Source organism: Clostridium sp. AF19-22AC (genome assembly GCF_003479085.1).
Taxonomy (GTDB): domain Bacteria; phylum Bacillota; class Clostridia; order Lachnospirales; family Lachnospiraceae; genus Faecalicatena_A; species Faecalicatena_A orotica.
The window spans coordinates 1-57,671 of the sequence record NZ_QUGN01000005.1; the positions used below are offsets into that span (position 1 = coordinate 1).

51 protein-coding genes and 1 tRNA gene (1 of these 52 running past the window's edge) are annotated in these 57,671 nt (G+C 46.3%); 46 read left to right on the plus strand and 6 right to left on the minus strand.

Annotation, left to right across the window (positions count from 1 at the left end; genetic code table 11):
- Positions 1 to 190: 190 nt before the first annotated feature.
- From DWX43_RS07260 to alsK, 10 genes are all read left to right on the plus strand, one after another.
- On the plus strand, positions 191 to 1,057 hold the full coding sequence (locus DWX43_RS07260) for a pyridoxamine kinase (protein ID WP_118619753.1): 867 nt from the start codon (positions 191 to 193) through the stop codon (positions 1,055 to 1,057).
- An 18-nt stretch (positions 1,058 to 1,075) separates the two neighbouring features.
- On the plus strand, positions 1,076 to 1,597 hold the full coding sequence (locus DWX43_RS07265; RefSeq protein WP_118619755.1) for a TIGR04002 family protein: 522 nt from the start codon (positions 1,076 to 1,078) through the stop codon (positions 1,595 to 1,597).
- 29 nt (positions 1,598 to 1,626) lie between these two features.
- On the plus strand, positions 1,627 to 2,223 hold the full coding sequence (locus tag DWX43_RS07270) for a TIGR04100 family radical SAM protein (protein WP_118619757.1): 597 nt from the start codon (positions 1,627 to 1,629) through the stop codon (positions 2,221 to 2,223).
- A gap of 235 nt (positions 2,224 to 2,458) precedes the next feature.
- On the plus strand, positions 2,459 to 3,496 hold the full coding sequence (locus DWX43_RS07275; protein WP_118619759.1) for an iron-containing alcohol dehydrogenase: 1,038 nt from the start codon (positions 2,459 to 2,461) through the stop codon (positions 3,494 to 3,496).
- 53 nt (positions 3,497 to 3,549) lie between these two features.
- Complete coding sequence (locus DWX43_RS07280; RefSeq protein WP_118619761.1) at positions 3,550 to 5,025, plus strand: glycoside-pentoside-hexuronide (GPH):cation symporter; 1,476 nt, start codon at positions 3,550 to 3,552, stop codon at positions 5,023 to 5,025.
- Positions 5,026 to 5,116: 91 nt separating this feature from the next.
- A complete protein-coding gene (locus DWX43_RS07285) occupies positions 5,117 to 6,154 on the plus strand; it encodes an iron-containing alcohol dehydrogenase (protein ID WP_118619763.1) in 1,038 nt (345 codons plus the stop codon).
- Positions 6,155 to 6,168: 14 nt separating this feature from the next.
- On the plus strand, positions 6,169 to 6,894 hold the full coding sequence (gene nagB / locus DWX43_RS07290) for a glucosamine-6-phosphate deaminase (RefSeq protein ID WP_118619765.1): 726 nt from the start codon (positions 6,169 to 6,171) through the stop codon (positions 6,892 to 6,894).
- A gap of 26 nt (positions 6,895 to 6,920) precedes the next feature.
- The gene (locus DWX43_RS07295; protein ID WP_118619767.1) at positions 6,921 to 8,216 is read left to right on the plus strand and encodes an aspartate aminotransferase family protein; all 1,296 of its coding nucleotides are present in this window, start codon (positions 6,921 to 6,923) and stop codon (positions 8,214 to 8,216) included.
- Positions 8,217 to 8,262: 46 nt separating this feature from the next.
- Positions 8,263 to 9,429 (plus strand): ROK family protein, encoded by a 1,167-nt coding sequence (locus tag DWX43_RS07300; protein WP_118619769.1) that lies wholly within the window; start codon positions 8,263 to 8,265, stop codon positions 9,427 to 9,429.
- 72 nt (positions 9,430 to 9,501) lie between these two features.
- On the plus strand, positions 9,502 to 10,422 hold the full coding sequence (alsK, locus tag DWX43_RS07305) for an allose kinase (RefSeq protein ID WP_118619771.1): 921 nt from the start codon (positions 9,502 to 9,504) through the stop codon (positions 10,420 to 10,422).
- A 33-nt stretch (positions 10,423 to 10,455) separates the two neighbouring features.
- Here alsK and DWX43_RS07310 read toward each other — a convergent pair whose 3' ends face one another.
- Positions 10,456 to 11,319 carry a methionyl aminopeptidase gene (locus DWX43_RS07310; protein ID WP_118619773.1) on the minus strand — a complete coding sequence of 288 codons (864 nt, stop codon included), beginning with the start codon at positions 11,317 to 11,319 and terminating at the stop codon, positions 10,456 to 10,458.
- Between the two features lie 17 nt (positions 11,320 to 11,336).
- Complete coding sequence (locus tag DWX43_RS07315) at positions 11,337 to 12,599, minus strand: DUF1015 family protein (RefSeq protein WP_118619775.1); 1,263 nt, start codon at positions 12,597 to 12,599, stop codon at positions 11,337 to 11,339.
- A gap of 335 nt (positions 12,600 to 12,934) precedes the next feature.
- Between DWX43_RS07315 and DWX43_RS07320 the strand changes: the two genes are divergently transcribed.
- The 8 genes from DWX43_RS07320 to DWX43_RS07355 all read left to right on the plus strand — a co-directional run bounded on the left by DWX43_RS07320 (position 12,935) and on the right by DWX43_RS07355 (position 24,292).
- On the plus strand, positions 12,935 to 14,335 hold the full coding sequence (locus tag DWX43_RS07320; RefSeq protein ID WP_118619777.1) for a subtype B tannase: 1,401 nt from the start codon (positions 12,935 to 12,937) through the stop codon (positions 14,333 to 14,335).
- A 122-nt stretch (positions 14,336 to 14,457) separates the two neighbouring features.
- Positions 14,458 to 17,172, plus strand: coding sequence for an FtsX-like permease family protein (locus tag DWX43_RS07325; RefSeq protein ID WP_147356292.1), 2,715 nt, complete (start codon positions 14,458 to 14,460; stop codon positions 17,170 to 17,172).
- Positions 17,160 to 17,921, plus strand: coding sequence for an ABC transporter ATP-binding protein (locus DWX43_RS07330; protein WP_118619781.1), 762 nt, complete (start codon positions 17,160 to 17,162; stop codon positions 17,919 to 17,921). The genes DWX43_RS07325 and DWX43_RS07330 overlap by 13 nt, the downstream gene beginning before the upstream one ends.
- Before the next feature lie 3 nt (positions 17,922 to 17,924).
- Positions 17,925 to 18,680 carry a MurR/RpiR family transcriptional regulator gene (locus DWX43_RS07335; RefSeq protein WP_118619783.1) on the plus strand — a complete coding sequence of 252 codons (756 nt, stop codon included), beginning with the start codon at positions 17,925 to 17,927 and terminating at the stop codon, positions 18,678 to 18,680.
- Positions 18,670 to 19,437, plus strand: a complete 768-nt coding sequence (locus tag DWX43_RS07340; protein WP_118619785.1) for a MurR/RpiR family transcriptional regulator — start codon at positions 18,670 to 18,672, stop codon at positions 19,435 to 19,437. Before DWX43_RS07335 ends, DWX43_RS07340 begins: the two co-directional genes overlap by 11 nt.
- A 241-nt stretch (positions 19,438 to 19,678) precedes the next feature.
- Complete coding sequence (locus tag DWX43_RS07345) at positions 19,679 to 20,551, plus strand: HAD hydrolase family protein (protein ID WP_182440647.1); 873 nt, start codon at positions 19,679 to 19,681, stop codon at positions 20,549 to 20,551.
- Between the two features lie 30 nt (positions 20,552 to 20,581).
- Positions 20,582 to 22,312 (plus strand): alpha-glucosidase, encoded by a 1,731-nt coding sequence (locus tag DWX43_RS07350; protein ID WP_118619789.1) that lies wholly within the window; start codon positions 20,582 to 20,584, stop codon positions 22,310 to 22,312.
- Positions 22,313 to 22,327: 15 nt separating this feature from the next.
- Positions 22,328 to 24,292, plus strand: coding sequence for a PTS transporter subunit IIBCA (locus DWX43_RS07355; protein WP_118619791.1), 1,965 nt, complete (start codon positions 22,328 to 22,330; stop codon positions 24,290 to 24,292).
- 396 nt (positions 24,293 to 24,688) lie between these two features.
- Here DWX43_RS07355 and glgD read toward each other — a convergent pair whose 3' ends face one another.
- Entirely contained in the window at positions 24,689 to 25,804 is a 1,116-nt protein-coding gene (glgD, locus tag DWX43_RS07360) for a glucose-1-phosphate adenylyltransferase subunit GlgD (protein WP_109730697.1), read from the minus strand.
- A 1-nt stretch (position 25,805) separates the two neighbouring features.
- Positions 25,806 to 26,945: a glucose-1-phosphate adenylyltransferase gene (locus tag DWX43_RS07365; protein ID WP_118619793.1), complete on the minus strand. Its 1,140-nt coding sequence runs from the start codon at positions 26,943 to 26,945 to the stop codon at positions 25,806 to 25,808.
- A gap of 342 nt (positions 26,946 to 27,287) precedes the next feature.
- Here DWX43_RS07365 and DWX43_RS07370 point away from each other — a divergent pair, with 342 nt between their 5' ends.
- The 8 genes from DWX43_RS07370 (at position 27,288) to DWX43_RS07405 (ending at position 34,949) form a co-directional block, all read left to right on the plus strand.
- Positions 27,288 to 28,370 (plus strand): ATP-dependent 6-phosphofructokinase, encoded by a 1,083-nt coding sequence (locus DWX43_RS07370; protein WP_109730695.1) that lies wholly within the window; start codon positions 27,288 to 27,290, stop codon positions 28,368 to 28,370.
- A gap of 29 nt (positions 28,371 to 28,399) precedes the next feature.
- Positions 28,400 to 29,974, plus strand: coding sequence for a DNA polymerase III subunit gamma/tau (gene dnaX, locus DWX43_RS07375; protein ID WP_109730694.1), 1,575 nt, complete (start codon positions 28,400 to 28,402; stop codon positions 29,972 to 29,974).
- A 3-nt stretch (positions 29,975 to 29,977) separates the two neighbouring features.
- Complete coding sequence (locus tag DWX43_RS07380; RefSeq protein WP_109730693.1) at positions 29,978 to 30,331, plus strand: YbaB/EbfC family nucleoid-associated protein; 354 nt, start codon at positions 29,978 to 29,980, stop codon at positions 30,329 to 30,331.
- A 110-nt stretch (positions 30,332 to 30,441) separates the two neighbouring features.
- Positions 30,442 to 31,038 (plus strand): recombination mediator RecR, encoded by a 597-nt coding sequence (gene recR, locus DWX43_RS07385; RefSeq protein WP_109730692.1) that lies wholly within the window; start codon positions 30,442 to 30,444, stop codon positions 31,036 to 31,038.
- Between the two features lie 61 nt (positions 31,039 to 31,099).
- Positions 31,100 to 32,203, plus strand: coding sequence for a LacI family DNA-binding transcriptional regulator (locus DWX43_RS07390; RefSeq protein ID WP_330582233.1), 1,104 nt, complete (start codon positions 31,100 to 31,102; stop codon positions 32,201 to 32,203).
- A gap of 255 nt (positions 32,204 to 32,458) precedes the next feature.
- A complete protein-coding gene (fsa, locus tag DWX43_RS07395; RefSeq protein WP_109730690.1) occupies positions 32,459 to 33,112 on the plus strand; it encodes a fructose-6-phosphate aldolase in 654 nt (217 codons plus the stop codon).
- Positions 33,113 to 33,186: 74 nt separating this feature from the next.
- The gene (locus DWX43_RS07400; RefSeq protein ID WP_118619797.1) at positions 33,187 to 34,023 is read left to right on the plus strand and encodes a transketolase; all 837 of its coding nucleotides are present in this window, start codon (positions 33,187 to 33,189) and stop codon (positions 34,021 to 34,023) included.
- Positions 34,011 to 34,949, plus strand: coding sequence for a transketolase family protein (locus DWX43_RS07405; protein WP_109730688.1), 939 nt, complete (start codon positions 34,011 to 34,013; stop codon positions 34,947 to 34,949). The genes DWX43_RS07400 and DWX43_RS07405 overlap by 13 nt, the downstream gene beginning before the upstream one ends.
- A gap of 107 nt (positions 34,950 to 35,056) precedes the next feature.
- Here DWX43_RS07405 and DWX43_RS07410 read toward each other — a convergent pair whose 3' ends face one another.
- A complete protein-coding gene (locus DWX43_RS07410; protein WP_118619799.1) occupies positions 35,057 to 35,569 on the minus strand; it encodes an HD domain-containing protein in 513 nt (170 codons plus the stop codon).
- Between the two features lie 186 nt (positions 35,570 to 35,755).
- Between DWX43_RS07410 and DWX43_RS07415 the strand changes: the two genes are divergently transcribed.
- From DWX43_RS07415 to DWX43_RS07475, 13 genes are all read left to right on the plus strand, one after another.
- Entirely contained in the window at positions 35,756 to 36,373 is a 618-nt protein-coding gene (locus tag DWX43_RS07415; RefSeq protein WP_118619801.1) for a hypothetical protein, read from the plus strand.
- Positions 36,374 to 36,475: 102 nt separating this feature from the next.
- Positions 36,476 to 37,675, plus strand: a complete 1,200-nt coding sequence (locus DWX43_RS07420; RefSeq protein WP_109730685.1) for a LysM peptidoglycan-binding domain-containing protein — start codon at positions 36,476 to 36,478, stop codon at positions 37,673 to 37,675.
- A gap of 181 nt (positions 37,676 to 37,856) precedes the next feature.
- A complete protein-coding gene (locus tag DWX43_RS07425; RefSeq protein WP_109730684.1) occupies positions 37,857 to 39,050 on the plus strand; it encodes a DUF5711 family protein in 1,194 nt (397 codons plus the stop codon).
- Between the two features lie 8 nt (positions 39,051 to 39,058).
- Entirely contained in the window at positions 39,059 to 39,877 is an 819-nt protein-coding gene (locus DWX43_RS07430) for a CvpA family protein (RefSeq protein ID WP_118619803.1), read from the plus strand.
- 65 nt (positions 39,878 to 39,942) lie between these two features.
- A tRNA-Asn gene (locus tag DWX43_RS07435) sits at positions 39,943 to 40,014 on the plus strand.
- A gap of 146 nt (positions 40,015 to 40,160) precedes the next feature.
- On the plus strand, positions 40,161 to 42,566 hold the full coding sequence (locus DWX43_RS07440; protein ID WP_118619805.1) for a helix-turn-helix domain-containing protein: 2,406 nt from the start codon (positions 40,161 to 40,163) through the stop codon (positions 42,564 to 42,566).
- A gap of 211 nt (positions 42,567 to 42,777) precedes the next feature.
- Positions 42,778 to 44,142, plus strand: a complete 1,365-nt coding sequence (locus DWX43_RS07445) for a glycoside-pentoside-hexuronide (GPH):cation symporter (RefSeq protein ID WP_118619807.1) — start codon at positions 42,778 to 42,780, stop codon at positions 44,140 to 44,142.
- Positions 44,143 to 44,176: 34 nt separating this feature from the next.
- Positions 44,177 to 45,292: a Gfo/Idh/MocA family oxidoreductase gene (locus DWX43_RS07450; RefSeq protein WP_118619809.1), complete on the plus strand. Its 1,116-nt coding sequence runs from the start codon at positions 44,177 to 44,179 to the stop codon at positions 45,290 to 45,292.
- Between the two features lie 27 nt (positions 45,293 to 45,319).
- Positions 45,320 to 46,390, plus strand: a complete 1,071-nt coding sequence (locus DWX43_RS07455) for a Gfo/Idh/MocA family oxidoreductase (protein ID WP_118619811.1) — start codon at positions 45,320 to 45,322, stop codon at positions 46,388 to 46,390.
- 17 nt (positions 46,391 to 46,407) lie between these two features.
- Positions 46,408 to 47,409, plus strand: coding sequence for a sugar phosphate isomerase/epimerase (locus DWX43_RS07460; protein WP_118619813.1), 1,002 nt, complete (start codon positions 46,408 to 46,410; stop codon positions 47,407 to 47,409).
- A gap of 12 nt (positions 47,410 to 47,421) precedes the next feature.
- Positions 47,422 to 47,814 carry a DUF6379 domain-containing protein gene (locus DWX43_RS07465; protein WP_109730672.1) on the plus strand — a complete coding sequence of 131 codons (393 nt, stop codon included), beginning with the start codon at positions 47,422 to 47,424 and terminating at the stop codon, positions 47,812 to 47,814.
- Between the two features lie 11 nt (positions 47,815 to 47,825).
- Positions 47,826 to 48,782, plus strand: coding sequence for a flavodoxin family protein (locus DWX43_RS07470; RefSeq protein WP_118619815.1), 957 nt, complete (start codon positions 47,826 to 47,828; stop codon positions 48,780 to 48,782).
- 16 nt (positions 48,783 to 48,798) lie between these two features.
- Complete coding sequence (locus tag DWX43_RS07475; protein WP_118619817.1) at positions 48,799 to 49,713, plus strand: sugar phosphate isomerase/epimerase; 915 nt, start codon at positions 48,799 to 48,801, stop codon at positions 49,711 to 49,713.
- A gap of 29 nt (positions 49,714 to 49,742) precedes the next feature.
- On the opposite strand, the gene DWX43_RS07480 is transcribed toward DWX43_RS07475, so the two are convergent.
- Complete coding sequence (locus DWX43_RS07480) at positions 49,743 to 50,567, minus strand: LytTR family transcriptional regulator (protein WP_109730669.1); 825 nt, start codon at positions 50,565 to 50,567, stop codon at positions 49,743 to 49,745.
- A 268-nt stretch (positions 50,568 to 50,835) separates the two neighbouring features.
- Between DWX43_RS07480 and DWX43_RS07485 the strand changes: the two genes are divergently transcribed.
- The 7 genes in view from DWX43_RS07485 to DWX43_RS07515 are tightly spaced (at most 50 nt apart) and all read left to right on the plus strand, a layout consistent with a single transcriptional unit that may run on beyond the window.
- Positions 50,836 to 54,456, plus strand: coding sequence for a hypothetical protein (locus DWX43_RS07485; protein ID WP_118619819.1), 3,621 nt, complete (start codon positions 50,836 to 50,838; stop codon positions 54,454 to 54,456).
- Complete coding sequence (locus DWX43_RS07490) at positions 54,446 to 55,033, plus strand: hypothetical protein (protein WP_118619821.1); 588 nt, start codon at positions 54,446 to 54,448, stop codon at positions 55,031 to 55,033. The genes DWX43_RS07485 and DWX43_RS07490 overlap by 11 nt, the downstream gene beginning before the upstream one ends.
- 16 nt (positions 55,034 to 55,049) lie before the next feature.
- Positions 55,050 to 55,559 carry a tRNA (uracil-5-)-methyltransferase gene (locus tag DWX43_RS07495; protein WP_118619823.1) on the plus strand — a complete coding sequence of 170 codons (510 nt, stop codon included), beginning with the start codon at positions 55,050 to 55,052 and terminating at the stop codon, positions 55,557 to 55,559.
- 9 nt (positions 55,560 to 55,568) lie between these two features.
- Entirely contained in the window at positions 55,569 to 56,162 is a 594-nt protein-coding gene (locus tag DWX43_RS07500) for a hypothetical protein (RefSeq protein ID WP_118619825.1), read from the plus strand.
- Between the two features lie 11 nt (positions 56,163 to 56,173).
- Positions 56,174 to 56,743 carry a hypothetical protein gene (locus DWX43_RS07505; RefSeq protein ID WP_118619827.1) on the plus strand — a complete coding sequence of 190 codons (570 nt, stop codon included), beginning with the start codon at positions 56,174 to 56,176 and terminating at the stop codon, positions 56,741 to 56,743.
- A 50-nt stretch (positions 56,744 to 56,793) separates the two neighbouring features.
- On the plus strand, positions 56,794 to 57,336 hold the full coding sequence (locus DWX43_RS07510; RefSeq protein WP_118619829.1) for a hypothetical protein: 543 nt from the start codon (positions 56,794 to 56,796) through the stop codon (positions 57,334 to 57,336).
- Between the two features lie 38 nt (positions 57,337 to 57,374).
- Positions 57,375 to 57,671: the 5' end (the start) of a hypothetical protein gene (locus tag DWX43_RS07515; RefSeq protein ID WP_118619831.1), read on the plus strand. Its footprint extends 693 nt past the window's final position; the window shows 297 of its 990 coding nt (coding positions 1-297); its start codon is at positions 57,375 to 57,377; the stop codon falls past the right edge of the window.

A 57,671-nucleotide genomic window follows, 5' to 3' on the forward strand; every position in this document is an offset into this window, starting at 1 on the left:
ATTTTATTTTTTTAATTGTCTACTTGACGGGGAGCGGTTCATTTTGCAGCACTCCTTTTTGTTTCATTGAAAAAACTGGCCTGATTAAATATGGCATAACTGGACGTTTTGAGTAAACCACTTCTGTGATATGATGTCATGCAAGTAGAAGAATTCCATCATTACCATAGAAAAGAAATGAGGCTGTATTATGACTAAAAAAATTGCTGTCATCAATGATTTATCAGGATTTGGAAGATGCTCCCTCACCGCTGCAATTTCGGTGATCGCGGCAATGGGGGTCCAGCCGTGTCCCCTGCCTACTGCGGTCTTAAGTGCACAGACAGGGTACCCGAGTTATTTCTGCGATGATTACACAGATAAAATGGAAAACTTCCGGCAGGAATGGGAGAAGATGGATGCTCAGTTTGACGGTATTTATACCGGATTTGTGGCAAGTGAGCAGCAGATCGAGAAAATATTTACATTTTTAAAGACGTTTCAAAGGAAGAATACGTTTCTTTTAGTTGATCCGGTCATGGGGGATAATGGCAATGTATATGCCATGTTTACAGACCGGCTTTTAAGCCTTATGAAGGAACTTGTCTGGAAAGCGGATGCGATTACCCCTAACCTGACAGAGCTCTGCCTGCTGACGGATACGGACTACAGGATGATCCAGAATATGACGGATGAGCGGAATCTCTTGACTATCGTGGAACAGATGGCGAGGAACGTGATTAAAAAGGGACCGGATACCGTTGTAGTTACCGGAATCCATTTTCTGGATGGGGAAGACGGTGTGGAAAAGATGGGAAACCTTGCAGTATCCGGTAAACAGGTGAGTCTCTCTGCATTTCCATATGTAGGGGGGAGCTATTCCGGAACGGGTGACCTTTTCGCATCTGTCATAGCGGCGGGAATTGCGCGTGGTGATAAGATAACAGAAAGTATCCGGCTGGCCGGAGGTTTTATTGAGCGGGCGATTGTGGATTCTGTGAAGGAAAATATCCCGCGCAACGACGGGGTGAATTATGAACAGTTCCTCGGTATGCTGATGAAGAATACCAACAAGTAGAAAAGGAGGCCTAAGAGCATGAAAAGCAACACATCAAAAGTTACTATGACAGGTCTGTTTGCGGCTATGATTACGGTGATGACAGCCTATATCTGCCATATCCCGTACGGTGCAAACGGAGGGTATATTCATTTTGGGGATGCACTGATTTATATGGCGGCAGTTTTTCTCCCGAGGCCATACGCGCTCACGGCGGCTGCAATCGGAGGCGGAATGGCGGATATCCTGACGGCGCCGATGTGGGCTCCGGCGACGATTATCATCAAGATGCTGATTACACTGCCTTTTACGAGTAAAGAAGGCAGAATCCTTGCGCCGAGAAACATTGCGGCACCTTTCCTTGCGGCAGTTATCTCCGCCTCCGGGTATTATCTTGCAGAAGGAATTCTGTTTGGCTCCTTTATAGCGCCGCTGGCATCGTTTGCCGGAAGTGCGGTGCAGTCCGGCGGGAGCGCAGTCATTTTCCTTGTGCTGGCAGCAGCAATGGATAAGGCGCATGTGAAGAATAAAACCCAGAAAATACTGCATATGTGTGAATAACAGGCAGGGAAAAAAGAGAGGAAATTAATATGGCAGATATACTGTATACTTATAAAAATCAGGTTTACGCAAATATCACGAATCTCTGTGACTGCAGGTGCCGGTTCTGCATCCGCAGCCATGAGGACGGTGTCGGCGATGCAGAGACATTGTGGCATAAGGCTGATCCGACGCTGGAGGAGATTATTGCGGCGATGGATGCATTTGATTTCACAGGGTATACGGAACTCGTATACTGCGGCTATGGAGAGCCGACCTGTGCACTGGACAATATGATTGCTTCTGCGAAGTATGCGAAGGAAAAATACGGGGTTGCGATAAGGGTCAACACGAATGGACTTGGAAATCTCTATCATGAGAGGGACATTGTTCCTGTTCTTGCAGAGGTGGTGGATTCGGTATCCATCAGTCTGAATGCACCGACAAAGGAGGCGTATATGGATGTGACACGGCCGAAATTTGAGAATGCATTCGAAGCAATGCTGGATTTTGCCGTGGAATGCAAAGGGGTGATCCCACATGTAAGGATGACCATTGTAGATGTATTGCCGGAAGAGGATATTCAGGCAAGCCGGGAATTGGCAGAATCACTGGGAGTAGAGTTGAAGATCAGGAAGTTTGCCTGATGGTAAGAATATTGGGATGACATCTGAAAATGTCCTGCTTTGATGGCAGGGCATTTTTTGCTTTTGTTAAAAGTGCATAAAAATCTTTCTTATTATTTGTGAATTTGTAAGAATTGACATATCGTGGATATACGCGTATTATAATGTTAAATAATATTTATAAACACTATTTAGAAATAAAGTTTATGAATAGGAAAACATTAATCAGATAAGAAAAAAGAAGGAGAAATGTATTATGGCAAAGAAATTATTTACAACAATTTACGGTCGCAATCTGGTAGGAGAATTGAAGAACATTGTACAGAGGCCATATCTGGTAGTTACGATGGAAGATTTATGGGATACCTTTAAAGACGAATTCGACGATGACTGCATCGTGCACTTTGTAAAAACTCTCGAATATGACGAGATTATGGAAAATGTTGAAAAACTTCCAAAGTTTGAATCTGTTATAGGCCTTGGTGGCGGACAGGCTGTGGATTATGCTAAAATGGTAGCATGGAAGAGTCATATGCCTCTGTATCAGGTTCCAACCTCGATTGCAACTAATGCAGTATTCGGACACCGCGCGGGAGTTCGTTTCAACAGCGTTGTAAAGTATGTAGGTTATGTAGAGCCGGTTGCAGTTTATGTGGACTATGATGTTATCCAGAACGGACCGAAAGCGCTCAATAGAAGCGGTGTCTGCGATGTACTGTGCTATAACAACTCACTGTTTGACTGGAAATATGCCGCAGACCAGGGAAAATGCGAAGAAAAGTGGCCATATGACGAAGAAATGGCTGCAGAAGTCAGAGAAGTATTCCAGTCAGTCGTAGACGGGCTTGATGATATCTATGCGCTAAATGAAAAAGGAATCCGCATCCTGACAGAAGGTTTAAGATGGGGCGGCGGGGCGTTCCACAACAACGGCTGGAACCCAAGGCCGATCGAGGGAAGCGACCACTTCCTATTCTATACATTAGAGTACATGACAAAGAAGAAATTCATCCACGGACAGCCGGTATGCCTGGGAATCTTCGTCGGATCTGCAATGGGTGGCAACAATCCTGACGGAATCCTTGATATCATCCACAGGGCTGGCGTCGAGATCAGGCCTGAAGGAATGGGGCTTACATGGGACGATGTATTTGCTGCAATCAAGTATGAAAAAGAATTCCTCGAAAACAACGGTTACTGGTATACAGTTGTGAATGACTTTAAGGTAACAGACGAATTCTGCCAGATGATCAAAGATAAAGTGACTGCCAAATACGGAGCGTGGGAGAACTAACGCCCGACAGGGCCGGACCCAAGTAGTATAAGCAGGACAGGGAGGATGATGTTTTGAGAAATAGAAGAGATCCATACGATATTGATTTTACTTCAACGACAGCGAAGGTGCCGTGGTATGATAAGATTATACACAGTATGTACGGCGCATATAGTTTTCAGGTTTCATGGGTTATATTCGGATACTATCTGGTTTATTTTTACACCGATGTGGTTGGCTTAAGCGCCACGGTGGCGGGAACGATTATGCTGGTTGCCCGGTTCGCCGACTGCTTCACCGATCTGTGGGTCGGTTATATGCTGGACAATGTCTGTTACAGGTGGGGGCGTTACCGCTCCTGGGCGATATTTGGCATAGTGCCATTGTTTCTCCTGTTTGTGGGTGTATTTACTGCACTGCCGACAGAGAGTACGGGGCTGAAGATCGGGTGGGCAGCAATCTGCTATGGATGCTTTGGCTCCATCGGCGCGACGTTTTCCTTTATGCCCCAGATTGCACAGTTTTGTAATATGACGAGGAATCCAAGAGAAAGAGAGACGATAGCAGTTGTAAAAAGTGTGTGCACAAATCTGGCACAGGTTGTCGCAGCATCTCTGTTCCTCCCTCTGGTAAAACTGTTTGGCGGCAATAGTGGAAATGAAGCACAGGGATATTTCTGGGCGGCAGTGACGATCGGGCTTACCGTAATGCTGTTCCAGATACTGAATGTATTTATGACAAGGAAATATGAGCTGAACCGGGACGGCTCCTGCAGGGAACATCTCCGTCAGGTAGACCACGAGAACCTCCTTCTCCAGCTTAAGAGTTTTGGAAAGAACCGCCCGGCGATCATCCTTCAGGTCGGCGAGGTGTTAAAGCAGATTATGCAGGCTATCAAGAATGGTATGGTTATCTATGTATTTACATATTATCTGGGTCTGAAAGACTTTTATTCCGTTGCTATGTTTGCGTTTACGGTGGCACTGATGTTCGGCGTATTCTTTATGAAGCCTCTGATCAGACTGTTCAGAGATACGGGAAGGGCCTACCAGTTCTGCATGGTGGGAAGCGCGGCAGTCAGTATCCTCCTGTTTGTCCTGTGCAGGGCTTACGGGCCGGGAGCTGCGGCAGACTCTATGCAGTTTGGGATATTATTCGTGTTGTTTGTCCTCAACGGTATTTTCAGCGGGGCATACTATTCTTTCTCAAATGTTATGATTCCGGCAACGGTAGATTACGGTGAGTGGAAGAACGGCAAAGGGCAGGCGGGAATCATCTCTGCAATCAACGGGTTCTGTATCACGATCGGTGCGGCACTCGGGGCACAGATCATGGGAATCCTGCTGGACGGTTCCGGTTACGTGGCAAATCAGGCACAGTCGGAGTCAACACTGACATGGCTGTTAGTACTTGCGTTTATCCTGCCGGCTATTGTGACAATGATCCATTTTATCGTTCAGATGTTCTATGGACTCAGTGACAAGAGGCTGGATGAGTGTATGCGTGAAGTGCGCGAAAGGCGCATGAATATGGAAGTGGAAAATAGTTAGAATTAATGATTGACAAATGAAAAAATTCGTTATACCATAATATTAAATAGTGTTTATAAATTATATTTAAGAATAAAAGGAGAAAAAAATCATGGCAAAAAAATTATTTACAACAATCTACGGACGTAACCTCGTGGGAGAGTTAAAAAATATCGTGCAGAGACCTTATCTGGTAGTGACGATGGAGGATTTATGGGATACCTTTAAGGATGAATTTGACGATGACTGTATCGTGCATTTTGTAAAAACACTGGAATATGATGAGATCATGGCAAATGTTGAGAAGCTTCCGAAGTTTGAATCCGTCATCGGCCTCGGCGGCGGACAGGCAGTTGACTATGCAAAGATGGTGGCATGGAAGAGCCACATGCCTCTGTACCAGGTTCCGACTTCTATCGCGACAAATGCAGTGTTCGGACACCGTGCCGGCGTTCGTTTCAACAGTGTTGTAAAGTATGTGGGTTATGTTGAGCCGGTTGCAGTATATGTGGATTATGATGTTATCCAGAACGGACCGAAAGCTCTCAACAGAAGCGGTGTCTGCGACGTACTGTGCTACAATAACTCCATGTTTGACTGGAAATATGCTGCAGATCAGGGCAAATGTGAAGAGAAATGGCCATATGACGAAGAGATGGTTGCAGAAGTCAGAGAAGTATTCCAGTCAGTCGTAGACGGGCTTGATGATATCTATGCGCTAAATGAAAAAGGAATCCGCATCCTGACAGAAGGTTTAAGATGGGGCGGCGGAGCGTTCCACAACAATGGCTGGAACCCGAGACCGATCGAGGGAAGCGACCACTTCTTATTCTATACATTAGAGTACATGACAAAGAAGAAATTTATCCACGGACAGCCAGTATGCTTAGGAATCTTCGTAGGTTCAGCTATGGGAGGAAATGATCCTGACGGAATCCTTGATATCATCCACAGGGCAGGCGTTGAGATCCGTCCGGAAGGCATGGGAATCACATGGGACGACGTATTTGCTGCAATCAAGTATGAAAAAGAATTCTTGGAAAGCAACGGCTACTGGTATACAGTAGTAAATGATTTCAAGGTGACAGATGAGTTCTGCCAGATGATCAAAGACAAAGTAATTGCCAAGTATGGTGAGTGGGATAAATAAGGTGTACATAAACTATGAGAGTATACAGAGTAAAAGATTATGACGAAATGAGTAAAAAGGCTGCAACCATTCTTGCAGCGCAGATTGTGTCCGGCCCGGAGAAAGCTCTGGGCCTGGCAACAGGCTCCACCCCGGCAGGGGCTTACAGATATCTTTGCAAGTGGTATCAGGAAGGAATTCTGGACTTTTCAGAAATCAGGACAATGAATCTGGATGAATACAGGGGAATTTCCAGAGAGGACAGCCAGAGCTACTATTATTTTATGAAAGAGAATCTGTTTGGCCATGTAAATATAAAGGAAGAGAATACGTTTATCCCGGACGGCGAGCGGGAAGATGCAGACGCCGTATGCAGGGAATATGAAGCACTGATCCAAAGCACCGGGGGCGTCGGACTCCAGCTTCTGGGACTCGGGAGGAACGGGCACATCGGTTTTAACGAACCGTCGGACAGCTTCATAAAAGAATGCCACTGCGTTTCACTTGCTTTGAGTACCATTGAGGCGAATAAGAGATTCTTCGAGAATGCTGAAGATGTACCGAGACAGGCATATACAATGGGTATCGGCACGATCATGAGTGCGGAGAAGATCCTGCTGCTGGCAAGCGGCGAAGAGAAGGCAGATGCCCTCAGCCGTATGATTGGCGGACCGATTACTCCACGTGTGCCGGCCTCCATATTGCAGCTTCACAGGGATGTGACGGTCATTGCAGACGAAGCAGCCCTGTCAAAGATATGACATTTAGACAAAAAGGAGATGTCAGTATGAAGACAATCGAAAAAGATAAAAAATATTTAATACAGTGCTATACAACGGACGATATTGTATTTACCAGGGGTAAAGGAATGTATATGTACGATGAGTCAGGAAAAAAATATCTGGATTTCTCCGGACAGTTTTCTGCCTGTACCCTAGGACATGGAAATGAGGAAATGATTGAGGCCCTGAAGGAGCAGCTGGAAAAGCTGGTGTCTGTAACGTCCTGTTTTGCGACAGAAGAAAGAGCGGCCCTGGCGGAAAAAATGATTGAAATATCACCGGAAGGACTCGACAAGGTGATGTTCGGATGTACCGGATCAGACGCCAATGAGTTTGCGCTGAAGACGGCAAAATATTACAGAGGCGGAGGAAGAGTCATTTCCTTTAGAAGAGGTTTCCACGGTTCCACAGCAGGAGCTGCAGCAGCAACGGGTAAATCAGAGATGATTCAGGAAAATTCAGGGATTTCCGAACTGCTTCCGAGAGGGTTCGTACATTCTGCACCACCTTACTGCTACCATTGTGATTTCGGTAAAGAGCCGGGCACCTGCGGACTGCAGTGCCTGAAATATCTGGAGCAGACGATGCTGCATGAAGGCGGGGACCGCATCGCGGCGGTCATTTCAGAGCCAATCTTTGCGGCCGGCGGCGTGATTGTGCCTCCGAAGGGATTCTGGAAGGGTGTAAGGGAATTGTGCGATAAGTATGGCGCACTTCTGATCTTCGACGAGGTTGTAACAGGTATCGGCCAGACAGGATCGATGTTCGCCTGTCAGTATGAGGGCGTAACGCCGGATATCCTTGTCACCGGGAAAGGCCTGACGAGTGGCTATGTACCGGGATCCGCGGTTCTATGCCGCAGGGAGATCGGGGAAGCAATGAGCAAAATCAGCCTGCACGGACATACACACTCCTGCTATCCGCTGACATGCCGCAGTGCGCTTAAAAATCTGGAAATTATCGAGAGGGAACATCTGGTAGACAACAGCCGTGAGACAGGGGATTACCTTCATGAGAAGCTTCTGGTCCTGAAAGAAAAATACGATGTAATCAAAGATGTGCGCGGACGCGGCCTGCTTCAGGGCATTGAGATAGAAGGAAGCCCGAATGCAGACAAGTATGTACTCGGTCAGGAATTCTACGAAACCATGCTCGGAAACGGCCTGATTACCGAACTGGAAAGCCGTAAGAATCTGGAAAATGTAGTAGTCGTTATGCATCCGGCCCTGATTACTTCCCGCGAAAATGTAGATGAGGCGGTTGAAATCATTGACAAGTCTCTTAAGACCTGTTTAAAATAAACTACAGGTGAAAAATCGCGTAAATGCAGAGGGAGATTCAGACAATATGGCAGTAGAAAAGAAACCGGTCCTGACAGTAAAAAATATTAGAAATGTAAATATGGGAAATATCCTGCAGAGTATCATACGGAGTAAATCCACAACAAGGAGTATTCTTGCGAAGGAGAACCACATCAGCCTTATGACGGTCAAGCATGTGGTCGACGATCTGATAGCTGCCGGTATTCTGGTAGAAAAGGAGTCTGCAAACTCAGATGTGGGGAGGAATCCCAAGGTACTTGAGATTGCAGAGAATTACGGTAATATTGTGTGTGTGAATCTTACCTCTGAGGATGAGATCAGTTTCCTGATCTATGACATATATGAGAGACTCCTAAGGGAACGAAGCATTCCTCTGGAGAGTGAAAGAACTTACAGGGAATCTCTGTCGGACGTTTTTCAGGCCATCAGGGAGGAACTTGAAACAATATCCACTGCCACAACGGGTATGGCCGTTTTTGTGCCGAGTGCCTATGATGAAGAAGTGGATCTTGTAAACTATGATCTGATACCTGATTTTAAAGAATTACATATCAGGGAATTATTTGAGAAAGAATTTGGAATAAATAATATATTGATACTTCATGATGTATTTGCAGCGGCGAGGTCAGAGTATGACAGCCTGAACCCGGAAATGGAGAGCCAGTTCTACTTCTACTGCGGCTATGGGGTCGGAGGATATTTCATCCACAAGGACGAAGCGGTCGCGGGGGAAGAGAATATGGCAGGAGAGGTCGGAAAGATGCTCATCACAATGGATGGGAATGAGAATCGTTTTACCACTCTGGAAGAGGTTGTATCCATCTCTGCCGTGAAAAGAAAGATGAAAGAAGCGGGAATGAATCTGCATTTTTCCGAAATGCTTAAGCTGTATCAGGAGAACGACGCGCAGGCAGTACAGATACTGACTCCGGTGCTGAACACAGTATCAAAGGTTTTGTATAATCTCCTGTGGGTGTATAATCCTACCAGAATTGTAGTAGACAGCTGTAAAAGCGACTACTGCAGGATCATTACAGAACATTTCAAGGCATTTATGGAAGAGATGAAGAATGATGCAATCCCGATCCATGTACAGGCAAGGAATGCGAAATATGATGAATACCATATGATGCGCGGATGCTTCTATATGACGAGAAATGCATGGATTGACGAGATTGCAGATTCCATATAAGCGGGTTCCACAAACAGATTCGTCCGCAAAAAAGTTTGTACTGTCTGCATCAGGAAGTAGGAATGGAGTAATATGGAGAACGTAATTATCGGAATTGATCTGGGTGGCACCAATCTTCGTATCGGTGCAGTTACACCGGATAATGAAATGCTGTCTCCCTCTGTGATAAAAAGTTCGGCTGTTGCATATGCAGACAAACCAATCGAAAAGATCTGTGAAATAATCGCAGATTATATAGAGAAGAATCATATCCGGAAGGTGGAAGCGATTTCGATCGGAGTCCCCTCCTCGGTGGAGAATGACAAGGAAACGGTCATCTGTACCACAAATATCCGGAATCAGGAGGGAGAAGCAGTCTTTTCCCATACCAATATGGCAGAGGGAATCAGGGCATATTTTAAAGTACCAGTGTTTATCAACAATGATGTGAATAATATCCTGCTGTACGATATCGCGGCAAACCACCTTGAAAAACAGAAGGTGGTAGTCGGTATTTATATCGGCACAGGCGTCGGTTCATCCGTAGTGATTGACGGAAAGCCTCTGGAAGGAAAGAACGGGGCAGAACTGGATATCGGGCACATTCCATACTTTGGCGGGGATGTCAGGTGCAGCTGCGGGAAGACCGGCTGCTGCGAGTGCTATGCATCCGGATGGCGGCTGCAGGAGCTGCGCAGACAGTATTATCCGGACACCGAGATCCAGGATATGTTTACAAAGCATAAGGATGAAAAACCGATGAAGGATTTCATTCAGGCCTGTGCATATATTTATGCAGTCATGGTCACGATCTTTAACCCTGACACGATCATCGTGGGCGGCGGGGTGCCGGAAATGGCAGATTTCCCGCGGGAAGAATTCGAGAGAGCCGTGAATGAGAATACAGGGAGGGACGTCATGGCTTATGGGTTTGACTATCTCTATTCAAAAGAATTCATCGGCAAAGGCGTGATCGGCGCGGCTGTGTTTGCACGGCAGAGACTGGGGATATAAGAGAAGATGCGGCTGGGGGCAGCCGCATCTTCTTTATTTTGTCAGTACTTCTATTCCGTCTTCTTTCACAAGCACCATATATTCAATCTGTGCGGATAGTCCGTCGTCAATTGTATATACGGTCCAGTCATTGTCCTCGTCCACGAAGAAATCTGGGCTTCCTTCGTTGATCATAGGTTCAATCGTAAACATCATGCCCGGTACGAGGAGCATTTCGCTTCCCTTAGGGGTTACATAGCTTACGAACGGGTCTTCATGGAACTGCAGTCCGATTCCGTGGCCGCCGATTTCTTCGACGACGGAATATCCGTTCGCCTGTGCATGGGTGTTGATGGCATCGGCGATATCACCTAAGTGACCCCACGGTCTGGCTGCGGCGAGTCCAAGTTCCACACACTCTTCTGTTACTTTGATAATGCGTTCTGCGCGTTCTGATATCTTTCCCATCTTAAACATTCTAGATGCATCAGAAAAATATCCGTTCAGTATGGTAGAGACATCGACATTGATGATATCCCCTTCTTCCAGAATGATGTTCTCATCCGGAATACCGTGGCAGATTTCGTTATTAAGTGATGTACACACACTCTTCGGGAAGCCCTGATAATGAAGCGGTGCAGGAATCCCGCCGTTTTTCGTCGTGACATCATAAACGATCCGGTCTATCTCTTCCGTGCTCATCCCAATATGAATCTGTTCAGCCACAGCGTCCAGAACCGCAGTGTTGAGCGCTGCACTTTCTTTAATCTTCTCGATTTGGAACGGGGTTTTAAGCAGCTTGCGGCTCGGGACGATCTCGCCCTTCTCCGCGTGTAGTGTGATCTGTTCATCAATAGCCATGTGGCATTTTTTATATTTCTTTCCGCTGCCGCACCAGCATGCGTCATTTCTTTCCATTAATAAAATCTCCTTTCTTATGTTGTCAAGTGTTCGCTTCTTTCGAAACGGTGGATCAGCAGTCCACTTCTAAGTTTAGGTTCAAACCATGTAGATTTGGGCGGCATCAGTTTTCCGGCGTCCGCTACGCGCAGCAGTTCGTCCATCGAAGTAGGGTACATGGCAAATGCTGCCCCGTCCCCTGCATCATCGACTGCCTCTGCAAGTGCTTCCAGTCCCCGGATTCCTCCGACAAACCGGATCCGGCTGTCTGTTTTCGGGTCCCGGATGCCAAGCAGTGGTCCGAGAACCACATTCTGCAGTATAGAAACATCCAGACCGTTCACGGGATCTTCCGAGAAAAGGAATGGTTTCGCATGCAGTGAATACCAGAAACCATTTCCGTAGAGGCCGATCTCCCCTTTCTGCGATGGCCGTACAGCTTCTGTCTGAGGTTCTGAAACCTCAAATCCGCTTCTTACCATATCCAGAAAGGCATCGAACGTATACCCGTTTAAATCCGAAACAATCCGGTTGTAGTCATAAATATGAAGCTCCTCGGCCGGAAAAAGGACTGACAGAAAATAGTTAAACTCTTCGTCTCCTGTATATGCTGGGAATTCTCCCCTGCGCTTCAGCCCTGCTTTTACCGCTGAAGCGGCACGGTGATGGCCGTCTGCTATATAAATATTATCAACCTCTTCGAAAATATGAGCAATTCTTTCTATATTATCATGACTTCCGATCTTCCATACCTGATGGCGTACAGAATCCTCACTCGTAAAATCGTAGAGCGGCAGAGTCATTTTAACAGCATCCAGAATCTGGTTTAGTTCCGGAACTGCGTGGTAGGCCAGGAAAATGGGCCCGGTCTGGGCGCTCAGTGTATCGACATGGCGGGTTCTGTCCAGCTCTTTATCTTCCCTTGTATTCTCATGCTTTTTAATCCGGTTTTCCAGATAATCATCGATGGAGGCACAGCCTACAAGTCCGGTCTGTGTGTGTCCGTCCATTGTAAGTGCGTAGATATAATAGCATTTTGCCTCATCCTGAATAAAAGAACCATCAGCAGCCATGCTATCGAGCGTATCTCTCGCGCGATCATAGACGCTCTGGGAATACATATCTGCATCGTCCGGGAATTGTGTCTCTGCCCGGTCAATCTTTAAAAAGGACAGAGGATTCTGCTCCACGACTTCTTTGGCTTCTTCGCGGTTATATACATCATAAGGCAGTGCGGCAATAGAAGAAGCCAGTTCTTTTGCGGGCCGCACGCCCTGAAAGGGTCGGATGACTGTCATAGTTTCATCTCCTTTGATTATAGGTAAACTTAAGTGCAGGCATGGAAACGCCCAAATGCACAAAGCCTTCTTTATTTTAGCACAAAGAAAACAAATTTACTACGGGATAATAATGAAAAGCTTCCTTTGTTTTTTATAGTAAGGGGCTGAAAATTAGCCATCAGGGATATTCCCCAATAGCCATGCATACTGATTCATTCCATTATGGAATAAATTCTATTATAAGCTGAATTGATTGACCAGTAAAAAAGAGTTAAAATAGTTTTATCATACGATAAGGTCAGAGTTAGAAGAGCGACACAGCCACTAACATTGAAATAAAGGAGTAGAATACTATGAACAAGAGTTTGATATTTGATACAGAAAAATATTCAGTAGAGACATTGGAAATGGATGGATATACACTTGTGTACCGTGCATTTGAAAATATTCCGTATGTGGCGGAGCCGGTGGATGAAAAGGTGCAGGTTCTAAGTATCTATGTCCCGGAAGACTATTATAAAGGTAAAATGATTGGTAACTATCATCTGGAAAATGCACCAATCTTTCTTCCCAATACCGTTGGGGGATACATGCCGGGTCCGGTGGAGCGTCCGGGGAAAAATGTACATGGAGAAACGAATGCGGCATTTTTCGCCCTGCTTCACGGCCTGGTCGTTGTATCGCCCGGAGTGAGGGGAAGAGAGCAGAAGGATAAGGAAGGGAATAATATCGGAATAGCACCGGCGGCAATCTGTGACTTGAAGGCGGCAGTGAGGTATCTTAGATTTAATAGCAAGCGGATACCGGGGGATACTGAGAAAATCATTTCCAACGGGACAAGTGCAGGAGGAGCGTTGTCCGCTCTTCTTGGGACAACGGGAAACCATCCGGATTATGAGCCGTATCTGCAGGCAGTTGGTGCAGCTGAGGAAAAGGATCATATATTTGCGTCTTCCTGCTATTGTCCAATTACGAATCTGGAACATGCTGATATGGCATATGAATGGGAGTTCTGCGGACTGAATGACTATCATAGCATGAGGTTTGAGCCTCCTGTAAAGGAAGGCGGAAAGCCTGAAATGATTCCCGTGGACGGGCAGATGACAGAGGAACAAAAAGCAATGTCAAGAAAGCTGAAAGAGATGTTTCCAGAATATTTGAACAGCCTGAGGCTGAAAGATGATGGGGGAAACCCTCTTGAACTAGATGAACAGGGAAATGGAAGTTTTAAGGAGTATGTAAAATCATTTGTAGAAGCTGCTGTGCAAGGTGAGATTTTGAAAGGGACGGATATGTCCGGGTATGACTGGATTACGGTGCAGGGCGGCAGGCTGAAGATAGATTTTGATAAGTATGTGATATTCCGCACACGTATGAAGGCAACGCCTGCTTTTGACAATGTGTGCTTGGGGACACCGGAGAATGAACTCTTTGGGAGTGTTACTAACAGATTTCGGCATTTTACAGAGTTCAGTCAGGACCACAGCACTGTTGGGGGAGAACTTGCGGAGAAAGAGCAGATTAAGATGATGAATCCGATGGCGTATATTGAAGATGAGAAAGCGGTAAAAGCAGAACATATAAGGATCCGTCATGGGGTGGTCGACCGGGACACATCGCTTGCGGTCTCTGCAATGCTGGCGGCAAAGCTGCGTGAGAATGGAGTGGATGCAGAACTTGCATACCCTTGGGGGATTCCTCATGCGGGAGATTATGATATTGGAGAACTTTTGGAGTGGATTGACGGAATCTAAAAAACTGCAGCTGAAAATGGCTGCAGCTTTTTTATATTTCAATTCAAGCAGGAAAATGCACTATTCGCGCAATAAGGATTGTATAAAAATAGTAATAGCGATAAAATGAGTGTAGCTTAAAAGTGGTGAAACAGCAAGGTGACCAGTATACGCCCACTGTCGTATCGCCGGCTGCGGTAGGTGACGTGATCATGTTTTTAGAGACGAGGAGGGATTCTATGAATGTGGAACGTAAAGTCAGGAGATTCAGGATAGTCTGTGGATTTCTGATGCTTTTTTCGCTATTGTTTTGTAAGATTATGGCGATTGATGGATTTTACAGTCTGTGGGATTTTATTTACAAACTCAGAGACGGATCCATTTGGAAAGAGGATCTGGTATCATTAATACCGTTTAGTTTTGGTATACTTGCGGTAATTGGAATTTTACTGTATTTAATACGCTGTATTTGGTTAATAAATGGAAAAAGCCTGAAAACATTTGAGTTTCTTCCCGGTTTCGGATTTGCATTTTTTGCCATCAGCATATTTCCGGGTGGACAGATATTTGTCGGAGGGGTATGTTTAGCCTTGGTTATCATCGATTACATGGGCTCCCGCTGGATTGAAGAGCGGGATGAGATGAACCGCAAATACGAAGAGATGAAAGCGCGGGAAAGGTACGAGAAGGAAGAAAAGAAGCGGGTACGCTATTTTCCGGGCAGATACCCCGAGGAGTTTTTCAGGATGATCCGAAAGAATGCTTCCTACAACAAGAAAGGGCAGATGATTCTTGCATCGGGGTGCTTTCTGACCGCGGCATTTATGTATATTATACTTACAATGTATGGCCTGATCTCACAGGTGCACGGGGAGGAAGACTTCCTGTTCGGATTCGGGCTTGCGCGGATATTTAAACAGACTGGATTTCTCATGGCTCTGTGCAGCATTCTGATGATGACAATGATCATTGGGTATTATATCAAAGACCAGAATAAGTCAAACAGCCTTCTGGTCATCCTTGGAATGAGAAGCAGAACGATTTATCTGATGTTTGGAATCGTGTTCAGTGCAAATGCTTTCATATCAGGTGTGGCAGGTATTCTTTTCGGAGGGGCGGCATCCTATATCATCAGGGATATCTGGCAGAGTTCACTCACAAATAATGGGGCCGTAGTCAATCTGGCATCTGCAATCAGCGTAAGGACGATTGGGCTTGGGATACTCGGGTATCTCGTGATCGTGCTCCTGTCCCTTGGATTTAATCAGGAAAATGTGCTGAACCTTGCACGTTCTATGAATATGAATACACAGGTTGAGAAAGAAAAACGGGGGAAGAAATACAATCTCATACTTGTGATTTTGGGACTTCTCCTTCTGGCAGTCAGCATCCGCATCTATTTTTCCAGAAGCTGGGCAGAGACTATGTATATACATATCTTTACGGTACTCGGAGTTTACCTGCTTATTAAGGGGGGAACCGCAATCTGCCTGAACAGGCTGGAAAGGCACAGGGACAGGTACAACAGGAATCTGATTGCAAATCGTCCGTTGTATTACCGGTTTCAGAAAAGCACATGGAATCTTTTTTATCTGTCTGTGCTGCATCTGTTTATACTGTCTATGTTTGGGGTACAGCTGGCAGGCGGACTCCTGAAACAGAATATACCGGAGATGTTCCCGTACAGCATTGTCTGCACGGCCTATGACGCGGATATGGAGGATTTAGATGCGATTGCTAAGAAGCATGGTGCAGAGGCGTCTGTTTATCCGATGCTCAGGATTACATCGATCTACGGCTCCGACGCGATTAATAAACAGTGGGGGCCGTACTTGCGCCCGGTTCAGTGGCCACAGGGGCAGCATATAGCAATTTCAGAGTCTACATACCGGGCCCTGAAGGAGGCCTTAGGGAAGACGCCTGAAAAGCTGGATTTATCAGATGATGAAATCCATGTTGTGTATCAGCAGGATTTGTCGGCAAAGGCACATACGATTGACTGGGATACGAACAGAATCCATAAAATGTTGAGGATCGGACAGCCGCTGATGTCTTATAATACAGGGATATATGAGAAAATATTTCCGGAACGTATCATAAAGAGTGAGGAGAGAGACTGTCTCACGGGGACGTTCCATCAGGGAATGGAGGATAACCTGGTCGTATTCAATGACCAGTATTTTGAAGAAGAGTACCAGAGGATTTCCACTTACAATAAAGAACAGTGGAGTTTAAGAGAAGCGGCTGACATCGACGAATGGAGAGCGTACCCGTCGTACTCCCGTCCATCTAATATGACAGAGGGACCGACACAGCTTATATGCTGGAATGTTCCTGAGAAGGAGTATGAGGGGATGCTCAAAGATATGGACTATCTGACTGATAAACATGCGTTTGACAGAGACTGGGACAGTGCAATTCTGCCGTTCTATGGGAAGCAGCAGATGATTGTTGATACCGGTGCGGAAATCTTTTTCCGAAAACTGGTGTACCTGTTTATCCTCATTCTGATGACGATTATGGGACTCTTCCAGTATTATGTGAAGTTTGAATCTGAGGCAAGGGAGCTGAACTGGCAGAATAATTTCCTGAGAAAACTGGGTATGCGGCAGAATGAACGGAAAAAGGCTCTGGCAGGGCAGATGAAGATATTTGCAGCGCTGCCGCTCGCAGTGGGGACCTTAGGCGGAATAATTTTCGGAGGTCTTACGGTAAGGGCCAGATTATACGATTCAAAGGAAGTTCTGAGTTTCCTTATAGCAGGAGGGATTATTTATCTGGTTTATGTGGGCATATGGGTACTGTGGTATTTTTGGATTAAGAGAATGATATGGAGGCAGGCGGAATGGGAAAATTAAAAGTACTGGAAGTGAATGATCTGATCAGGAATTATCAGAAACTGAACCCGAGTGGTGCAAAGGATGAGATTAAAGTATTAAAAGGGCTCAATTTTAATGTCGAGGAAGGTGACTTCCTCGGGATTATGGGAAAGTCAGGATGCGGCAAGACGACACTTTTGAAGGTGCTGGGACTGATCGACAAGCAGACAGCGGGGACTTTGAAGTTCACGGATAAAGATACAAACGGCCTGCATGCAGATGAACTGGCGGATATCAGGAGAAAACAGATCGGGTTTGTCTTTCAGGATTTTTATCTGATGGACAGTCTGTCCGTGAGGGAAAACATTATGCTTCCCATGATTCTGAACAAGGAAAAGTCTGAAGTAATGGATGAGAAATCAAAGGAACTGGCCGAACAGTTCCAGATCGCACATCTGCTGGATAAAGAGCCCTACGAGCTGTCGGGAGGAGAGAAACAGAGAGTGGCGATCTGCCGTGCCCTGATTAATGACCCGGAGCTGATCCTGGCGGATGAGCCGACTGGAAATCTGGATTCCAAGTCAGGAAAGATTGTGATTGACGCGCTGACACGGATCAACCAGGAGTATGGGAAGACGATAGTCATGGTAACGCATGATCCGAAGATGGCGGGCTGCTGCAGGAAAATCATCCTGCTTAAGGACGGTATGATACTGGAGACTCTGGAAAAGAAGGGGACGGATGAAGAATTCTATCATCTGATTCTGGATAAGATGGGAGATTTGTAGCAGATGAGACTCGCTCAGCTGATGAATCAATACTACGATAAACTAAGTGAAAACGATAAAGCTGTCTTAGAAACAATTTTGTGCGAACCGGTGAGGTTCGCACAGCTTTCCAGTGAACAGGTGGCGGCAGAATGCCATATTTCCAGAGCTACACTGCTGCGTATCCTGCGGAAAATCGGGCTGACATCTTTTTCGGACCTGAAGCTTACGCTGAAGGAAGAACGTTCGGACAAAAAGGCAGCGGACGTGGACTTTGACGCTGTCTGTGACATTTACCACAGTCTTGTTGATGAATTGAATAAGTTTTCTTATGTCCATATCTGTAAAAGGCTCTATGAGAGCGATACGATTTACGTCTATGGGACCGGCAATGAACAGAAGACGCTGGCGGAGGAATTCAAACGGATATTCCTGTCTGCCGGGAAGTGCGTGATCGAATTGTTTGATTACGGGGAAACCGAGTTTATGAAAAAAGCATTTCAGAAGACGGATGTTTTTGTCGTGATTTCCCTTTCCGGTGAGACAAAAGCGGGGATTGAGATTCTCAATGCAGTGATTCCGACAGGGATATACACACTTTCCATCACGCGTCTGCAGAACAATACGATTTCCAGAATGTGCAGGGACAATCTCTATGTGGCGACCCAGACCATCCAGAGTCGGGTTTCGTACGAACTGGTTTCTGGGTTTTACATGCTGCTGGACATGCTGTTCCTCAATTATCTGGAATATATAAGAGAGGCCGAACATGAAGATTGAAGACCTGCTGAACAGGTACTACGATACCTTCAGCGAAAACGATAAGTACATCGCCGGGTGTGTGGCGAAACATACGAAAGACTGTATCCGGCTGTCAATAGATGAGTTTGCGGAAACATACCATGTATCCAAGAGCGCACTCACAAGGTTTGCCCAGAAACTGAAGCTTCCGGGGTACGGTGAACTTCGCTCAGTGATCCGGCTTGAGAGGATGCAGGAAGAGGGACTGGAGTTTTCATTTAAGGAGGAAGCGCTCCAGAATTACCATAAGATGATCGAGTATATCCGCAATACAGATTACAGTAGCTTTTTTGAAAAAATTTACTGCTCCGGACGTATTCTGATCTATGCAAGCGGATATTCCCAGGCACGGGTGGCAAAAGAGTTCCAGCGTATTTTTCTGCCGCTGCACAAGAAGATTTATTATATGCACGGACATGATATGGCGGAAGCCTTTGAAAATCTTGTCAGAGAGGAAGACCTGGTCATACTGATCTCACTGACGGGTGAAGCGGAACATATGGTGGAACTCGCGAAACGGCTGCGCCTGAAGGGCATAAAGACGGTTTCCGTTACAAAGATGCAGATGAACCCGCTTTCTTCCGTATGCGGGGAAAACTTATATATTCAGGCGCTGTCGCTGCCGGAAAGATATGGGATTTCATATGAGATCACGACCCCATATTTCCTGCTGATTGAACTTTTATTTATCCGTTATCAGCAGTTTCTGAAAGATGAACATAATTTCACATATTAAAACAAAGTGCAGGATGCACACATGTTTCCTAAAGGGCTTACAGACATTGTAAGTCCTTTTTTTAAGTGCTATTATACGGTTACAGTTTATACCGTGCCGTGCACTCCGCTGCACGGCATCGGGCCGATAAAGTGATGGTTTCAGGGCATCTGCCCTCGCCGAAGGCGATTTCAAATGGGCAGATGCAGTTACTGTGTACAGTAACTAATATATGGTTACAGACAAGGAAGGAGAGCGGTGGATGCGGAAATTAATTGTGTTTGATATAGATGGAACGCTCCGGGACGAGGTGCTTGGAATCCCGGAATCCATACCATTTGTTCTCAGGCAGCTGAAAAGAAAAGGACATGAGGCGGCGGTCTGTACGGGGCGCAGCCTGGGGACGGTTCAGGATGATGTTCTGGAACTCGGGATTGAGAATCTCATCACAGGCGGAGGGAGCTATATATCCCACAAAGATGTTTCTGTGTTTAAGACGGCGCTGGATGCAGATGCAGCTGCCAGAGTGTTTCACTATCTGACAGACCCGTGCACGGACGGTGTGGGCGGAGTTCTGGAGGGACGGGATGAGATATTTATGAATCAGGCTGCTGCTGATATTCTGAACCAGATGAATCTGGAAAAAAGTAAAAAGCTTACGCCCCGGCAGAGGGAGAAGTTCTTTAAAAATGAGAAGATCATGTATCAGGACAATATAGAAGAGTTTCTTCCGGGACAGGTAGATATCCATAAGATTTGTTTGTGGTGCAGCCTACCGGTTTACCGGCGCATCGGGGAAATGTTTGGAGCGGGCCGGACGGAACTGGCACAGCAGGGCAGTTGGAACGAATATGGTTATTATGAAATCATCCCATACGGAGCAGGGAAAGGTGCAGCAGTCGTGAGACTTTGTGAATATCTGGGGATTGGGATACAGGATACGCTCGCATTCGGTGATGGCAGAAATGATATAGAGATGCTGAAGATCTGCGGCACCGGGATTGCAATGGCAAATGGGGCCGATGAACTGCTTGCATCTGCGGACAGCATCTGCGGGAAGCCGATGGATGACGGGATATATGTGGAACTGGTAAAAAGAGGTTTGATTCCCCGCAGCTCGTTACGGGGTATTTGACTGATCAGGAAGAGAAACGGAGGAAGGAACATGGAAAAGAAATGGTGGCAGAGTGAGGTTGTTTATCAGATTTACCCGAAGAGTTTTTGTGACAGCAATGATGACGGTACTGGGGATATCCCGGGAATTATGTCAAGGCTGGATTATTTGAAAGAACTGGGCGTTACAATGCTCTGGATATGTCCGGTATTCCGGTCGCCGATGGACGATAATGGGTATGATATATCAGATTACTTTGACCTTGCGCCGGAATTCGGGACGATGGAGGACTTAAGGGAACTGGTCCGCGCCGCAAAGGAAATTGGAATTAAGATTATTCTGGATCTTGTGATTAATCATACTTCAGATGAACATGAGTGGTTTCAGAGGGCACTGAAAGACCCGGACAGCAAGTGGCATGACTTTTATATATTTAAAGAGGGGAAAGAAAGGCCGAATAACTGGCGCTCTGTGTTCGGGGGAAGTGTCTGGGAGAAGGTATCCGGAAGGGATGAGTTTTATTTTCACGCGTTTGGCACAAAACAGCCGGATCTGAACTGGGAGAACCCGGAGGTGAGGGAGACTCTTTATGGGATGGTCAACCAGTGGCTTGAACTTGGCATTGCAGGATTTCGGATTGATGCCATTACTTTTATCAAGAAGGACCTGACGTTTCGAAATCTGGAACCGGACGGGGCGGACGGCCTGGCAAAATGTACAAAGGGCAGCAGGAACCAGCCGGGAATCGGTGAATTCCTACGGGAACTGAAAGAGAAAACATTTCAGAAACATGACTGCGTTACTGTTGCAGAGGCGCCGGGAGTCGGATACGATGAATTAGAAGATTTTATCGGGGAAAACGGGTATTTTTCCATGATATTTGATTTCAAACATGCGGACCTCGATGTGGCCGGCGGCAGCGAATGGTTCCGGAGAGTCCCGTGGACGATTGCAGACCTCAATGAACGGCTGATGAGAAGCCAGATGGCAATACAGAAGGCTGGCTGGAGCGCCAACTTTATTGAAAACCACGACCAGCCCCGTGCCACGACAAAATACCTGCTGGAGGCGGCAGGAAATGCGAAGGCTGTAAAAACGCTGGGTGCAATGTATTTCTTCCTGAGGGGTACGCCGTTCATTTATCAGGGGCAGGAGCTTGGAATGCAGAATTTTGTACGTGACAGTATTGATGAATTCAATGATATTTCCAGTATCGACCAGTACTACCGTGCGATGGAAGAAGGCTGCACAAAGGAGGAAGCGCTCCATTATATCAACTTAAGGAGCCGGGATAATGCAAGGACCCCGTTCCCGTGGACAGCAGGGGAGAACGCCGGATTCAGCAGCGTTAAGCCGTGGCTTAAGGTAACCGGAGACCAGGACCGGACCAACGCAGAGAAACAGAGGAACGATCCTGAGAGTATTTTCCATTTTTACCGCCATATCATTGCACTGCGTCAGGACAGCGCTTTCAGCGAATGTCTGATTTACGGAGATATCCAGCCGCTTGAAACGGCCTGCGGTGATATCATTGCTTACAAAAGAAGCACGGAAGAAATGTCCATTGTATGTTACTTTAATTTTTCGAGGGAGGCACAGGAAGAAATCCTGCCTTCACAGATCAGGGAAATCGTGCTGAATACAGAAGAGACACTCGATGTAAGAACAAATGCCGGGTGTGATGCAAATGATAAAGGAATTCAGGAAAAGGAACGTATTGTGCTGGCGCCGTTCCAGACATTGATGTATAGGAGCAGCTGCACAGATATGAAGATGGAGTAGAAGAGGGAGGATATCATGGCAGATAAATATTTCAATATAGCAAAAGCCATTGTGGAAGTGGTCGGAAAAGAGAATATCGTTTCAGCCACACATTGTGCGACCAGACTTCGTCTGATGGTAAAAGACAGAGATGCGATTGATGATAAAAAAATAGAAAAAATCGAAGAGGTTAAGGGTGTTTTCTTCACCTCAGGACAGTATCAGATTATTCTGGGTACAGGTATTGTAAATAAAGTCTATGCGCAGATCGAAACGCTGGGACTTAAGACGCTGTCCAAAAAGGAACAGGATGAAGCTGTGAAGCAGAATGAAAAAGGAATCAAGAAACTGATGCGTACGCTTGCGGATATTTTTGTGCCGATCATCCCTGTGATTGCCGCAACCGGTTTGTTCCTCGGCCTGAAAGGCTGTATCTTTAATGATAATGTGCTGTCGCTGTTTGGTGCGTCGACCGCGGATATTCCGGCGTATATCCAGACGCTTGTCACCGTACTGACCGATACGGCGTTCGCATTTCTGCCCGCAATTATCACGTGGTCCGCATTCAGGGTCTTTGGCGGGACACCGGTAATTGGCCTTGTAATCGGGCTGATGCTCCTTTCACCTGCCCTGCCCAACGCATACAGTGTGGCAGACCCGAACAGTGGAGTAGAGGCGATTAAAGCATTCGGATTCATTCCCCTCGTGGGCTGTCAGGGAAGTGTCATGACCGCGATTTTTACGGGGTGGTTTGGTTCAAAGCTGGAGAAGAAACTGCGTAAGATCATGCCGAATGTACTGGACCTGATCTTCACTCCGTTTTTTGTCATGCTGATCACCATGCTTGTCATGCTGCTGGGCGTGGGTCCGGTGATGCACCAGATCGAACTTGGGATGGTTGGGATCATCGAGAACCTCATCCACCTCCCGATGGGAATTGGCGGGTTTATCATAGGATTTACTTACCCTCTGGCAGTTATTACAGGTCTTCACCACACATATGTCATGATAGAGACTTCTCTGCTTGCCAACACAGGGTTCAACCCGCTGATCACATTATGTGCCATGTACGGATTTGCAAACGTCGGGACCTGTCTTGCATTTGCAGTAAAGTCAAAATCAAGGAGAATCAAACAGACAAGTATAGGCGCAATGCTGTCACAGCTTTTCGGTATCAGTGAGCCTGTACTGTTTGGTATCCAGCTGCGTTTTAACTTAAAACCACTCATTGTTATGCTGCTGACATCAGGTACAGGGGCGGCCCTTTTATCTATTTTCAGCATACAGTCGAATTCCTACGGACTGGCCGTACTGCCATCCTACCTGATGTATATTTACAACGGGCACCAGATATTGTTCTACTTCCTGATTTCTGTATTCTGCGTCGCGCTATGCTTTATCCTGACCTGCCTGTTTGCAATACCAAAAGAAGCACTGGTGCCGGATGAAGATGACCCGGCGGCAGATATGCATTACGCTGGTGAGGCGACGGCAATATCAGAAACAGTTTCGAGCACAGATTCCGGTGCGGCATTAAAAGCGTCATCCGGGGATGCAGAGGTATTTACAGCGCCAGCAACAGGAAAAACAGTACTCCTTAAAGACGTAGCAGACGAAACATTTGCACAGAAACTGCTCGGGGACGGCTTTGCCATAGACATTACTGATGGCACCATAAAGGCTCCCTTCTCCGGAACAATAGCCGTCGCCTACCCGACCGGCCATGCATTCGGAATCCAGAGTCCGGACGGCCGCGAAGTTCTGATCCACATAGGAATCGACACCGTAGCCTTAGAAGGCCAGGGCTTCGAGATCCACGCCCATCAGGGCGACAACGTAAAACAAGGCGACATCCTCGTAAAAGCAGACATACAAAAAATCCGCCAGCTTGGAAAATCCACAACAACAATGATCATCTTCACAGACGGAACCCCAATAAAAGAACAAGAACTTCCAAAGGAAATGATCAGCGGAGTAACTTCACTTCAAGTTGCCTGTTAAGAAATAATTGTAGAATCCACTACCCAGAGGACGATTCCCGTAAAAATCCGGAAGCACCCAGCAGTGAGAATGGGGCGGAAAACGCTCCCGCGGGTGGCCGGCAGGTCATATATAAAGGCACCAAGTGCGCTTACTAACAGTTAGAGAAAAAGGCCGAATCACAGGGTTGGAAATTGATTCCGAATCAATTTCCAAATCAGCCTGAGGCGTCTAAGCATCAGCTTAGGCGTCGAATGCTGATGATACCCTGCGATTCCGCCTTTTACTCTTTACTGTTAGTTAGCAAACGACCTGTCTTTATAAATGACCTGCCGGCCACCCGCGGGAGCGCTTTCCGCCCCGTTCTCACTGCGCCCGTGCAGCCAGTAAAATTACATATCGTCTTCAAAGATTCCCTTAGAGGGTATCCCCCCGCCTGATATAACCTGGTTTTTCTGGAGAAGCTATGACTTCTTTTGCATGCAGAACATGAGCTCCTTTATCCACAACCTGATTCTCAACATGTACATCTTTCCCGATAATTGCACCCGGCATGAGGATACTGTTTTTGACAACGGCGCCCTTGTGAACGTTACATCCGCGTCCAATGACAGAATTTTCAATGGTGCCTTCGATTAAGCATCCATTGGATACAACGGAAGACCTTACGTCTGCTGTATCATAATACTGTGTTGGGCAGGAGTCATTTGTCCGTGTGTAGATCGGCCATTCATCATCAAATAGTGTTGATGCATATTTAAAGTCAATTAGTGAAAGGTTTGCTTCATAGTAGCTTTTGAAATCCGTGATGGAAGCAAAAAATCCACGGTGGGGTACGGCACGTATATCGAGTTCGCCGCACTGGTTATTCACGATCTGGGCAAGTCTGTACATAGAGGAAAGATTCTTTGCCTTATGTATTAGCTCGATAAATAACTCTTTCTTCATTACATAAGTGTCCATGAAAATGTTTCTGTTTTTTGCGGTCCCCCGGTTCTTCTCGATGGAAAGGACACCCTTTTGGCGGTTCAGGTTCAGAAGGTCACAGTTGAGGAAGTTTTCCTTCGCATTATCTGTTGAGTGGTAAAGCAAGGTGATATCCGCGCCTGAATCAATGTGTGTCTGTACAAGGTGATCGAAGTTCTGGGTATATACCATATAGCCCGGTACGATGACTACATATGGATACTGCACCCTCTCGATGCACTCGATGTTTTCCATAAAAGCGGCAATATCTGTATTATAAATATCATTTTCTGAACTGCTTTCAGAAAAGAGCACGCGCAGTTTTCCCCGCTTTGAATTGATATTGTAATGTCTTCCTGTTCCGAGGTGGTCTACGAGTGAGCGGGGCTTGTTTCTTAAATAAACCTGTATCTGGTCGATGCCGCTGTTGCTCATATTGGAGATCGGGAAGTCAATGACGCGGTATCTTCCAAGGAAAGAAAATGCCCCGATACTGCGGTACGTCTGAAGACCCTCTACCCATATGTGGTTTCCGGAAGGATTGACTATTCCAAATGCGTTATTCATACTATTCTGCCCCCTTTACATGTTTCGCAACCAGTTCGATATGCTCACTGTCCGCGCTGCCCACGACAGCATTTTTGCCGATTTTGATTCCGTCGGCAACGAGTGCGCGTGTTATCTGTGCACCCTCTTCAACTACAACGCCCGGCATCAGTACACTGTCGATGATTTTGGCTCCTGCCCCGACTTTTACGCCGGTGAATAAAACAGAATTCTTAACCTCTCCGTTGACAATGCAGCCTTGTGTGATGAATGCATTCTTAATATCTGCTTCAGCGCCTACATAATGAGGCAGGGTATAGCCGTCTTCTGTGTAAATCTTCCAGCTCGGGTCGTTTAAGTCAAGTTCGTTGTTCTTGTTGAGAAGGTCCATATTGGCTTCCCAGAGAGAGTCGATGGTTCCGACGTCTTTCCAGTAGCCCTTGTATTTATAGGCGTACAGCCTCTTGTCATCATTTAAGAGAGTCGGGATGATGTCCTTTCCAAAATCATGGTTTGATTCCGCATCCTTCATATCTGCCAGCAGCATCTTGCGGAGCAGCTTCCAGTTGAATATGTAGATTCCCATAGATGCAAGATTGCTCTTCGGCTGTGGCGGTTTCTCTTCGAATTCTACGATGCGCCCCTCCTCATCGGTATTCATGATACCGAAACGGCTCGCCTCCTTCATCGGTACTTCGATGACGGCGATGGTTGCATCTGCCTGACATTCTTTGTGATATGCCAGCATCTTTGCATAATTCATCTTATAAATGTGGTCACCTGAGAGGATCAGGACATATTCCGGTGAAAATGAATCGATAAAGTCTATATTCTGGGAAATTGCGTCTGCTGTTCCGCGGTAAACGTCCAGATTGGCGTCTGCCTTTTCGCGCGGCGGCAGTACATATACCCCGCTGTTCTGGGCATCCAGACCCCAGCGGCGCCCTGCCGCGACATAACTATTGAGTAAAATGGATTCGTACTGGGTCAGTACTCCGACGACATCGATACCGCTGTTTGCACAGTTACTTAACGGGAAATCGACGATTCGGTATTTTCCGCCATATGAAACGGCTGGCTTAGCTACTTTATTCGTCAGTTCATGCAGGCGAGAACCACGGCCGCCAGCTAAGATCATTGCTAACATGTTGTTCTGTTTCATAATAAGTCCTCTCTTTCATAATTCCTTGTTGATATTGTACAAGTTTTTGAGCTGAATTACAATACAATTGTGCAAAAAGATGGTGAAAATGTACTTTTGGAAAGTAAAATGATAATATATTTATAAAAAGAAAGCATTTCCGGGAAAATGAGGGCGGAAACAGTACTTTGAACTGTCAGTTTCGGATATTAAGATTTTCTTGTTACAGTGTCTGAAATGGGGTATAATTATAAAAGTAAGAAGAGGCTTCACTTTACAGTGAAGCTTTTCGCTGTTGATTTTTCCTGCGGGCATACAGACAGGGGTATATGCAGGGAACTTTGAAAAAGGAGGATTTGTATTATGTTGAGAATCGGGATGCTGACAAGCGGCGGGGACTGCCAGGCACTGAATGCGGCTATGCGGGGTGTTGTAAAAGGCGTTTGTTCTAAACGTAAGGATGTAGAAATATATGGTTTTAAAGATGGATATAAAGGATTGATTTATGCGAATTTTGAGATGCTGACATCCAAAGATTTCTCAGGGATACTGACCAGGGGCGGTACAATCCTGGGGACATCCAGACAGCCGTTCAAGCTGATGCGGGTGCCGGATGAGAACGGGCTGGACAAGGTTGCTGCGATGAAGCATACATACCATAAGCTGAGCCTGAATTGCCTGGTGATTTTAGGCGGCAATGGTACGCATAAGACAGCGAATCTTCTGAGGGAAGAAGGATTGAATGTGATTACGCTCCCGAAGACAATTGACAATGACCTCTGGGGAACAGATATGACTTTCGGATTCCAGAGCGCTGTGGATATTGCTACAGATACGATTGACAGGATCCACACGACAGCAACTTCACACAGCCGTGTATTTATTATAGAAGTTATGGGACACAAGGTCGGCCATGTCACGCTCCATGCGGGGATCGCAGGAGGGGCCGATATTATACTGCTTCCTGAGATTCCTTATGATATAGATGTTATTGCCGATGTGATCCAGAAGCGGAGCGAGGCCGGAAAGCCGTTTACCATACTTGCGGTTGCAGAGGGGGCTATTTCCAAGGAAGACGCGAAACTGAAGAAGAAGGAATATAAAGAAAAATTAGAGAAAAGGAAGTATCCTTCGATTGCCTATGAACTGTCTGAGCAGATTCAGAAGAAGACAGATAAAGAGGTCCGCATTACGGTTCCGGGACATACGCAGAGAGGCGGTTCCCCGTGCCCTTACGACAGGGTATTTTCCACGAGGGTTGGTGCTGCAGCTGCAGAACTGATTTTAAATGAGGATTTTGGATATATGGTTGCTATGAGAAATGGTGAGACAACGAAGGTGCCGCTTCAGGATGTAGCCGGAAAGCTGAAATTTGTTGATCCCGAATGCAGCCTTATCAAAGAGGCAAGGCTGACGGGCATCAGTTTTGGCGATAAAATACAATAGAGTGAAATAAGAGAACAGAGGTGTGATTCATGTCGTATACGGCATTATACAGAAAGTTCCGCCCGACTGAGTTTTCAGACGTAAAAGGGCAGGACCATATTATTACAACACTGCAGAATCAGATCAAGGCAGACCGTATCGGGCATGCTTACCTGTTCTGTGGGACCCGGGGGACCGGGAAAACTACGGTGGCGAAGATATTTGCCAGGGCGGTGAACTGTGAACATCCGGTGGACGGCAGCCCCTGCGGGGAGTGTGCGATGTGCAGGTCTATTGCTGCGGGAACGTCCATGAACGTGATCGAGATCGATGCCGCATCCAACAACGGTGTGGACAATATCCGTGAGATTCGTGATGAAGTAGCATACCGGCCGACGGAAGGGAAGTATAAAGTCTATATTATTGACGAGGTGCATATGCTTTCCATAGGTGCTTTTAATGCGCTTTTGAAGACACTTGAGGAGCCGCCGGAGTATGTTATTTTTATACTGGCTACAACGGAAGTGCATAAGATACCGATTACGATATTGTCGCGATGCCAGCATTATGATTTTAGACGGATCAGTATCGAGACGATTTCTGACAGACTGAAGGAATTAATGATCGAGGAGCAGGTGGAGGTCGAGGATAAGGCTATACGCTATGTGGCCAAGGCGGCGGACGGTTCCATGAGGGATGCGCTGAGTCTTTTGGACCAGTGTATTGCTTTTTACATGGGACAGAAGCTGACCTATGATCATGTACTGGAAGTACTGGGAGCCGTTGATACGGATGTCTTCAGCCAGCTTCTGCGCAATATCATCAGGCGTGATGTGCCGAAGGTACTGGATACTGTGGAGGAACTCGTGATGCTGGGAAGGGAACTGACACAGCTTTCGGTTGATTTCACATGGTATCTGAGGAACTTGCTTCTGATGAAAACTTCTGATAATATAGAGGATGTGTTGGATGTATCTACGGAGAATATGCAGCAGCTGAAAGAAGAGGCCGGGATGATCGAGACCGACATGCTGCTTCGGTATATCCGTATTTTTTCTGAGCTATCAGGGCAGCTCAAGTACGCTTCGCAGAAGAGAGTTCTTCTGGAGGTGGCGCTGATTAAGCTGTGTACTCCGGCGATGGAGGTGGATCAGGACAGTCTTCTGGACCGCATCCGTGCAGTGGAAGAGAAGCTGGAGCAGGGAATTCCTGCGTCGGCCGTGCAGGAAAAGGTGGTTTATGTAAACGGCGACAATGCTGCGGCACCAGGAAAAACGGCCCCGAAACCGGAGCTTCCGAATGCTATACCGGATGATGTGAAAGAGGTTGTGAAGAACTTCAGACCCATTGCAGATGAGGCATCCGGGATGATCCGGACATTCCTAAAGAAGGCAAGGTTAAGCCTCGGCGGGGATAACCGGCTGATGATCGTCATGCCCGGAGCAATGGAGGCGGAGGTTGTTGGCAGGGAAGACCACCGGCAGGAACTGGAAAGTCTGATTGAGAACCGGATCGGGAAAAAGGTTGAAGTGGAAGTCCGGCATGTGGAAGAGGGACGCCACTTTGAAGATACATTTGTGGACATTGAGAAGAAAATTAATATGGAAATTATAGTGGAGGATTAAATCATGGCAAAAAGAGGCGGATTTCCAGGCGGTGGAATGCCTGGCAACATGGCAAATCTGATGAAACAGGCGCAGAAGATGCAGCGCCAGATGGAAGAACAGGCAAAAGAGCTTGAGACAAAAGAATTTACGGCAACAGCAGGCGGCGGTGCAGTCGAGGTGACGATTTCCGGTAAGCGTGAGGTCTTAAAGGTGAAACTTCAGGAAGAAGTTGTTGATCCCGAAGATATCGAGATGCTGGAAGACCTGATCGTGGCGGCAACGAACGAAGCACTGCGTCAGGTTGACGAAGTATCCGGGGCGGCAATGAATAAGCTGACAGGCGGAATGGGCGGCGGAATGCCTGGAATGTTCTAAATATTCTGACAACGGAGCTCAAAAGGGTCAGACCCCTTTGCAGAAGGGTCTGACCCTTTTGAGTGAATTTGCTGTTTGGAACATAAAGAGAAAACAGGAGTGAATACCAGATGGATTATTATAGTAATCAAATCAGCAGGCTGATCGAGGAGTTTTCGAGGCTTCCCGGGATCGGGGCGAAGTCTGCGCAGAGGCTTGCCTTTCATATTATTAATATGCCAAAGGAGCAGGTGGAGAATCTTGCGAAGTGTCTTCTGGATGCACGTAATAATGTAAGATACTGTTCCCAGTGCTGTACGCTGACGGACAGGGAACTTTGTCCAATCTGTAACAACCCGGACAGAGATCAGAAGACGATTATGGTGGTCGAGACGCCGAGAGATCTGGCGGCTTATGAGAAGACTGGGAAATACAACGGCGTCTATCATGTGCTGCACGGCGCGATTTCCCCGATGCTGGGAATCGGCCCCGGAGACATCCGGCTGAAAGAGCTGATGGAGCGCCTCCAGGGTGATGTGGACGAGGTGATCATTGCCACAAATTCCAGTCTGGAAGGGGAGACGACGGCGATGTATATCAGCAAGCTGATCAAACCTACAGGTATCAAGGTAAGCCGGATTGCCAGTGGGGTGCCGGTCGGGGGAGATCTGGAATATATCGATGAAGTAACTCTTTTGAGGGCCCTGGAAGGCAGAACCCAGTTGTAGGCAGGGGCTTTATAATGCCCGAACGGTAAACTGTGCATGTACCAGAACTTAAGGATGTGGGATGATGTATAAGAAAAAAGTAACATCTTCGGATGTGGCGCGAAAGGCCGGGGTTTCTCAGGCGACAGTTTCTATGGTGCTGAATAAGAAGTATAATGTTTCCTTTTCGAAGGACGTAATCCGGAAGGTGGAGGCTGCGGCAAAGGAACTGGGCTATGAACTGCCGAAGCGGAAAAAGCAAAAGGAAAATAAGCGGGAAAAGCTTCTCGTTGTATTTTGCCCGAACCTGACGAACCCGTATTATGTAATGCTTCTCCAGGGTATTGAATCCCGGGCTACAGAGCAGGGGTTCGGTCTGTTCGTCTGCAATACACAGAGAAATCTAGAGCTGGAGGAACGGTATCTGAAAATGATGCCTTCCCTGAATCCCCAGGGGGTCATTTACACGTGCAATCCCAGCCGTTGTTTTATGCCCGTTGTGGAGGAACTGTCGCGAAGGATTCCGTTCACGGTAATTAATAACCAGAATGAAAAGCTTGATGTAGATGCCGTGGAGCTGGACAACTCGAAGCTTGGACGTATTATGGCGCGCCACCTGCTGGATCTGGGGCACAGGCATGTGGCCTATATCGCTCCACCTCTGACTGTGCGTCAGAAACAGCGTTCCAAGAGGGTGGAAGGTTTTTTGAAAGAATTTAAGGAAGCCGGACTCGGTGACAATGTGGTGATTAAGGCTGCGAACGAAGAGATCGACCGGGATATTCCGGGGATTGATTCTGAATACCGGATTGGCTACGATCTGACGAAGGAGCTTTTGGCAGAGGATAAGGAGCTGACAGCAATTGTAGGGCTGAATGATATGATTGCATTTGGAATTCTGGATGCCCTCTATGATGAGAAATACAGAGTTCCGGGTGACATGTCCGTGATGGGATGTGATAATACCCTTTTCGCAAAAATGCAGAAAATATCCCTGACAACGATCGAACATTTCGTGATATATAAGGGCCGCGATGCCTGTGATATTATCATGAAAAAGATTAAGACGAGGGACAGGCAGTATTCAGAAATGGAGCCTGTCAGCATCTACCATGTTGAGTATGAACCGAGACTTGTCTCGAGAGGGACCACATCCTATCCAAGGACCAGAAAAAAGAAAAATTAATTTATTGTATAAAATTATTATTAATAATCCTGCGCTAGGATGAATTTTGGAACAATGGATAAGCCGAAAAATGGAGGAGTTATATCGTATTACTGCAATTGTTGAGAAAAGTTTTTCATGTTTCTTGACTAATAATTTGAAAATATTAATAGGATAAAATTATTAATAATTTTTCGCCCTATTGACCGTCTTCACTACAACGACTATAATCAAGAATAGAAAACAAAGGGATTCTAGTTCAAGGAGGAACGAACAATGAAATTTTTTATCGACACAGCCAAAGTAGAGGATATTAAGAAAGCAAATGACATGGGAGTGATCTGCGGAGTTACAACAAATCCGTCACTGATTGCAAAAGAAGGACGTGTTTTTGAAGAAGTCATCGCAGAGATTGCTTCTATCGTAGACGGACCGATCAGCGGTGAAGTAAAGGCTACAACAACGGATGCAGAAGGAATGATCGCAGAGGGAAGAGAAATTGCGAAAATCCACCCTAACATGGTAGTTAAGATTCCTATGACAGTAGAAGGGTTAAAAGCTTGCAAAGCCCTTACAGCTGAGGGAATCAAGACAAATGTAACACTGATCTTCTCTGCAAACCAGGCACTTCTTGCAGCAAGGGCGGGCGCAACATATGTATCACCATTTCTGGGCCGTCTGGATGACATCTCTGTTCGCGGAACAGATCTGATTGCAGAGATCGCAGAGATTTTCGCAGTAGCCGGACTTGAGACAGAAATCATCGCAGCAAGCGTTCGTAACCCGATTCACGTAACAGACTGCGCACTTGCAGGGGCTGATATCGCAACAGTACCTTACAACGTAATCGAGCAGATGACACACCATCCGCTGACAGATGCAGGAATCGCAAAATTTCAGGCAGATTATAAGGCGGTATTCGGCGAATAATTTCGAAGATTTTCAAAGGGGTCAGACCCCTCTGAAAAAGTCTGTTTTAAACATAAAATTTAGGAGGAATTCCAATGAACAAGTTAGAATTAATGAAAACTGCCAACGAAGTCCGCAAGGGCATCGTGACAGCAGTCCACAGTGCGAAATCCGGACATCCGGGCGGATCACTGTCTGCAGCAGATATTTTCACATACCTTTATTTTGAAGAAATGAACATCGATCCTAAGGACCCTAAGAAGGCTGACCGCGACAGATTCGTACTGTCTAAAGGCCATACAGCGCCGGGACTTTACTCCACATTGGCGAATAGAGGATATTTTCCGGTAGAAGACCTGAAGACGCTGCGCCATACAGGTTCTTACCTTCAGGGGCATCCGGACATGAAGCATATTCCGGGTGTAGATATGTCGTCAGGTTCTCTGGGACAGGGAATTTCTGCGGCTGTCGGAATGGCACTTGCAGCAAAACTGTCCGGGGATGACTACAGAGTCTATACTCTGCTCGGAGACGGGGAGATCCAGGAGGGACAGGTATGGGAGGCTTCCATGCTTGCCGCACACAGGAAACTGGACAACCTGGTTGTGATTGTAGATAATAATAACCTTCAAATTGACGGTGCAATAACAGAGGTTAATTCACCATATCCGATCGATAAGAAGTTTGAGGCATTCAATTTCCATGTTATTAATATCGATGGAAATGATTTTGACCAGATTGATGCTGCTTTTAAAGAAGCTAGGACTGTGAAGGGCCAGCCTACGGCAATTATTGCAAAGACTGTTAAAGGCAAAGGCGTTTCTTATATGGAGAATCAGGCTTCATGGCATGGTGCGGCTCCGAATGATGAGCAGTATGAAGTTGCTATGAAAGATTTAGAGAAAGTAGGTGAAGCATTATGTCAGATGTAAAGAAAATTGCAACAAGAGAAAGCTATGGTAATGCTTTAGCCGAATTAGGAAAAGCACATGACGAAGTTGTAGTACTGGATGCCGATCTTGCAGCAGCTACAAAGACAGGTGTATTCAAGAAAGCATTTCCGGAAAGACATATCGACTGCGGCATCGCTGAGTGCAATATGATGGGCGTGGCAGCGGGACTCGCGGCAGCCGGAAAAGTACCGTTTGCAAGTTCATTTGCAATGTTTGCGGCAGGCCGTGCTTTCGAGCAGGTACGTAACTCCATCGGATACCCGAAGCTGAACGTAAAAATCGGTGCCACACATGCAGGAATCTCTGTAGGTGAGGACGGTGCAACACACCAGTGTAATGAAGACATTGCCCTGATGAGAACCATCCCTGGTATGGTTGTAATCAATCCTTCCGATGATATTGAGGCAAAGGCAGCCGTACAGGCAGCTTACGAGCACGCAGGACCTGTATACATGCGTTTTGGAAGACTTGCAGTGCCGGTTATCAATGATAAGCCGGAATACAAATTCGAGCTTGGCAAAGGTGTTGTACTCCGCGAAGGAAAAGACATTACTATTATCGCTACAGGACTTCCGGTAGCAAATTGTCTGGAAGCGGCAGAAAAACTTGCAGCTGACGGAGTAGACGCGAAAGTTATCAATATTCATACAATTAAGCCTCTCGATGAAGAATTAGTAGTTGCAGCAGCAAAAGAGACAGGGAAAGTCGTTACAGTTGAAGAACACTCCATCATCGGCGGGCTCGGAAGCGCAGTATGCGATGTGCTTTCTGCAAAGGCTCCGACACAGGTAATGAAGATCGGAATCAATGACACTTACGGAGAATCAGGACCGGCAGTAGAATTGGTTAAAAAGTATGGATTAGATGCAGATTCAATCTATGAGAAAGTAAAAAGTTTCTTGTAGTTCAAAGGGGTCAGACCCTTTTGCGGTCCGTATTCAGAATATACTGACAATTTAGAAAGACAGTATCTCAACTACTAAGCTGGGATACTGTCTTTTTGGTTAATGTACTATCGCTGGCTTGTTTCCAAAGTTCCACAGTACTTATCGGTTAATGTGGCAATCCAGCCCTCTTTTGTGCGAGGGAAGTGGAAAAGTGTGACCGGCCACATGTGCTTCCTTATGATATCTTCTTCAACCCGGTTCAGTTTGAAGAACTTTCTGGCATTCTTATAAGCGCAGGCCGGATGCGTCATTCCGTGGAAATGGTCCCCGGTTCTGGCGGTATGTGTGTGCCAGTCATATAGGAACAAATCATGGAGCATACCGCCGCGGGCGGCGGAGTCTGCATCCAGATGAAAAAAGCGGCACCATACATAGTTATAGTAAGCAACATGCAGACAATGCTGGTAGCAATTCGTGCGCCCGTGATGCGGATATAGTTTCATACGGAGCACAACAGGGTGTTCTGCGATATCCCTGATACATTCGTAAAAATCTTCTCCCCAGTCTCTGCGGAGGTCCTCCCTTTTTTCGGATGCTTCCTGCCGCAGGTTTATGAGTAATTTATTTTTAAACAACATAAATGTCACCTCTGATTTTTTATATTAACAGTAACATTATCATAACACCAGGGGTAACTGGTTTCAATTTTTCTATAGCAAAATTAAGAAAAATATGATATTCTCTTAATATCTATTACTGCATTTCTTTAGATTCGTGAACTTTCACAGTTCAATTTTTGCAGTATATGAACCTGGTGAAGCAAAATGCCTGCCAGGATATCCGTTCCGTTTCGGGACCATGATTCACAAAAACAAATTAAAACAAGCAAAATCACACTGTCTAAATTTATGCAGCATTTAAATTCGACATATGCAGAACTGTATAATGCCAAATACGACAGGACTGGACACGTGTTTCAGGGCCGTTACTATAGTGACTGCGTGGATACAGAGGAATATTACTGGTGCTGCCTGAGATATATCCATAACAATCCGGTCAAAATCGGTCTTGTAAGAGAGTCTTTTGACTACGAATTCAGCAGTGCACAGGAATATTTTGCAGGGACTTCAGAATTAATAGGAGAGACTTCATATGAGAGAATAGGGACACGCTTTCAGACTTCAGAAGAGTTCTGGCATTTTCACCGACTGTTCGAGCAGAAGTCATTTCTCGACACCGTTGAAGATGAATGCATTCACAACTATGAACGTGTTAAGATTCTTGTAGAAAAATACATGTTTGATCACCGGATTGAAGAGGTTCAGACAATATTAACAATTGGGCAGTTAAAAGAGGACTTTTTAAGGACCTGCAAACGGGAAACGGGGATTTCTGAGAGAAAAATTGAGAATATTCTGAAAATGGACTGCAAAAGGGTCTGACCCCTATGCGGTATTTTTGTCGAACTCACCTGACATCAACCGATAAATTCAGCCTTTTCGTTATGCTATGCTTTAGAAAAATTTTATTCAGAGGTGAGTGTTATGGAGAGACAAATTCCTAAAAATGTGCGTCAGATCGGGAATGTTAGTGACAGCCCGAAGATTTATGTAGAAGATTATGTAGATACATTTTTCGCCCAGTTGTGCGAAAAAGCGGGGGAGAACCCAATAGGAGCATTTCTTATAGGAGATATGCAGAAATCGGATGAGGAGGAGTATGTATACATATATGGAGCGATCCAGATGCACGAGTTGAAAGTGTCGGGCAATGATTACGAGATTGATGATGATACATGGAAGAAAGCGTACGAGGATTGCAAGCAGTACTTCGAGGATGGGGAGATGCTGGGATGGTTTGTTGCCCATTCGGGGGTACCTTTATCGCCGGAGCACAATATGGTGAAGCTGCATAAAAAATCGTTCCCGAAAAAAAATACGGTCCTGATCATGAAGGATCCCGTGGAGAAGGACGAGGTATACTACGTCCAGAAGTTTAATGACCTGATGGAGATAGGCGGGCACTATACATATTATGAGAAGAACCCTTGCATGCAGAACTATATGATCTCGACTAGAAAGAAGAATGGGGTGAGTCCCTCGGAAACTGTGGAAGATCGTGCTGCAAAGGACTTTCGCAGTCTGGTTAGAACCCGCGAGGAACAACAGCAGCATAAAAGGACAAACCGTCTGATGTATGCAGTCAGTGCGTGTCTTGTACTGATTGTGATCATTATGGGGGTTACGACCCTGAACAACTTTGATAAAATGAAATCCGTACAGACGGCCCTGAACAAGATAACGAACAACTCACCGGCCGATACACAGTCGGTAGAGGCGAAGGAGACAAATGGATCTGTAACTGCCGTTACGGGGGAAGCCGCCGGTAAGCAGATAGGAGAGGGTGACAGTGGACAGGCCGCCGAAGAGGAGGACAAGAACGTCCCGGATGGTTCAGCCGGTGATGCCGGCGCGCAGGATGTGGACAAGCCGGATGCCGCCGATAATAAGAATGCCGATGCCGGAAATGCAGACTCCCAGGACGCAGATTCCGGCAAAGAGGATTCGAAAGAGGCGGGGGCAAATGGAAGCGACGGTGTCTATATCGTCGAGCAGGGTGACACACTGGCTATTATAAGCAAGAAGATGTATGGCGATATCAGCCATGTGGATGCAATATGCAAAATGAACGGGCTGACCAACGGCAACCTGATCTATGTGGGACAGAAGCTGGTCCTGCCATAATCCTTAACATATCCTTAAATTCCTCATGAGTCTTTCGCGAGTTTAGTATTTATGATATACTATTTACACTTAGCGAGGTTTTATCGAGCTTAGTGTAAATGCATACCTAAATACTTAACGAGTTTAGTATTTATGGTATAATCCTTGGATAAGACGAATTGACGGCAATAAGGGGAACAAGATGAAGCAAAAGAAAAATCCAAATATAAAGCTCGCCGAGCCTGCGAATTTGGAGAAGCTAAAAAAAGCAGCCAGAAAGCGAAAGCGGGCCAGGGCTAAAAAGTGGGGCATCACGATTATTCTGGCAATTATGATAATAGGCGGTACATATCTGCTCGTAAAAAACCAGTCTTACACGAAAGTCCGTGAGGCGGCGAATTATGAGGATGAGACATCCGATACGAACAGATATGCCCAGTTTGCAGACGGAATCGTCCGTTATAGTCGGGACGGAGTGGTATTCCTTAACAAAAAGAACGAAGAACAGTGGATTCAGCCGTGTCAGATGCAGAATCCTGCCATTGATGTAAATGAAAACACATTCGCCGTCGCGGACAGCGGCGGGAATTCAATCCTCGTATTCACAGAGGAAGGTCTAAAAGGTGAGATAGAGACGACTCTTCCGATAGAAAAGATGTCAGTATCGGATCAGGGAATTGTAAGTGTTATTTTGAAAAATGAAAGCTCACCGATGATTGTATCTTACGATGCCACGGGAAATATCCTGGTGGAACATCAGGTTACTGTTAACAGCACAGGTTATCCCTTAGCGCTGGACATGTCACGGGATGGCACGACGCTGGCAGTATCCTACTTGTTCACGAAAGACGGTGCACTCAAGTCCAGAGTTGCATTCTATAATTTTGGGGAGGCAGGAAAAGCTAAGACGGACAATCAGGTAAGTATGGAAGAATATGACGGGAAGATTATCCCGGAGGTGTACTTTATGGATGACGCCACATCCGTAGCAGTCAGCGACAGCTCCTTCATCGTATATGAAGGCAAAGATGCGCCTCAGAAGAAAAAGGAAGTAAAACTGAATCAGGAAATTAAAAGTGTGTTCCACACGGATAAATATATCGGCTTCGTCCTCCTCAATAAAGGAAAATCAGGATACGAGGCCCGGCTTTACAACAAGTCCGGCAAACAGATCATGAACAAGGCGTTTACCGGAGAATACAGCAATATAAAAATGGTAAAAGATGAGATTATCATGTTTGCCGGTTCCAAATGCTGCATCATTACGAAAAATGGTGTCCTGAGATTCAAAGGGGACCTGAAGGCAGAAGCGCTGGAAGTCATTCCTTCCAGAGGGGTGAACAGATACCTGGTGATAAGCGCCAATGAACTGAGAATAGTTTATTTGACGAAATAGGAGAAAATATGAATAACTGGTTATTAATAATTGTCGGAGTGATATTTCTGATCTGCATAGTAGTTGGATTCGTGAGGGGCTTTTTCCGGATAGGGCTCTCTCTCCTTTCTACTGTGCTTACGATTGTGCTTATGATTGTGCTGAACCCCTATGTGGCACAGGCACTGACAAAGTATACGCCGATCGACGATATGATAGAGACTAAATGTATAGAAGCCTTTATGCCGGAGATTTCCACTCAGGAGCTGGCAAAGGTTGATTTAAGCGGGACACCGCTGGCAGGCTTAAGCGATGATCAGCTGGCCGGTTTGAATGACCTGGACTGGGACCGTCTGGGGATCACGGCGCAGGATGTCCTGAAAGTCATAGGGGAGATTCCGAAGGACATCCAGATTAAGATGATTGAAGAATCCACGCTCCCCACTTTTATGAAGAATACAATTCTGGAAAATAATAATTCAGCCATTTATAATGAACTGAGCGTGGCCAGTTTCCCGGAATATGTAGCATCCTATATCTCCAGAATGGTAATCAAAATCATATCATTTCTGGTTACATTTCTGCTTGCCGTCATCATCGTAAAAGCGTTGATGGCCGCGGTGGATATCATCGGGGAACTCCCGGTTGTAGGACTCCTGAACCGTTTTGCGGGGGCACTGCTGGGCGTTTTTATAGCGCTCTTAATTGTATGGATTGGGTTCCTGATCCTGACACTCGTCTATACCAGCACTGTCGGAAAGCAGTGTTTTGATATGATCGAGAGCAGCCAGATCCTGACATTTTTGTATGATAAAAATATATTGCTTCAGAAACTGCTGAAGTTTTAAATAGATGGAATAAAATAATAAAAACAGCATATAATAGAAAAAGGCTCCCTGAGGGAGCTTCATAATCCTCGATAGCTCAGTGGTAGAGCATTCGGCTGTTAACCGAAGGGTCGTTGGTTCAAACCCAACTCGGGGAGTGTCTAAAAACTTGCAGACTTATAGTTTGCAGGTTTTTTTGTCTATAAATGAATACAATTGTTAAGCCCTGCCATCTTCTTTTAAGTAGAAAGAACCAAACGTATATGATAAAATAAAAAAAGATTTATGTAAAGGGCGATGGCAGATGATAAAAAAGTGGAAATTTGATGGGATAGAAGTGGAGCTGATCCAGAACAGAAGAGGAAAAAAGGCATCCGTTCCGGAGCTTATAATTTTATATGTTCTGGAAGGGGAAGCAAGGGTATCTGTTGCGGATAAAGCGTATACCTTTGGAAAGGACGGGATCGTACTTGTGAATGCGGGGACTGTGCACCAGTTTGACTGCGGTGATAATACCATTGCGTTTACAATAAAAATATCCTATCTTGTCCTGGCGGATGTTATGCAGAATGAATGTTTCACTTTTATCTGCAATACTTCCGCCGATACAGCGAGGCCGTATCCGAAACTGCGGGAAATACTGAATAAGATTGTATATCATGCACTTGAAAACCAGCACCGCACGGACTGTATGATATATAGCCTGAAATATGAACTTTTAGACTGCCTGATAGAAAAATTCCTCGTTCAGTATCAGGTTGGGAGGCAGGAATCTATTAAGGACCCGAGTGAGCGTCTGCAAATAGTGATTAACTATATTAATATGAACTACCAGCACCAGCTGAGCCTGAATACCCTTGCAGAAAAGTTATATTTATCCCCATCTTCCTTATCCCGGTTTTTTAAGAAAGAGACAGGGGTATATTTTGCAGAATATGTTTCTAGTGTCCGGCTGCATTATGCACTCAATGATCTGCTGTATTCGGATGAACCGCTGACAAAGATTGCAGTCGACAACGGGTTTTCGAATCCATCTGTATTCAGCAAGGTTTTTCAGGAAAATTTCGGGATGCCGCCCTCACAGTACAGAAAGAAAAATAAGCCCCATGCTGTCTCAGAAACAAAGGATAGCGCATTATTGGAAGAAAAAGTAAAACGCAAGCTGGAAAAACTGGTGAATACGGAACAGTCAAATCAAGGCACCAACGGTATTACGATAGAAAATGATATTCAGAATGCAAAGGCCAGCCGGCCATTCTGGAATACAGTTATTAATATCGGTTCTGCTTATAACCTGACACTGGCTAACCTGCAGTACCATACACTGTATTTGGTAGAGAATCTTCATTTTAAATATGTACGCATATGGAATCTGTTTTCCACCAGATTAAAGATACGGCAGGATTCGAGAAGAGGTAATTACAATTTTGACAGTATTGACACAATTCTGGAATTTCTGGTGTCCCACGGTATGAAACCATACCTTGATTTCGGCAGCAGGCCGGAATGTGCGGTGAAAAACGGGAAAGAGATGCTGTTCTATGAAGAAGAGGCGATGGAGTATCAGACAAAGGCGGAATGGGAAAACATCGTCAGAAGCTTTATGTGGCATATTGCAAAAAGGTTTGGCCTTGACGAAATCAGCAGCTGGCTTTATGAATATACGTTTGATGTGGAGCATCAGAAAAGTGGTTATGACGCGGCAGAATTTTTCGAGTATTATAAAAGCTGGTATTTTCAAGTTAAGGAAGCTGCGCCGGGGGCCCGGATCGGCGGACCAAGTATCATTATAGATAAGAAGGAAGAGATATTCAGGACCTACCTGAATCAATGCCGTCAGGAGAATTGTGTTCCAGATTTTGTAACAATGATTTTGTTCCCGTACCAGTCACTCAGCGATGAACAGGACGTCAATTACGCCCAGAGGATTACTGATTTTGATTTCCTTTCTGAACAGATCTACATTGTGAAAAATATCATGCAGGAATGCAAGGTTACAGACAGGAAGCTGTGTATTACAGAGTGGAGTAATGCCCTTTCCAATCGGAATTATTTGAACGACAGCTGTTTCAGGGCTGCGTTTATTATGAAAATGACAGCCGCCATGTGGGGGAGGGTGGATACGGCCTGTTTCTGGATGGGGTCAGACTGGATCAGTACTTATTATGATTCTGTAAATATAATACAGGGAGGGGTGGGGCTTCTTACAAAAGACGGGGTAAGAAAACCAGCCTATTATGCAATCGACTTCCTCAACCAGCTGGGACCTTTATTTGTCTCATCGGGGCCCAATTATATTGTGACGGCAAATGAACATGGCGACTATTATATTGTGTGCTTTAACTTTAAGTGGTACAGCGCCAATTATTATATGAAAGATGAGGATGATCTGGATATTAGGAATTTAGACGCCATTTTTGAAGATAATAAGATATTAGAGGTCTCCTTCAGACTTAAAAACGTGGCATCAGACCAGAAATATATTGTAAAAAAACATCTGCTGAATAATCAGTATGGGTGCATTCTTACAGAATGGCTCCGTTTTAATTGCGAGGCAGAGCTTTCAGGGAGTGACTTGAAGTACCTGAGAAATATATGTACACCCCATCTTAGCATGGAAAGGGTATATTCCGGACAAGGAGAGCTTGAATTTGTTTCTGAACTGCAGCCCCATGAAATTGCCTTGTTCCATATTTATAAGGATTACTAGAAAAACAAGAAAAGAGAAATCGGTGCAATAATCATACTACGATTGTTGCACTGGTTTCTTTTTTTATTGCAGGCTGCAAATATAGACAAGTATATTGGAACAGCATAAAAGCGAATTATGTTTTCTCAGGATATACTTATTTTACAAAATGAATTCGGGAAGACGTCTTACAATTCTAATGTGACTACTAATAGTGAATGGAGAAAATATTATGGAAAATCAAAAGAGGGCTTCAAAAGCAGCAGTCATATGCTACGGTTTTGGAGATCTGGCATCACAGTTCGTATGGACTTTTGTTGGTTCTTATTTAACATTGTTTTACACAGATGTTGTCGGCCTTGCTCCGGCCATTGTGTCAGTAATTATGATGGGCGCCCGTATATGGGATGCTGTTAATGATCCAATGATGGGGGCAATTGCAGAACGGACACGCTCCAGATTCGGGAGGTTCCGCCCGTACATAGCATTTGGATGTCCGTTTCTGGCATTGTTCGGTGTCCTGACATTTACAAATCCGTTCGGCGGTTCCAGTGTGGCAGGGATTATATGGGCAGCGGCAACATATATCATAGCGGGAATGCTGTATACACTGACCAATATTCCTTATGCGGCACTGGCAGGTGTTATGACAGAAGATGCGGCACAGAGAAATACAATTAATACATCCAGAAACATCGGTATGAATCTTGGAATGATTATCGTAAATGCCTGTTCCGCAGGTCTTGCACTGAAATTCTCAGGTTCAGGGGCAGAAGTTGCAAACGGACATGGATATATGATGGTAGCCGTTATCTATGGAATCATAGCCATCCCACTATTTTTAATCGTGTTCTTCACTGCAAAAGAAAATGTGCAGCCGATTGGGGAAATACAAAAATTTTCCTTTAAAACAACGATCAATAATCTGGTCAAAAATAAATACCTGATGATTGTCATGTTGATCATGACACTTCAGATGACGGCATTCATGGGACGTATTGCAGTGTGTGCGTTTTATGTGATCTACTGCCTTGGCTCCTTCACAATGATTGCCCTTATCATGACGATTCCTTCTATTGGCGCTGTAATCGGTTCCTTCTTTGTCCCGGTGGCGGCGAAAAAATTTGGAAAAAGAAACGTCCTGATGGGATCTATGCTGATTCAGGCTGTCGGACTTTTAGTCATTTATTTTGCACCGTTTGATAATATGACAATGGTTCTGGCAGGGTGCTGGATATTTGGCCTGTTTAATGTCGGTTTCCCAATGACGTTATCGATGGTGTCAGACTCTGTAGATTATATGGAGTTAAAGACCGGGGTGCGGACAGACGGGACAGCATATGCAACATATGGGCTGGCGACAAAGATCGGGAATGCACTTGGCGGTTCGATCGGAGTGCTTCTTCTTGCGGCTTTCGGTTATGTGGCAAACGCAGAGCAGACTGTATCAGCATTGAAGGGAATTAATACAGTGGTAAACCTGATCCCGGCAATTCTTTTCATAGTGGCTGCAGCCGCATGTTTTTTATGGAACATGAGTGACAAAGATGCAGATGATATCCGTCAGAAATTAAAAGAAAAAAATCAAAATCAATAAATTAAAACAAATAAATAATCAGGAGGATATGAAGATGAAGAACGGAAAATTACAGGTGGCAGTCGCAGGGTGCGGAGGAATCGCAAATCAAAAACATTTCCCGGCGCTTACATCACAGAGTGATAAGTGCGAAATCGTAGCTTTTTGTGACATTATTGAAGAACGTGCAAAGGCAGGTGCTGAGAAATTCGGCACGTCTGATGCAAAAGTCTATACAGACTATAACGAAATGCTGAAAGATGAAGAGATTGATGTGGTGCATGTATGCACACCAAATAACTCACACTGCCCGGTTACAGTAGCAGCTTTTAACGCTGGGAAACATGTACTTTGCGAGAAGCCGATGGCTGCAACAACAGAAGATGCACAGAAAATGATGGATGCATGGGAGAAATCCGGAAAGAAATTTACAATTGGATATCAGAACCGTTTCCGTACAGACGCACGGGCACTTAAGAGGGCCTGTGAAGAAGGGAAACTTGGAGAAATCTATTTTGCAAAAGCACATGCAGTCAGAAGGAGAGCCGTACCTACATGGGGTGTGTTCCCGGACAAGTCAAAGCAGGGCGGCGGTCCGCTGATCGATATTGGAACGCATGCACTGGATATCACATTATGGTGCATGGATAATTATGAGCCCGCATCCATTACAGGATCTGTTTTTGAAAAACTGGGCCATCTTCCGGAAGCAACAGAAGGCAATATGTTCGGACCGTGGGACCCAAAGACTTATGAGGTAGAAGATTCAGCGTTCGGTTATATCAAGATGAAAAACGGTGCGGCGATCTTCCTTGAGTCTGCATGGGCATTGAATGTAAAGGATTCAAGAGAAGCAGCTGCCACTCTTTGCGGAACGAAGGCGGGAGCAGAGATGATCGGAGGAATGAGCCAGGAAGGATATGATCTTGTATTCAATGAGACAACTGGTGGAATTTTAACAGAAGAACATATTTCAGATGCAGGTGCCATTGCATTTTTTGAAGGAAATGGCGGCGGTTCCCCGGAAGTGCTGGAATGTAAACAGTGGCTGGAGGCAATTATCGAAGATAAGGAACCGCTTGTAAAACCGCAGCAGGCATTTGTTGTTACCCAGATTCTGGACACGATCTATAAAGCGGCAGAGTCGGGTCAGGAAATCAAATTGGATTAAAGATTGAGGTTTCAACGGGAGGAAGAAATGGAAGATATCAGAATCGCAGTGATTGGTCACGGTTTTATGGGACATGAGCATGAGACAATGCTCAGCCAGATGGAAGGCATTCGTTTGATCGGGTTTTCTGACAGGGATCCGAAACAATTGGATGATGTTAAGGAAGGGTTAAAAAGATACGAAAGCAACGAGGCGCTTTTGGCAGACCCGGAAGTGGACGTTGTACTGATTGCGGCAAATAACAACCAACATCATGATCTGGTTATACAGGCTGCAAGGGCAGGAAAAGATATCATATGTGAGAAGCCGGTGGCGATGTCTCTGGAGGAGCTGGATGACATGGTCCGTGTGACAAATGAGTGCGGAGTGAAATTTACGGTCCACCATCAGAGGCGTCTGGATCAGGACTTCAGAATCATGAAAGAAATCTTTGACCAAAAGGCTCTCGGGGACGTTTATATGATGAAAAACAGTCTCTATGGATTCAATGGAAATATGCATGACTGGCATGTTTACATAAGCGAAGGCGGAGGCATGCTTTATGACTGGGGAGTACATTTGATCGACCAGATACTCTTCATGATGCCGGAGGCAAAAATCACATCCATCTATGCGGATGTGAGAAATGTCATTAATTTTGAAGTGGATGATTATTTTAAAATCCTGCTCAGGTTTGATAATCAAGTGATGGCGGAAGTTGAACTGGGAACCTATCTGTTAGCTGACAAACCGCAGGATAAGTGGTTCGAACGGCACTGGATTATGGGCGGAAACAAGGGAACTGCCTATGTGGACGGATTTGAACCGGAAGGGAGGATTGTCAGGACAACAGAGCTTCTTACGAACGTAAGCGGCTCCAGGACAATGACGGCTGCAGGTCCTACACGTTCCTTCGGACCGCCTGCACCGGGAAAAATCGTAACAGAAGACGTGCCGAAGGTGAATACCTGCCACAGAGATTATTTTGAAAATTATAAAAAAGCATATTATGGGGAAGAGGATTTCCTTGTGAAAATCCCTGAGACACGGAGAGTTCTGGCAGTTATGGATGCAGTCAGAAAATCCGCAAAAACTGGGAAGTCCGTAGATTTTGAATAGAGAAAAGAGGAGATAATATGGCAATTAAAACATGCGTAAGCCTGTACAGCCTTCAGGATGAATATATGAATAAGAGGATGACTCTGGAAGATATCATGAAGTATCTGGCAGAGCATAAAGTTGAGGGTCTGGAACTACTTCCGGACCAGATGATCCACAACACACCACATCCGTCTGAGGAATCTCTGAAACACTGGGATTACCTGATGGAAACCTATAAAATAAAACCAGTCTGTTCAGATGTGTTTTTAAATACAAATTTGTACAACAACCGGACGTTAACAAAAAGGGAGTGTATAGACATTCTTATTGATGAAATAAAACTTGCACACCGCATGGGATTTCATTTGATCCGTTTAGTATCTATGGTGCCCGCATTTGTAATCGAGCCGCTGCTTCCGTATGCAGAGAAATATGATGTTGCATTTGCCCTTGAGATACATGCAGGCATGAGCTTCGGAATTCCGGAGACAAGAGGCTTTATTGAGGAAATGATCCGAGTGGATTCCCCGTACTGCGGGCTCGTTGTAGATGCCGGCATCTTCTGCCACAGGATTCCAAGAGTTTATAACGACTATAATGTAAAGGTACTGGGAACGAATCCAAAGGTTGTAGAATATTTTAACGGCCTGTTTGACAAGGGACTGGACGGTACCCATGCATTTGATGAACAGCATAATATGAAGCCGGAGCTTGCGGCAATTGCCACAGAAAAGGATATGCCATATATTATGCTGGCTGACGGTTACGAGAATACGCCGTATGAAACACTGGACAAATACATGAAATATATCAGGCATTTCCACTTTAAGCTGTGGGAGATGGCTGATGGTGAGGAATACTCTGTTGATTATAAGGGGCTGCTTCAGTATCTTCATGACCATGATTATGAAGGGTATGTGTCAACTGAATATGAAGGAAACCGCTGGATTCTCCCAGGGCATCCTATGGTTGAAAAAGAACAGGTTGCCGCACATCAGGAAATGCTTCGCAGATATATTCAGGAAATGGAAGGATAGGGGGGATAAACGATGTTTGATAATAATGTATTTATAAAAGGAACATGCAAAAATATCACGGCTGACAATCAGATTACCGGGTTCGAACTGCAGACCCATATTACATATTACCGTGCCATTCCTTTATCTATGGTGAACGATGTAAAAGTGAAGCTGGACGGGACAGAGATTCTGCGGGAACAAATCCGCTGCAGCGTTGATCAGGAAGACTGGTTTACTTTAGATGAAATGCAGACAGTAACATCATACAAATGGGAGTACGGCGAACCACTTTATATACGGGTTCTGAAGGAAAACGGCCTGTCGAAGGGAACCCACAAGGTGGAACTGACAGTATCTACGAGAACCGCATATATTCCGGTGCCGATTGTTGGCACGATGGAACGTGAAGTAGAGATTGCGTAGGTGGACAAAAGATGAAGAAAAAGGTATTAGGAATTTCCTTCGGAAGAAAGATGGGCAACACAGACGTTATGATAAAAGCAGCACTGATGGAGTGTGAAAAGGCGGGATATGAGGTGCTGTTTATCCGCGCGGACGACCTTGATATCAAAGTGTGTACTGGATGTATCTCCTGTGTTGTGGGAATGACAACGGGACGCGGGAAAGGCGGCTGTCCTCTGAAAGACGATATGTATATCATTGATGAGGCACTTATGGAAAGCGATGCAGTGATTGTAGGAAGCCCGACTTATGTATTATCACCTACGGGAAGATTTAAAACAGTCTGCGACAGGATCGGACCATCCCATGACATCACCTTCAGAAAAGCAACATTTGATGAGGGCATAAAAGCAGGAAAGCCCGTGGATCAGCTCCCGGATGAAAGAAGCTTTAAAAAGCGTGTCGGGGCCTTGCTTTCCGTGGGAGGAGCCATGACAGAAAACTGGCTTTCTTTTATGCTGCCTACTATGTATGAATTTACTATGTCTATGGGGATCGATGTGATAGACATGCATCAGTATTTTGGGGCTATGGCTTATGAACACGTACTTGGAAATGATTCCGAGATGGAACGTGCCAGAAGCATCGGATACAATATTGCAGCCGCTCTGGATGCAGAGACCGAGGAGGAACGTATCAAATGGCGCGGAGAAGAGGAAGGAATCTGCCCGGTCTGCCACTGCAGCATGCTGACAGTATCGAAAGACCATACCTCTATAGAGTGCCCGGTCTGCGGCATATATGGGGACCTGTCAATAGAAAACGGAAAAATCTGTGCTACATTCAGTGAGGAAGAACAGAAACGATCAAGATTAAGATGGGACGGTAAGCTGGAACATTCTACGGAGATTAAGACAAAAGCAGTCGGCCCCGGACAAATACCAAATCTGAAGGAACTAAAAGAACAATATCAGAATTATTTAAAGTAAAATAGGAGGTCACAGCATGAAATTGGGATTTATCACAGCAATATGTGAGGGAATGCGTTTTGAAGAGGTTGTTGACTTTGCGGCAGAGAACCATCTGGAATGTCTGGAAGTTGCATGCTGGCCGCAAGGGGGCGCATCAAGGCGTTATGCAGGGGTCAGCCATATCGATGTGGCCGGTCTGAATCAGGAAAAGGCGAAATACATCAATGAGTATTGTAAAGAAAGGGGCGTTGAAATCTCTTCTCTTGCATACTATCCGAATACACTGGAGCCAGATCAGGAGAAGAGGGAGGCTTATATAGCACACCTCTATAAGCTGATAGACGCATCTGCAATGCTGGATGTGAATATGGTTACTACTTTTATAGGGAGGGACCCACAAAAGACAGTCACGGAAAATCTGGAAATTGTGAAGGCGGTATGGCCCCCGATTGTGAAATACGCAGAGGAGAAAGGCGTTAAGATCGCTATTGAAAACTGCCCGATGCTATTCACCGAAGATGAATGGCCGGGGGGACAAAACCTGATGACCTCACCGGCAAACTGGAGGAAGGTTTTTGAGATTCTTGACAGTCCGAATCTGGGCATAAATTATGACCCGTCTCATTTTGTATGGCAGAGAATTGACTATATTAAGCCATTGTATGAGTTTAAAGACAAGATCTTCCACGTACACTACAAAGATATCAAGGTATATGAAGACAGGTTCGCCGATGTAGGAATCATGGCGGCGCCGCTGGAATACATGTCACCCAAACTTCCGGGACTCGGGGATGTGGACTGGGGCAGATATGTATCCGCCCTTACCGACATCGGATACAATGGATATACTTGTATCGAAGTAGAAGATAAGGCATTTGAAGGAAGTATCGAGGAGGCAAAGAAGGCAGTTGTACTGAGTGCAAAATACTTGAGAAACTATGTGATTTAATCTGAAGTGGAAAATCCGATGCTGTATGATCAGACTACAGCATCGGATTTTTTGTCTTCTAAATAGCGTTTTAGATTCATGTATCGTTCTTTGCTGACCGGCAATTCCTCCCCATTTTTTAGGACTGCTTTGTAACGGCGGATGGAAGCAATATACATGCTGTTGACAAGATAGCTTTTATGGATTCGGCAGAACGTATCCGGCATTTCGGGCTCATGGTCCGCTAACAATCCTATGATCTGAAAACTGCCAGTAATCGTATGGACAATGGTCCATTGGAGTGCGGACTTCATATATAGGATTTCGGAGGGGAGAAGATAGCGGTGATTTTTATCCTTGTCGCGGAAGGATAACTTTTTCTCGTTGGCTTTTACTGTATCCATGCGCTTCATATACTCAAAGTAGTCCGTGTCTGCTGTCAGTGGTTCTGGTGGAGGCAACAGCTGATTGAGTGGAATGTCTTGGGCATGGGAACCATGAACATGAGCCAGCTTTATTTCACCATCAATTCTACGCCATACATAAGTGCCGCGTACATGTGCGTGGATGACTGAGCCATCCCTGAGCATCGTCGTCGCTTTGTAACGTCCATACACTATCCACACATTCCGTTCATGGAAAAGCAGGTGATACTCCTCATCTGAGAGCGTGACAGGTGACTCATTAAATTCCTTTTTGGTAATCAGATTAAATTCTTCAAGACTTTGACACCATTGAAAATCATTTGAACCAATCCACATGAAATTGTCTGTCATGGGTGAGATGGTTATGTCTGGATTGCGCTGGTAAAAACTGCGGACATTCTCCAGTGTCATCTGAATGATTTCAGATTCTGTGATGATAGGCTTCCCCATATGTTCTCCTCCCCTGTCATGTGATTAATCAAGTATAGCAGTAAGAATGAAAAACTGCAATATAAATAGAACAAATAACACACATAAAATTACCGTTAATTTTGATTTATTGCATGATAATTATAACGTTTGACATGAAAAATAGCGTATGATAAACTACTCTAAACATATGATTCTTTAAAAAAAGAGGTTATTGTCACACTGGTGAAAGCACGGTGTAGGAAGATAAAAAATAGAAAAATCGGCAAAAGAGAGGAGCAGAGATGCTATGGGAATGAAACGAGGAGTGGCAGGGAAGGTGCTGTCCGGGCTTATAGCGGCGGTGGTTATGCTGACCGGACTGCCTTGGACACAGCAGACGGTGCAGGCCGCCGGGGAAACGGAAATCAGCGGTCTTGATTGGGAACATGAGCTGGATAGCGGCACATACCGCCTGAAGTATGAATCATCTATGTTTGACTATGGAGATATCCGCCTTAACCTTCATTATAAAAAAATTACTATCAAAGAAGGCGCTTCGGTAACGCTTCATGTGAGCAACAATATCGGCGGAGACGATGCGCAGGAGGGGAAAGATTCCCAGCCCGGCATTCAGGTCCAAAAGGGTGCGATCCTGAATCTATACATAGAGGGCAACGTGACAATATGGGGCGGCAACGGCTGGTGTTTCCGTCCAGGAAGTGCCGGTATCGAGGTGCAGCAGGGCGCTGCGCTGAATATTTACGGTGGTGGAACTCTGAATGCCATCGGCGGAAATGCCGGAGATGGCGGTACCAACGTGACGTACAAGCCGGAACTGAAAGGCTCCTCCGATAACGACCAGAAAAACGGAGGCGCGGGCGGCGGAGGCGCCGGAGCCGGAATCGGCGGTTCAGGTGGTTTGGGCGGCAAGGCCATGAGCTACTATACATGGGCGCATTATTTTGAAGGGGCGAAAAAGTACCACGAGTTAGATCTGGAGTATAGCGCCATTACTCGGTATCTGAACAACCATTATTCCTCGGATATTCAAGATGCTATTGATGGGAACGCAGGGGGAAACTGTGGAACAGTCAATATCGATTCTTCTGGTGTGACAGTGCGGACCACCGGAGGACAGGGCGGCACCGCCGGCAATATCGACACCACGGCGAGCGAATATAAAAAAGGCGATGCCAGCAGTGGCACAGGCGTCAGTTTTGGCTTGTTTTATGTGCTTGAGGGTGATCTTTACGGCGGCACCGGACAGCGCGGTACAGGCGGAGGTGGTTATCCGGCGGCCGGAATCGGCGGAGGAGGAGGCGGAGCCGGGGCTGGCGGTTACGGCGGCTATGGCGGCTATTACGCGCATACGAAACGGCCGGAGACAATTGGTGATTATGCCTTCGGAGGAGGCGGAGGAGGCGGAGGCGGTCAAGGCTACGTCAACGGCCGTCCCGGGATTGGCGGAGTGGGTGAAAGCTTTTTAAGAGACGACCGGCCGGGAAAGGCCGGCTCCGGCACCAGCGGCGGTGAAGGTGCAGACGGAACGAAGCATGATAAGCACGGCAGATACGACGGCATGGACGGGCACGATGGCGGAAAAGGAGGGGCAGCCGGAAACGGCGGCAAGGTCACCCTGACAAACGGACACTTGCAGGCGGACGGTGTATCCACTGATATCGGCGAGGGTAACGGCGCTGCCTCAGGAAGCAGCGGAACACTGACCATAGACGAAGCCGGTTTTTTGTCTGCAGGCAATATCAGGTGCGCTGTATCCAACCCTGAGGGACAGAAGGTTTATAGCTCGCAGCTCCCTCTGACAGGCGTAAGCAAGGTGAGCATTGCGGGTATGGACGTTTTCATAGGGGAAGGGTGGCTTAGTTATTGGCCAATGGATACATCCTACACAGTGCAGTACACGGACTCCAATGATTTCAGTTATGAATGCAAGGCTTCCTATAAATCCGCATTGAACCGTATTGCACTGACCGAGGCGAAGCGAATCAATCCCTGCACTCTGACCCTGCAGTATTCCACCTTGGCCACTGGCTATACGGTTAAGAATGAAAAAGGGGAGACGCTTACGGATCTCTATGAGAATGTCCCCGGTTTTCAGATAAAAAGAGGTACGAAGATTCAAGTAGAGCTTACCTATGCGGATACGGGCTACAGCACCTCAGGCTGGCGCGACGGAACAGAGGGCGCGGTCTGGTCGGGAACGATGGATGGGGACAAGAGCCTCACGGCCTATACCAAGTCAGACACAGCTTTAGCCAGTTATACAGTATCTCTGGATCAGGCGGATTTCCAGAAGGCAGAGTTTACATTTACCATCGATTACGACAGCATCACGGAAGATTCCCGATCCTTGATGCTGACCCCTGTTACAAGTGACGAGGGCATGATCACGCTATATAACGATGCGGATAAGAACTACACCATGAATATCAAGATTCCTGTGACGGAAGTGAATGTGCGTACAGATACAGATAATCGGGAATCGGATAAAACAAAGGGAAGTTACACAAAGGTAATAACCGGCGAAGTGCAGAATCCACAGTCCGTCCGGGCGGGCAGCTACAGCGGAGCAGTCAGCTTTTACGCCAGCTATGGTACGGCAACGCAGGTACTGGATCTCTCTGCCGGGAGCATCACCGTCAGCGGCGACGGCTATACCCAGGGAGACACCACGGAGACATTTCATGGAAATTACCGTATCACACAGAGTGGGAACCAGACAGCCAATACCCTGGCTATCGGTGGCAGCAGCAGTTCCTCGCCGCGGGATTTTTCCATTAAGCTAGAAGGACTGAACACTAGCGGTGACGTGCAGGTGGAAGGTACAGAGAATATTGCCCTCACTGTGGATGGTAGTAAGCTGGGAGCCATGCATTTTGAAAAGGCGGAGAATACGGCGCTCACTGTGACCGGAGAAACGATCCTGATGCGGACCAAGGCAGAGGGAATGCTAAAGAAAGGCGACGATGTGAAAGGACCCAATTTGTATCCGTATAGTTATTGGGTCAAGATGGGGGCAATTACCACAGAAAGTGTTTCTGGCTTCTACATCTGGACGGATGCAAATACTGGAGAGGAGAAATACTGTTATGAAAATAGTCATATGCATGTGAAGCTGGCTTCCATTGAGGTGGGCGTAGAAAATTACTTGGGAGCTTCCTATGATGTTGAGGGAGGAGTATTTACGGCAAGCCATTCTCAGATTATTTTGAATCTTCCGGAAAGCGCAGACAGCCTGACCTTGGAAAGCAGGATTCAGGACAGCGAAAAGCTGCAGGCGGAGGGCGTTGTCCTGACATCCTCGACATTTACCATTGAGGGGAAGGGAACACTGAAGGCGAATGGCGGCCAGTACGGCAAAGAGGATATTACGGATGGAAGCGAGTCCACGTCTTCGGGAACAGATTACGAGTTCTGTTCACGGATAGAAGAGTACTACACTGATGCAAACGAAAGTGACGTATTGAGACATATGCTAGAATACGAGTACATTACCTTACCAGGCAATGCGATAAGCGCGCATGAAAAAGGTATCGTGGTGAAAGATCCGGATAACAGGAAGGTGGCTTTCCCTGCATTGTCGCTGGATGCAAACTCCTCCTTTATCGTCAATGGAGGAGTGGTGGAACTGAATCAAAGCAGTTACCTGACGGGTGCGGATGAGTGCGTCAATCCAATTGCCGGGACGGTAACGGTAAGGAGCGTGCCGGAGCAGGTAACTGAGGGCACCTCTGGGCCGCAGATCATATACCCGGCTATCAATGCAAAGAGCAAGCCGGTCTCATTAGCCGAGATGGGCGGAACGGTCACTTTGAACGGCGGTAATCTGGAGCTTACCCTGAACGGTGCAGCCACAACCGATGTTGCCGCCACAATAGAGAAGAACGGAGGTACGATCAATGGGCAGTAGAAAAAGAAAAACAGCTTTCTTCCACTCTGCGTTGCTGCTCTGCGGTCTGCTTTTATCAAGCATAGCTCTGTCGGGTATGCAGGCAGAAGCTGCGGAAAGCACGGAGCACCGGACGGAAGTGGGGAGCAGCGGCAGTTATGTTCAGGAGGGAGCTTACACGGTAGTCATCCCGGCCAGCGTCAACCTTACGCCGGGAGAGTCCTCCACAGTGGATATTTCTGTGGGTGCGAAAACTAATATCGCCGTGGGCAAGCGGCTGACCGTACGCCTGAAGGAAACGGACAGCGTGAAGAGCGGACAGCTTACTTTGGAGCGTTATGACATGGAGGGAAATATAAAGCAGACAGGGGACGAGGCGGATACCGTGACGGCAGCGCTGGCAAAAATGACAGCGTCTGATAAGGAGTTTACGGCGGTCAAAGGAACAGAGGTTATCACCTCCTACAGCGATATTGCTTCGCAGGATACCCATATAGGTACGCTCCAGCTCACGCCCCAGTCGGAGCTGACGAATACAAAGGCGGGCGTATACAAGGGAATGGTCGTGTTCACGATCGCACTGGAAGCGGCCAAGTAAGGAGGACAACATAAACGTGAAACAGAAAAAAGATAAAAAAATATGGAAGACTGCATTGCTGATCTTCCTTGCCGGGCTTCTGGTGGGGGGCGGAGTATATCTTGGAATGAAGCTTTCAGATGGGGCGGACAAACCCGCAAAAAGTACAGGAGCGGTGGACTCTGACGCAGAGGATTGGCAGGGGGTCAAGGAGCCGGAGAAAGGCGGCGAAAGCGCCGGAATCGCCATCCCCGGATTTAAGTCCATGACTTTCCGGGCAGGTGAAATGGAGCAGGCAGTGAACCTCTATAATCCCGAAGTCAATGACTGCTATTTTATCATGACACTGTTGCTGCCCGATGGAACCGAGCTTTGGAAGTCAGATCTGGTGAAGCCGGGTAAAGGCTTCTATACCATCACCTTGAACCAGAATCTGGAGGCAGGAAGCTATCCCGACAGCACCCTGAAATACCAGTGCTATATGATGAACGATGAGCAGACGGAGTTAAACGGTTCCGAAGTGAAGTTCGAGCTGATTGTGGAATAGGAGGGACAGATGAGCGTGCAAAAAGGACAGAAAAACAAGCGCAGGCTGAACAGGATTTGCCTTACATCGTGCCTGATGGCGGCGCTGGGGCTTTTAAGCGGCTTCACGGCACTGGCGGCAGATGAGGAAAAGAGCCTGTCTGTGAGTCTTCAGGTGGATAGCAGCTATACCGTTACGATTCCCAAAGCGGTCACCATCTATCCATCTATGGATTTCCGTGTGGACGGAGAGCTGGGCGGCACTGCGGAGGGCGGCGTGGCAGCCATTACGGCTGCGACAAATACGGAACCGGGCTATACGGTGCGCGTTCGCGTTAAGGCGGATTCCTTTAATGGGGCGGGGGGCATCAGCCTGGTTAGTAAGTCGGATTCCACTCAGGTGCTGACTACGATGCTCAGTGTCAGGAACACCACATCGGATGAGTTTATCGCTTTGAAGAAGGATAACAATGTTGCCGCTGAATTTTATGGACTAACGGGTACTTCCAACGCCAAAGTCGCAGGAGGAAGCATACATTTCAGTGCGCCAGACGAAGCGCAGCAGAGCGGTGAGTATGAAGGCAAGATGATATTTGAAATATCCTATGAAAAAGAAAAGCCGTAAGGAGGTAAGACATGAGAAAAGAAACAAAGAAGGGAAAAAAAAGCAGGCCTGCTTCCGGTTTTGCAGCAGGAATCCTACTGGTGTGCAGCCTTTCCATGACGGCATTTGCCGCTGACGATTCGACGAATATCGGAAAAGGACAGGCTGAGCAAACTGCGAGCACCAGTCTCAGCTACAACGTGACCCCGGATTATACAGTAGTAATCCCGCGGGAGGTAAGTCTTTCTTCCAAGGATATTACGATGCAGATTACAGCCACAAAGATCAACGCGGAGCCGAATTATCAGGTGCAGGTCAAGGTAAGCGGGGGGCTTACAGAGGGAAAAGTGAAACTTGTAAGAACCAATGACACGGGCTACGAAATCTATGCGCCCCTTAAGCTGGGAGATAATTCGATAGACAGCAACACTGCGGTGGCGGCTTTCATGGAACACGATACGACTGCCCTGCCAGGCACAGGGACACTAACTTTTGGAGCGCCTGCGGATGCAGGCGGCAGCACGGACATCAAGGCAGGGGATTATACGGGCACAGTGACCTTTCAGGTAGCATATACCTTGGTAGCGTCTACAGGTAAATAGGGGGGATTGGAAGGATGATACAAAATAGAAACGAATCAGGAAACAAATCAATGAAAAAAAGCATAAGGCAGCGTCTTGCCAGTGGGCTGCTTTGCACCACAGTTCCCCTTTGCATTGCAGCGATGCTTCCCGGCGGCACGCTCACGGCGCGGGCAGCAGAGCAGGACCAGCAGCTTACTACAGAGCAAGAGGAAGGTGCCACGCAGCTTTCGGCGCGGAAGGATGCTTCCTACATCGTTGTAATTCCCAGACAGGCGCAGATTGCCTTTGACAACACTACCACCTCCATCGGAAGCCTTGTCTATCAGGAAGGCAATCTGGAGCCGGACTCCTATGTGACGGTGACGTTGTCGAATCAGACCAGTCTCGCCCATACCATCAAAGATTCCTACACTATTCCATTTATGATTTGCGGGGAAGATAAAACGACAGCTTTTACCAGCGTGATATACGATGAGAGCACGAAGACCGGAACCAAGACACCCCTGACGGCTGAGATCACTCAGGCGGATTGGGAAGCAGCAAAGGCAGGGTCCTATCAGGCAACATTAACCTTCCAGATTTCCTATATGAATCCTCATGAAGGTGAATAGTCAGTGTGACCATGTATGAATACAGGAGGTGGTTGAGATTGAAAAAGATAGGGATGCTTCTATGCACGCTGCTGCTGATAACAGGGATTCAGGCAGGGACAGGAGAAACAGTTTTTGCCGAAGCAGCCAGAGAGACAACATCTGGAGGAGATATGGAGCTGAACGCAGAGGTGCCAAAGGAGCATACGGTGAGCGTAGAAAGCCCGGAGGGACGGATTGCAGCGGACGGCGTCTTTTACGAAACGAGCTTTCAGGCGCAGCGGCATGCTGAGATTGTCTATACGGTCATTCCAAATCCGGCAAAGCAGCTGAAAATGCTTACGTATGCAGGGGAG

What these genes read in the sequence shown, in the direction of transcription:
- DWX43_RS07470 (WP_118619815.1), top strand. Translation starts at nt 47,826, where the DNA reads ATGAAGAAAAAGGTATTAGGAATTTCCTTCGGAAGAAAGATGGGCAAC.
- DWX43_RS07505 (WP_118619827.1), top strand. Translation starts at nt 56,174, where the DNA reads ATGAGAAAAGAAACAAAGAAGGGAAAAAAAAGCAGGCCTGCTTCCGGT.
- fsa (WP_109730690.1), top strand. Translation starts at nt 32,459, where the DNA reads ATGAAATTTTTTATCGACACAGCCAAAGTAGAGGATATTAAGAAAGCA.
- DWX43_RS07335 (WP_118619783.1), top strand. Translation starts at nt 17,925, where the DNA reads ATGAGACTCGCTCAGCTGATGAATCAATACTACGATAAACTAAGTGAA.
- DWX43_RS07420 (WP_109730685.1), top strand. Translation starts at nt 36,476, where the DNA reads ATGGAGAGACAAATTCCTAAAAATGTGCGTCAGATCGGGAATGTTAGT.
- DWX43_RS07410 (WP_118619799.1), bottom strand. Translation starts at nt 35,569, where the DNA reads ATGTTGTTTAAAAATAAATTACTCATAAACCTGCGGCAGGAAGCATCC.
- nagB (WP_118619765.1), top strand. Translation starts at nt 6,169, where the DNA reads ATGAGAGTATACAGAGTAAAAGATTATGACGAAATGAGTAAAAAGGCT.
- DWX43_RS07355 (WP_118619791.1), top strand. Translation starts at nt 22,328, where the DNA reads ATGGCAGATAAATATTTCAATATAGCAAAAGCCATTGTGGAAGTGGTC.
- DWX43_RS07260 (WP_118619753.1), top strand. Translation starts at nt 191, where the DNA reads ATGACTAAAAAAATTGCTGTCATCAATGATTTATCAGGATTTGGAAGA.
- DWX43_RS07350 (WP_118619789.1), top strand. Translation starts at nt 20,582, where the DNA reads ATGGAAAAGAAATGGTGGCAGAGTGAGGTTGTTTATCAGATTTACCCG.
- DWX43_RS07445 (WP_118619807.1), top strand. Translation starts at nt 42,778, where the DNA reads ATGGAAAATCAAAAGAGGGCTTCAAAAGCAGCAGTCATATGCTACGGT.
- DWX43_RS07465 (WP_109730672.1), top strand. Translation starts at nt 47,422, where the DNA reads ATGTTTGATAATAATGTATTTATAAAAGGAACATGCAAAAATATCACG.
- glgD (WP_109730697.1), bottom strand. Translation starts at nt 25,804, where the DNA reads ATGAATAACGCATTTGGAATAGTCAATCCTTCCGGAAACCACATATGG.
- alsK (WP_118619771.1), top strand. Translation starts at nt 9,502, where the DNA reads ATGGAGAACGTAATTATCGGAATTGATCTGGGTGGCACCAATCTTCGT.
- DWX43_RS07475 (WP_118619817.1), top strand. Translation starts at nt 48,799, where the DNA reads ATGAAATTGGGATTTATCACAGCAATATGTGAGGGAATGCGTTTTGAA.
- DWX43_RS07440 (WP_118619805.1), top strand. Translation starts at nt 40,161, where the DNA reads ATGATAAAAAAGTGGAAATTTGATGGGATAGAAGTGGAGCTGATCCAG.
- DWX43_RS07275 (WP_118619759.1), top strand. Translation starts at nt 2,459, where the DNA reads ATGGCAAAGAAATTATTTACAACAATTTACGGTCGCAATCTGGTAGGA.
- DWX43_RS07340 (WP_118619785.1), top strand. Translation starts at nt 18,670, where the DNA reads ATGAAGATTGAAGACCTGCTGAACAGGTACTACGATACCTTCAGCGAA.
- DWX43_RS07460 (WP_118619813.1), top strand. Translation starts at nt 46,408, where the DNA reads ATGGCAATTAAAACATGCGTAAGCCTGTACAGCCTTCAGGATGAATAT.
- DWX43_RS07390 (WP_330582233.1), top strand. Translation starts at nt 31,100, where the DNA reads ATGATGTATAAGAAAAAAGTAACATCTTCGGATGTGGCGCGAAAGGCC.
- DWX43_RS07485 (WP_118619819.1), top strand. Translation starts at nt 50,836, where the DNA reads ATGGGAATGAAACGAGGAGTGGCAGGGAAGGTGCTGTCCGGGCTTATA.
- DWX43_RS07380 (WP_109730693.1), top strand. Translation starts at nt 29,978, where the DNA reads ATGGCAAAAAGAGGCGGATTTCCAGGCGGTGGAATGCCTGGCAACATG.
- DWX43_RS07480 (WP_109730669.1), bottom strand. Translation starts at nt 50,567, where the DNA reads ATGGGGAAGCCTATCATCACAGAATCTGAAATCATTCAGATGACACTG.
- DWX43_RS07500 (WP_118619825.1), top strand. Translation starts at nt 55,569, where the DNA reads ATGAGCGTGCAAAAAGGACAGAAAAACAAGCGCAGGCTGAACAGGATT.
- DWX43_RS07430 (WP_118619803.1), top strand. Translation starts at nt 39,059, where the DNA reads ATGAATAACTGGTTATTAATAATTGTCGGAGTGATATTTCTGATCTGC.
- DWX43_RS07455 (WP_118619811.1), top strand. Translation starts at nt 45,320, where the DNA reads ATGGAAGATATCAGAATCGCAGTGATTGGTCACGGTTTTATGGGACAT.
- DWX43_RS07400 (WP_118619797.1), top strand. Translation starts at nt 33,187, where the DNA reads ATGAACAAGTTAGAATTAATGAAAACTGCCAACGAAGTCCGCAAGGGC.
- DWX43_RS07370 (WP_109730695.1), top strand. Translation starts at nt 27,288, where the DNA reads ATGTTGAGAATCGGGATGCTGACAAGCGGCGGGGACTGCCAGGCACTG.
- dnaX (WP_109730694.1), top strand. Translation starts at nt 28,400, where the DNA reads ATGTCGTATACGGCATTATACAGAAAGTTCCGCCCGACTGAGTTTTCA.
- DWX43_RS07285 (WP_118619763.1), top strand. Translation starts at nt 5,117, where the DNA reads ATGGCAAAAAAATTATTTACAACAATCTACGGACGTAACCTCGTGGGA.
- DWX43_RS07450 (WP_118619809.1), top strand. Translation starts at nt 44,177, where the DNA reads ATGAAGAACGGAAAATTACAGGTGGCAGTCGCAGGGTGCGGAGGAATC.
- DWX43_RS07300 (WP_118619769.1), top strand. Translation starts at nt 8,263, where the DNA reads ATGGCAGTAGAAAAGAAACCGGTCCTGACAGTAAAAAATATTAGAAAT.
- DWX43_RS07415 (WP_118619801.1), top strand. Translation starts at nt 35,756, where the DNA reads ATGCCTGCCAGGATATCCGTTCCGTTTCGGGACCATGATTCACAAAAA.
- DWX43_RS07295 (WP_118619767.1), top strand. Translation starts at nt 6,921, where the DNA reads ATGAAGACAATCGAAAAAGATAAAAAATATTTAATACAGTGCTATACA.
- DWX43_RS07310 (WP_118619773.1), bottom strand. Translation starts at nt 11,319, where the DNA reads ATGGAAAGAAATGACGCATGCTGGTGCGGCAGCGGAAAGAAATATAAA.
- DWX43_RS07265 (WP_118619755.1), top strand. Translation starts at nt 1,076, where the DNA reads ATGAAAAGCAACACATCAAAAGTTACTATGACAGGTCTGTTTGCGGCT.
- recR (WP_109730692.1), top strand. Translation starts at nt 30,442, where the DNA reads ATGGATTATTATAGTAATCAAATCAGCAGGCTGATCGAGGAGTTTTCG.
- DWX43_RS07365 (WP_118619793.1), bottom strand. Translation starts at nt 26,945, where the DNA reads ATGAAACAGAACAACATGTTAGCAATGATCTTAGCTGGCGGCCGTGGT.
- DWX43_RS07490 (WP_118619821.1), top strand. Translation starts at nt 54,446, where the DNA reads ATGGGCAGTAGAAAAAGAAAAACAGCTTTCTTCCACTCTGCGTTGCTG.
- DWX43_RS07425 (WP_109730684.1), top strand. Translation starts at nt 37,857, where the DNA reads ATGAAGCAAAAGAAAAATCCAAATATAAAGCTCGCCGAGCCTGCGAAT.
- DWX43_RS07315 (WP_118619775.1), bottom strand. Translation starts at nt 12,599, where the DNA reads ATGACAGTCATCCGACCCTTTCAGGGCGTGCGGCCCGCAAAAGAACTG.
- DWX43_RS07345 (WP_182440647.1), top strand. Translation starts at nt 19,679, where the DNA reads ATGCGGAAATTAATTGTGTTTGATATAGATGGAACGCTCCGGGACGAG.
- DWX43_RS07270 (WP_118619757.1), top strand. Translation starts at nt 1,627, where the DNA reads ATGGCAGATATACTGTATACTTATAAAAATCAGGTTTACGCAAATATC.
- DWX43_RS07330 (WP_118619781.1), top strand. Translation starts at nt 17,160, where the DNA reads ATGGGAAAATTAAAAGTACTGGAAGTGAATGATCTGATCAGGAATTAT.
- DWX43_RS07320 (WP_118619777.1), top strand. Translation starts at nt 12,935, where the DNA reads ATGAACAAGAGTTTGATATTTGATACAGAAAAATATTCAGTAGAGACA.
- DWX43_RS07510 (WP_118619829.1), top strand. Translation starts at nt 56,794, where the DNA reads ATGAAAAAAAGCATAAGGCAGCGTCTTGCCAGTGGGCTGCTTTGCACC.
- DWX43_RS07405 (WP_109730688.1), top strand. Translation starts at nt 34,011, where the DNA reads ATGTCAGATGTAAAGAAAATTGCAACAAGAGAAAGCTATGGTAATGCT.